This is a genomic window from Pseudoclavibacter sp. CFCC 11306, from assembly GCF_008831235.1.
Lineage (GTDB): Bacteria > Actinomycetota > Actinomycetes > Actinomycetales > Microbacteriaceae > Pseudoclavibacter_A.
This window is the reverse complement of sequence record NZ_WBKF01000001.1, coordinates 748,644-802,518: the sequence shown is the minus strand read 5'-3', so window position 1 is coordinate 802,518 and position 53,875 is coordinate 748,644. Positions and strand designations below refer to the sequence as shown.

The 53,875-nt window shown below is 66.1% G+C and carries 49 protein-coding genes; 39 read left to right on the top strand and 10 right to left on the bottom strand.

Annotation, left to right across the window (positions count from 1 at the left end):
• Positions 1 to 73: 73 nt before the first annotated feature.
• From F8O09_RS03525 to F8O09_RS03515, 3 genes are read right to left on the bottom strand one after another with little or no spacing between them, the layout of a single operon-like run.
• The gene (locus F8O09_RS03525) at positions 74 to 727 is read right to left on the bottom strand and encodes a trimeric intracellular cation channel family protein (RefSeq protein WP_158053950.1); all 654 of its coding nucleotides are present in this window, start codon (positions 725 to 727) and stop codon (positions 74 to 76) included.
• Between the two features lies 1 nt (position 728).
• A complete protein-coding gene (gene sufU / locus F8O09_RS03520) occupies positions 729 to 1,175 on the bottom strand; it encodes a Fe-S cluster assembly sulfur transfer protein SufU (protein ID WP_158030986.1) in 447 nt (148 codons plus the stop codon).
• A complete protein-coding gene (locus tag F8O09_RS03515; protein ID WP_158053949.1) occupies positions 1,172 to 2,461 on the bottom strand; it encodes an aminotransferase class V-fold PLP-dependent enzyme in 1,290 nt (429 codons plus the stop codon). Before F8O09_RS03515 ends, sufU begins: the two co-directional genes overlap by 4 nt.
• Positions 2,462 to 2,638: 177 nt before the next feature.
• Here F8O09_RS03515 and F8O09_RS03510 point away from each other — a divergent pair, with 177 nt between their 5' ends.
• The 3 genes from F8O09_RS03510 (at position 2,639) to F8O09_RS03500 (ending at position 5,391) form a co-directional block, all read left to right on the top strand.
• A complete protein-coding gene (locus F8O09_RS03510) occupies positions 2,639 to 3,538 on the top strand; it encodes a MetQ/NlpA family ABC transporter substrate-binding protein (protein ID WP_225732843.1) in 900 nt (299 codons plus the stop codon).
• A 154-nt stretch (positions 3,539 to 3,692) separates the two neighbouring features.
• Positions 3,693 to 4,724 (top strand): methionine ABC transporter ATP-binding protein, encoded by a 1,032-nt coding sequence (locus F8O09_RS03505; RefSeq protein WP_158053948.1) that lies wholly within the window; start codon positions 3,693 to 3,695, stop codon positions 4,722 to 4,724.
• 1 nt (position 4,725) lies between these two features.
• Positions 4,726 to 5,391 carry a methionine ABC transporter permease gene (locus tag F8O09_RS03500; protein ID WP_158053947.1) on the top strand — a complete coding sequence of 222 codons (666 nt, stop codon included), beginning with the start codon at positions 4,726 to 4,728 and terminating at the stop codon, positions 5,389 to 5,391.
• Positions 5,392 to 5,484: 93 nt separating this feature from the next.
• Here the strand turns inward: F8O09_RS03500 and F8O09_RS03495 are convergent, their stop codons facing one another.
• Positions 5,485 to 5,943, bottom strand: coding sequence for a Rho termination factor N-terminal domain-containing protein (locus F8O09_RS03495; protein ID WP_158053946.1), 459 nt, complete (start codon positions 5,941 to 5,943; stop codon positions 5,485 to 5,487).
• Between the two features lie 44 nt (positions 5,944 to 5,987).
• On the opposite strand from F8O09_RS03495, the gene F8O09_RS03490 reads away from it, so the two are divergent.
• The 3 genes from F8O09_RS03490 to F8O09_RS03480 all read left to right on the top strand — a co-directional run bounded on the left by F8O09_RS03490 (position 5,988) and on the right by F8O09_RS03480 (position 9,244).
• A complete protein-coding gene (locus tag F8O09_RS03490; RefSeq protein ID WP_158038320.1) occupies positions 5,988 to 6,296 on the top strand; it encodes a chorismate mutase in 309 nt (102 codons plus the stop codon).
• Between the two features lie 10 nt (positions 6,297 to 6,306).
• Positions 6,307 to 7,782 carry a cardiolipin synthase gene (gene cls, locus F8O09_RS03485; RefSeq protein ID WP_225732842.1) on the top strand — a complete coding sequence of 492 codons (1,476 nt, stop codon included), beginning with the start codon at positions 6,307 to 6,309 and terminating at the stop codon, positions 7,780 to 7,782.
• A 127-nt stretch (positions 7,783 to 7,909) separates the two neighbouring features.
• Positions 7,910 to 9,244, top strand: a complete 1,335-nt coding sequence (locus F8O09_RS03480) for a cation:dicarboxylate symporter family transporter (protein ID WP_158030993.1) — start codon at positions 7,910 to 7,912, stop codon at positions 9,242 to 9,244.
• A gap of 165 nt (positions 9,245 to 9,409) precedes the next feature.
• On the opposite strand, the gene poxB is transcribed toward F8O09_RS03480, so the two are convergent.
• Positions 9,410 to 11,137, bottom strand: a complete 1,728-nt coding sequence (poxB, locus tag F8O09_RS03475; protein WP_158053945.1) for a ubiquinone-dependent pyruvate dehydrogenase — start codon at positions 11,135 to 11,137, stop codon at positions 9,410 to 9,412.
• A gap of 251 nt (positions 11,138 to 11,388) precedes the next feature.
• Between poxB and F8O09_RS03470 the strand changes: the two genes are divergently transcribed.
• The 6 genes from F8O09_RS03470 to F8O09_RS03445 all read left to right on the top strand — a co-directional run bounded on the left by F8O09_RS03470 (position 11,389) and on the right by F8O09_RS03445 (position 17,548).
• Positions 11,389 to 12,408 carry a TerC/Alx family metal homeostasis membrane protein gene (locus tag F8O09_RS03470; protein ID WP_158030995.1) on the top strand — a complete coding sequence of 340 codons (1,020 nt, stop codon included), beginning with the start codon at positions 11,389 to 11,391 and terminating at the stop codon, positions 12,406 to 12,408.
• A 171-nt stretch (positions 12,409 to 12,579) separates the two neighbouring features.
• Positions 12,580 to 14,124 carry a 3-isopropylmalate dehydratase large subunit gene (gene leuC, locus F8O09_RS03465; RefSeq protein ID WP_158053944.1) on the top strand — a complete coding sequence of 515 codons (1,545 nt, stop codon included), beginning with the start codon at positions 12,580 to 12,582 and terminating at the stop codon, positions 14,122 to 14,124.
• Between the two features lies 1 nt (position 14,125).
• Positions 14,126 to 14,725: a 3-isopropylmalate dehydratase small subunit gene (gene leuD, locus F8O09_RS03460; protein ID WP_158042492.1), complete on the top strand. Its 600-nt coding sequence runs from the start codon at positions 14,126 to 14,128 to the stop codon at positions 14,723 to 14,725.
• Positions 14,722 to 15,426, top strand: coding sequence for a lysophospholipid acyltransferase family protein (locus F8O09_RS03455; protein ID WP_192497538.1), 705 nt, complete (start codon positions 14,722 to 14,724; stop codon positions 15,424 to 15,426). The genes leuD and F8O09_RS03455 overlap by 4 nt, the downstream gene beginning before the upstream one ends.
• Entirely contained in the window at positions 15,423 to 16,451 is a 1,029-nt protein-coding gene (locus tag F8O09_RS03450) for an NAD(P)H-dependent glycerol-3-phosphate dehydrogenase (protein ID WP_158053942.1), read from the top strand. The genes F8O09_RS03455 and F8O09_RS03450 overlap by 4 nt, the downstream gene beginning before the upstream one ends.
• Positions 16,448 to 17,548, top strand: a complete 1,101-nt coding sequence (locus F8O09_RS03445) for a D-alanine--D-alanine ligase family protein (RefSeq protein WP_158053941.1) — start codon at positions 16,448 to 16,450, stop codon at positions 17,546 to 17,548. The genes F8O09_RS03450 and F8O09_RS03445 overlap by 4 nt, the downstream gene beginning before the upstream one ends.
• 4 nt (positions 17,549 to 17,552) lie before the next feature.
• On the opposite strand, the gene F8O09_RS03440 is transcribed toward F8O09_RS03445, so the two are convergent.
• Together F8O09_RS03440 and F8O09_RS03435 are read right to left on the bottom strand one after the other, a co-directional pair.
• Positions 17,553 to 17,996, bottom strand: a complete 444-nt coding sequence (locus tag F8O09_RS03440) for a DUF3515 family protein (protein WP_158031000.1) — start codon at positions 17,994 to 17,996, stop codon at positions 17,553 to 17,555.
• A 106-nt stretch (positions 17,997 to 18,102) separates the two neighbouring features.
• The gene (locus F8O09_RS03435; protein ID WP_158053940.1) at positions 18,103 to 18,693 is read right to left on the bottom strand and encodes an RsmD family RNA methyltransferase; all 591 of its coding nucleotides are present in this window, start codon (positions 18,691 to 18,693) and stop codon (positions 18,103 to 18,105) included.
• Positions 18,694 to 18,743: 50 nt separating this feature from the next.
• Here F8O09_RS03435 and F8O09_RS03430 point away from each other — a divergent pair, with 50 nt between their 5' ends.
• From F8O09_RS03430 to ftsY, 12 genes are all read left to right on the top strand, one after another.
• A complete protein-coding gene (locus F8O09_RS03430) occupies positions 18,744 to 20,990 on the top strand; it encodes an ATP-dependent DNA helicase RecG (RefSeq protein WP_158053939.1) in 2,247 nt (748 codons plus the stop codon).
• Positions 20,991 to 21,135: 145 nt separating this feature from the next.
• Entirely contained in the window at positions 21,136 to 21,627 is a 492-nt protein-coding gene (coaD, locus tag F8O09_RS03425) for a pantetheine-phosphate adenylyltransferase (protein ID WP_158031003.1), read from the top strand.
• A gap of 67 nt (positions 21,628 to 21,694) precedes the next feature.
• Positions 21,695 to 22,948: a DNA polymerase IV gene (dinB, locus tag F8O09_RS03420; protein WP_158053938.1), complete on the top strand. Its 1,254-nt coding sequence runs from the start codon at positions 21,695 to 21,697 to the stop codon at positions 22,946 to 22,948.
• Positions 22,949 to 23,187: 239 nt separating this feature from the next.
• Entirely contained in the window at positions 23,188 to 25,209 is a 2,022-nt protein-coding gene (gene acs / locus F8O09_RS03415; RefSeq protein WP_158053937.1) for an acetate--CoA ligase, read from the top strand.
• Between the two features lie 44 nt (positions 25,210 to 25,253).
• Positions 25,254 to 25,814: a YceD family protein gene (locus tag F8O09_RS03410; RefSeq protein ID WP_158031006.1), complete on the top strand. Its 561-nt coding sequence runs from the start codon at positions 25,254 to 25,256 to the stop codon at positions 25,812 to 25,814.
• Between the two features lie 6 nt (positions 25,815 to 25,820).
• Entirely contained in the window at positions 25,821 to 26,024 is a 204-nt protein-coding gene (gene rpmF / locus F8O09_RS03405) for a 50S ribosomal protein L32 (protein WP_158031007.1), read from the top strand.
• An 18-nt stretch (positions 26,025 to 26,042) separates the two neighbouring features.
• Positions 26,043 to 26,750 (top strand): ribonuclease III, encoded by a 708-nt coding sequence (gene rnc, locus F8O09_RS03400; protein ID WP_158038310.1) that lies wholly within the window; start codon positions 26,043 to 26,045, stop codon positions 26,748 to 26,750.
• Positions 26,743 to 27,648, top strand: coding sequence for a bifunctional DNA-formamidopyrimidine glycosylase/DNA-(apurinic or apyrimidinic site) lyase (gene mutM / locus F8O09_RS03395; RefSeq protein WP_158053936.1), 906 nt, complete (start codon positions 26,743 to 26,745; stop codon positions 27,646 to 27,648). Before rnc ends, mutM begins: the two co-directional genes overlap by 8 nt.
• Before the next feature lie 135 nt (positions 27,649 to 27,783).
• Positions 27,784 to 28,254: an NUDIX hydrolase gene (locus F8O09_RS03390; RefSeq protein ID WP_158053935.1), complete on the top strand. Its 471-nt coding sequence runs from the start codon at positions 27,784 to 27,786 to the stop codon at positions 28,252 to 28,254.
• A 207-nt stretch (positions 28,255 to 28,461) separates the two neighbouring features.
• Positions 28,462 to 33,192: an FtsK/SpoIIIE domain-containing protein gene (locus F8O09_RS03385; RefSeq protein ID WP_158053934.1), complete on the top strand. Its 4,731-nt coding sequence runs from the start codon at positions 28,462 to 28,464 to the stop codon at positions 33,190 to 33,192.
• Between the two features lie 135 nt (positions 33,193 to 33,327).
• A complete protein-coding gene (gene smc / locus F8O09_RS03380; RefSeq protein WP_158053933.1) occupies positions 33,328 to 37,005 on the top strand; it encodes a chromosome segregation protein SMC in 3,678 nt (1,225 codons plus the stop codon).
• On the top strand, positions 37,002 to 37,898 hold the full coding sequence (ftsY, locus tag F8O09_RS03375) for a signal recognition particle-docking protein FtsY (RefSeq protein ID WP_158053932.1): 897 nt from the start codon (positions 37,002 to 37,004) through the stop codon (positions 37,896 to 37,898). Before smc ends, ftsY begins: the two co-directional genes overlap by 4 nt.
• A gap of 45 nt (positions 37,899 to 37,943) precedes the next feature.
• Here ftsY and F8O09_RS03370 read toward each other — a convergent pair whose 3' ends face one another.
• A complete protein-coding gene (locus F8O09_RS03370) occupies positions 37,944 to 38,828 on the bottom strand; it encodes an A/G-specific adenine glycosylase (RefSeq protein ID WP_158053931.1) in 885 nt (294 codons plus the stop codon).
• Between the two features lie 204 nt (positions 38,829 to 39,032).
• Here F8O09_RS03370 and F8O09_RS03365 point away from each other — a divergent pair, with 204 nt between their 5' ends.
• The 3 genes from F8O09_RS03365 (at position 39,033) to ffh (ending at position 42,916) form a co-directional block, all read left to right on the top strand.
• Complete coding sequence (locus F8O09_RS03365) at positions 39,033 to 40,004, top strand: bile acid:sodium symporter family protein (RefSeq protein WP_158042676.1); 972 nt, start codon at positions 39,033 to 39,035, stop codon at positions 40,002 to 40,004.
• A 93-nt stretch (positions 40,005 to 40,097) separates the two neighbouring features.
• Positions 40,098 to 41,165, top strand: coding sequence for a 6-phosphofructokinase (locus tag F8O09_RS03360; protein ID WP_225732841.1), 1,068 nt, complete (start codon positions 40,098 to 40,100; stop codon positions 41,163 to 41,165).
• Positions 41,166 to 41,281: 116 nt separating this feature from the next.
• Positions 41,282 to 42,916: a signal recognition particle protein gene (gene ffh / locus F8O09_RS03355; protein WP_158031016.1), complete on the top strand. Its 1,635-nt coding sequence runs from the start codon at positions 41,282 to 41,284 to the stop codon at positions 42,914 to 42,916.
• A 66-nt stretch (positions 42,917 to 42,982) separates the two neighbouring features.
• Here ffh and F8O09_RS03350 read toward each other — a convergent pair whose 3' ends face one another.
• Positions 42,983 to 44,119 carry a glutamate--cysteine ligase gene (locus tag F8O09_RS03350; RefSeq protein ID WP_158031017.1) on the bottom strand — a complete coding sequence of 379 codons (1,137 nt, stop codon included), beginning with the start codon at positions 44,117 to 44,119 and terminating at the stop codon, positions 42,983 to 42,985.
• A 217-nt stretch (positions 44,120 to 44,336) separates the two neighbouring features.
• Between F8O09_RS03350 and rpsP the strand changes: the two genes are divergently transcribed.
• From rpsP to F8O09_RS03290, 12 genes are all read left to right on the top strand, one after another.
• Positions 44,337 to 44,753 (top strand): 30S ribosomal protein S16, encoded by a 417-nt coding sequence (rpsP, locus tag F8O09_RS03345; RefSeq protein ID WP_158031018.1) that lies wholly within the window; start codon positions 44,337 to 44,339, stop codon positions 44,751 to 44,753.
• A 2-nt stretch (positions 44,754 to 44,755) separates the two neighbouring features.
• Positions 44,756 to 44,992, top strand: a complete 237-nt coding sequence (locus F8O09_RS03340; protein ID WP_158038296.1) for an RNA-binding protein — start codon at positions 44,756 to 44,758, stop codon at positions 44,990 to 44,992.
• Positions 44,993 to 44,995: 3 nt separating this feature from the next.
• On the top strand, positions 44,996 to 45,706 hold the full coding sequence (gene rimM / locus F8O09_RS03335) for a ribosome maturation factor RimM (protein ID WP_158053929.1): 711 nt from the start codon (positions 44,996 to 44,998) through the stop codon (positions 45,704 to 45,706).
• Positions 45,707 to 45,726: 20 nt separating this feature from the next.
• The gene (trmD, locus tag F8O09_RS03330) at positions 45,727 to 46,410 is read left to right on the top strand and encodes a tRNA (guanosine(37)-N1)-methyltransferase TrmD (protein WP_158031801.1); all 684 of its coding nucleotides are present in this window, start codon (positions 45,727 to 45,729) and stop codon (positions 46,408 to 46,410) included.
• A gap of 228 nt (positions 46,411 to 46,638) precedes the next feature.
• The gene (gene rplS / locus F8O09_RS03325; RefSeq protein ID WP_158031021.1) at positions 46,639 to 46,983 is read left to right on the top strand and encodes a 50S ribosomal protein L19; all 345 of its coding nucleotides are present in this window, start codon (positions 46,639 to 46,641) and stop codon (positions 46,981 to 46,983) included.
• Positions 46,984 to 47,099: 116 nt separating this feature from the next.
• Positions 47,100 to 47,855 carry a signal peptidase I gene (lepB, locus tag F8O09_RS03320; protein ID WP_225732840.1) on the top strand — a complete coding sequence of 252 codons (756 nt, stop codon included), beginning with the start codon at positions 47,100 to 47,102 and terminating at the stop codon, positions 47,853 to 47,855.
• A complete protein-coding gene (locus F8O09_RS03315) occupies positions 47,855 to 48,535 on the top strand; it encodes a ribonuclease HII (protein ID WP_158031022.1) in 681 nt (226 codons plus the stop codon). Before lepB ends, F8O09_RS03315 begins: the two co-directional genes overlap by 1 nt.
• A gap of 13 nt (positions 48,536 to 48,548) precedes the next feature.
• Positions 48,549 to 48,875 (top strand): DUF2469 family protein, encoded by a 327-nt coding sequence (locus F8O09_RS03310; RefSeq protein WP_158031023.1) that lies wholly within the window; start codon positions 48,549 to 48,551, stop codon positions 48,873 to 48,875.
• 159 nt (positions 48,876 to 49,034) lie between these two features.
• A complete protein-coding gene (locus F8O09_RS03305) occupies positions 49,035 to 49,442 on the top strand; it encodes a YraN family protein (protein ID WP_158053928.1) in 408 nt (135 codons plus the stop codon).
• Entirely contained in the window at positions 49,439 to 51,022 is a 1,584-nt protein-coding gene (locus tag F8O09_RS03300; protein WP_158053927.1) for a YifB family Mg chelatase-like AAA ATPase, read from the top strand. Before F8O09_RS03305 ends, F8O09_RS03300 begins: the two co-directional genes overlap by 4 nt.
• Positions 51,012 to 52,247, top strand: coding sequence for a DNA-processing protein DprA (gene dprA / locus F8O09_RS03295; RefSeq protein ID WP_192497536.1), 1,236 nt, complete (start codon positions 51,012 to 51,014; stop codon positions 52,245 to 52,247). The genes F8O09_RS03300 and dprA overlap by 11 nt, the downstream gene beginning before the upstream one ends.
• Before the next feature lie 20 nt (positions 52,248 to 52,267).
• Entirely contained in the window at positions 52,268 to 53,194 is a 927-nt protein-coding gene (locus F8O09_RS03290; protein WP_158053925.1) for a tyrosine recombinase XerC, read from the top strand.
• Positions 53,195 to 53,293: 99 nt separating this feature from the next.
• Here the strand turns inward: F8O09_RS03290 and F8O09_RS03285 are convergent, their stop codons facing one another.
• Positions 53,294 to 53,842, bottom strand: coding sequence for a M23 family metallopeptidase (locus F8O09_RS03285; RefSeq protein WP_192497535.1), 549 nt, complete (start codon positions 53,840 to 53,842; stop codon positions 53,294 to 53,296).
• Positions 53,843 to 53,875: the final 33 nt, after the last annotated feature.

The window sequence follows — 53,875 nt, the reverse complement described above, 5'->3', positions numbered from 1 at the left end:
TCCCCCCCCCCCCCCCCCCCCCTCCGCCGCCCCCCCTCCGCCGCCCCCCCCCCCCCCCCCCCGCCTCTCTGCGTCAGAGCTCGTCGGCGATACCGGAGTTCGGCTGCACGCGCAGGCGTGCCTTGGGCAGGTGCCAGCCACGCCAGATCGCGAGCACACGGATCGTGGCGATGGTCAGCACGGCGACCACCGTCGCAGTGAGGTCTCCGACGCCAGCCACGTGCAGCACCCAGTACATGACCGCACCGGCGAACGAGGCGGCGGCGTAGATCTCTCGCACGAGCAGCGTCGGGGGAGACTGCGCGACCAGCAGATCTCGGATGATCTCGCCCGTCACTCCGGTGAGCACAGCCAGGATGAAGACGGCCAGCGGCGTCGCATCCGCCGCGATCGCGGCCTTGGCCCCGATGACCGACACGATCGCCAGACCGGCGATGTCGGTCAGTTCGAGCAGCCAGCGGGGAATGACGACGAAGCGGACGAGGACGAACGCCGCGATGGCGACGGAGAGCACCGTGGCCAGAATGACGGGATCGTGCATCCAGTAGACCGGAGTGTTGCCGAGCAGCGTCTCACGGAGCGTGCCGCCACCGACGGCGCAGAGCAGCCCGACCAGCAGCGCACCGAAGAAGTCGAGGTGCGCACGCGCAGCAGCGAGCACGCCGCTGACTGCGAACGAGCTGATGCCGATCAGATAGACGATGCGAATGATCGCGTCCGCATCCATCTCAGTGCTCCGACTTGCGCAGGGCGTCCTCCAACGCGACCCAGCTGAGCATCGCGCACTTCACACGCATCACATAGCGGCTGACGCCGCCGAGAGCGACCGCGTCTCCGAAACGCTCGACATCCGGTTCACGCTGACCACGAGAGTGCATGACGTCGCGGAACTCGCCGATCAGCTCGAGGGCCTCGGCGCGCGACTTGCCCTGCAGCAGATCGGTCAGCAGCGATGCGCTCGCCATCGAGATGGAGCAGCCGTCACCCTGCCAGCCGATCGACTCGATGCGGTCGTCGGCGTCTAACCGCACGCCGAGTGTGATCTCGTCACCGCATGTGGGGTTGACCTGGTGGGAATGCCCCGTCCAAGTGCCGTCGGCATATGTGCCGTCTCCTCGGCGCTCCCGCGACTCTTCGATGATGACGGTCTGGTAGAGATCCTGCAGGCCGCTCAACGGTCTGCTCCGAAGAAACCGCGAACGTCTGAGAGCCCGTTGAGGAAGGCGTCGACTTCGGCCTCGGTGGTGTACAGGTAGACGCTCGCCCGCGTGGAGGCGGTGACGCCGTAGCGTCGATGCACCGGCTGGGCGCAGTGATGGCCCACGCGAACGGCGATCCCGCGATCGTCGAGGAACTGCCCGACATCGTGTGCGTGCACACCGTCGACATCGACCGACACCATGCCTGCACGGTCGATGCCGGCGGCAGGACCGAGCAGACGCACGCCCGGAATCTGCGAGACGCCTTCGGCGAGACGCTGACCGAGCGCATGCTCATGCGCGGCGATGCGGTCGAGACCGATGTGCGACAGGTAGTCAGCGGCGGCACCGAAGCCGACGGCTTGGGCGACCATCTGCGTTCCCGCTTCGAAGCGGGTGGGCGCAGGCATGAAATCGGTGTGCTCCATGGTCACCGTCGTGATCATCGACCCGCCGGTGATGAACGGCGGCAGCGCGTTGAGCAGCTCGCTGCGACCGTACAGCGCGCCGACTCCTGTCGGCCCGAGCATCTTGTGCCCGCTGAAGGCGGCGAAGTCGACGCCGAGTGCGTGCAGATCGAGGGGAAGGTGCGGCGCCGACTGGCAGGCGTCGAGCACGGTGTAGGCGCCGGCGGCCTGTGCCAGCTCGACGAGGCGGCCGACCTGGTTGATGGTGCCGAGCACGTTGGAGACGTGAGTGAACGCCAGCACCCGGGTGTGCTCTCCGATCAGGCCCTCGGCTGCATCCATGTCGAGCGTGCCGTTGTCTGACAACGGGATGTAGCGCAGCGTGGCGCCGGTGTGCGCGGCCACCTCCTGCCAAGGCACCAGATTGGCATGATGCTCCATCTCAGTGACGACGATCTCGTCACCGGGCCGCAGCATGAACCGCTGCGCGGCCTCGCCTCCGCGACCCGCCGTGGCATTGACGAACCCGTAGGCGACGGCGTTCAACGCCTCTGTGGCGTTCTTCGTCCATGCGATCTCGTCGTCGTCTGCACCGACGAACGACGCAACCTTGTGCCGCGCCTCTTCGAAGAGCTCGGTGGCCTCGCCGGCGAGAGTGTGCGCCCCACGATGCACTGCGGCATTGCGCATCTCATCGAACTCCTGCACGGCGTCGAGCACGCTGATCGGCCGCTGCGCTGTGGCGCCCGAGTCGAGATAGATCAGCTGGTGATCGCCGATGCGTCGCTCGAGCAGGGGAAAATCGTTGCGAATTCTCTCAACCTCGTCTGGGGGGAGAGTCTCGACTGGTGACATGCAGAATCCTTCGCTTCAAGTGCTCATCCAAGGATAAGACGGTCGTCAGCCAGACGAAAGGGCACGCGCGACTGCCCGCACGGTGACGAATTGTTTCACAAATCGTCACCGGAATTTTGACCCCTCCAGACCGCCCGCCACACTTGAGGGGTTGTATTCACGATGAAAGGCAGCACCTTGAGAATCTCGAAGAAGAAACTGTTCGGACTGGCCGTGACCATTCCCTTGGTCGGAGCTCTGCTCACCGGCTGCGCGGGCGGCTCGGATGCTGCGAAGGGCAGCGAGTCGAACCCGGTGAAGATCGGCGTGGTCGGCAAGAGCGACCCGCAGTGGGCGGCCTTCGAGAAGGCAGCCAGCAGCGAAGGCATCCACGTCGACATCGTCGACTTCACCGAGTACACCCAGCCGAACCCGGCACTCGCTGAGAAAGAGCTCGACCTCAACGAGTTCCAGCACATCATCTACCTGGCCAACTACAACGTGAAGAACGACCAAGACCTGACACCGATCGGCGCGACGGCGATCTACCCGCTCGGGCTCTACTCGAAGACGCACGAAAGCATCGACCAGATCCCAGAAGGCGGCACTGTCGCTGTGCCGAACGACGAGACCAACCGTGCTCGTGCTTTGGGCGTGCTGGTCGATGCAGGCTTGATCAAGTTGAAAGGGGAGTGGACTGCCGTCACCGATACGCGCGATGTCGACACCGACGCGTCCAAGGTGAAAGTGACCGAACTCTCCGCAGACCAGACGGCGAACGGTCTGCAGGATCTCGACGGAGCGGTCGTCAACAACGACTTCTTGAAGAACGCCGATCTCGTCGGCAAAGAGCCCCTCGCGCAGTCGAAGCCAGACGCCGAGAGCGCCAAACCGTACATCAACATCTTCGTCTCCCGTGCCGAAGACAAAGACAACGAGACCTACCTGAAGCTCGTGAGGATCTTCCAGGAGAACACCGACGTGCAGGCTGCACTGCAGGAGGCATCCGGCAACACCGCGACGCCGCTGACCACCTCGGCACCCGAACTGCAGGATCTGCTCAAGACCACGCAGGATCAGATCACGAACAAGGCCTGATCTGCACCAGTCGGCGAAGACCGGAGGGGCGGAACTCGGTTCCGGCCTTCCGGTCTTTCCGAGCTCAGCGACTCCCGAACGACGGGTGCGCCCGGAGCACACTGCACATCGGGTATCTCGGGAGGAGACCCCAAATGCCGGAAGGACAGCAAGCATGGCACTGATCACTCTGAACGGGGTGTCGAAGGCCTACCCGGCGCCGAAGCGTGGCGCCGAACCGATTCAGGCCGTCGACGACGTGAGTCTCGAGGTCGAAGAGGGCAGCATCACCGCCGTCATCGGCTACTCCGGCGCCGGCAAGAGCACGCTCGCTCGCCTGATCAACGCGCTCGAACCGGCCACGTCGGGCCGTATCGTGGTCGACGGGCGCGAGATCACGGCACTGAGCGAGCGAGATCTCAGACGGGCCCGGCTCGACATCGGCATGATCTTCCAGCAGTTCAACCTGCTCGAATCGAAGACCGTCGCGAAGAACGTGGAGTTTCCGCTGCGAGTCGCCGGGCGTGATCGTGGCGAACGTCGGGCACGGGTCCAGGAGCTGCTCGACTTCGTCGGTCTGAGCGATCGCAGCCGCAACTATCCCGAGCAGCTCTCCGGCGGGCAGAAGCAGCGCGTCGGCATCGCCCGTGCGCTCGCGACCTCACCCCGCATCCTGCTCGCCGACGAGGCGACCAGCGCGCTCGACCCCGAGACGACCCAAGAGGTGCTCGCCCTGCTGAGCCGGGTCAACCGCGAGTTCGGCGTCACGATCGTCATCATCACGCATGAGATGGACGTCGTGCGCAGCATTGCCGACCACGTGGTCGTGATGGAGCACGGGCGCGTCGTCGAGCAGGGCGAGGTCTATGACACGTTCTCGAACCCGAAGCAGAACGTCACGCGCAGATTCGTGCGCACCCTGGTGAGCCCGACCCCGCCCGAGGCCGAGATGCAGGAGCTCCGCGCTCTGCACCCCGGCCGCCTGCTCAGCGTACGGGTGCTCGACGGCGACACCGCTCAGAAGGGTCTCGAACACGCTGCAGCAGACCGAGATGGCCTCGATCTCGAGCTGATCTACGGCGGGGTCAGCACGATCCAGGGCCGCGGCTTCGGCTACCTGCTCTATGAGGTCACCGGCTCGACGCCGGTGGTCGCCGAATTCATCGCCGCTGCCGTCGACGACGCCAACATCGAAGAGGTTGCCTGACATGAAGCCCATCGACTGGAACCAGACCATTCCAGATCTCATCGCGGCGACCGGCGAGACGCTCTACATGGTCGTCATCGCCGTCGGGCTCGGCGGCGTCTTCGGCCTGGTGCTCGGCCTCGTGCTGTACCTGACACGCAAAGGCAACCTGCTGGCCAACCGGTTCGTGTTTCAGGTCATCAACGTGCTGGTGAACTTCTTCCGCCCGATTCCATTCGTCATCTTCATCGCCGCGGTGCAGCCGCTCGCCCGCTCGGTCGTGGGCATCGGCATCGGCATCCAGGCGGCGACGTTCACCATGGTGCTCGCGGCGACCTTCGGCATCGCGCGTCTGGTCGAGCAGAACCTGGTCACCGTCAACCCCGGTGTGATCGAAGCTGCCCGGGCGATGGGGGCCGGCCTGCCGCGCATCATCTTCCAAGTGCTGATCCCCGAGGGGCTGGGCGCTCTGATCCTCGGTTACACCTTCGCCTTCGTTGCGATCATCGACATGTCTGCGGTGGCCGGCGTCGTGGGGGCCGGCGGCCTCGGGAACTATGCGATCCAGTACGGGTACCGACAGGCGAACCCCGTGATCACCTGGACGACCGTCGTGATCATTGTGATCATCGTGCAGGTGGTGCAGGGGCTGGGCAACTGGCTCTCACGGCGACGACTTCGGCGTTAAACGGCAAGGCCACCCGGGCGCCGGTGGGCGTGCCCGGGTGGCCTTGCAGACGCACCCGCGCCAGAAATGGCGGATGCCGTGCTGCTGCCGCGATCAGTGCTGCAGCAGTGCGATCAGATCGGCCTTGGTCAGACGAGAGTAGCCGCTCAGACCGCGCTTGCGGGCAAGCACGCGCAGCTCGACGACCGTCTTCGCGCTGAGATCAGACTGAGCAGGTCGCTTCGCGGCGGCTGCCTTCGACTTCGACGCGCCCTTCTGAGCGGGCTTCGCCGCTTTGTCCGCAGCTTCGGCCTTCTTCGGAGCCTTCGGTACGGCCACCTCAGGGGTCGTGACCGTCGAACGCTCCACCAGGCGCTCCTGTGCGCGTTTGGCGAGCTTCTCGAGCGTCGACTCCAGCTGTTTGGCCTGCTTCTTGGCCTTTTTGCCGGCCTTGTCGGCGAGGCGGCGAGCCTCTTTCACTGCCTTCGCAGCCTTCTCAAAGGCCTCTTCGGCAGCCTTCTCGGCCTTCTTGCTCTTCGACATCGTGATCCAGCCTTCCCAATAGAACTGCACTGGCCTGCTGATCGTATCAACTGCGCGTTAACTAGGATGGAGACATGGTGCAACACGAACAACAGATTCCGGCGCGACTGAGCGAGATCAGAGAGAGCATCGACAACTTCGACGCCGCGCTGATTCACATTCTGGCCGAACGTTTCAAATGCACCAAAGAGGTCGGCGTGCTCAAAGCGCGACACGGCCTGCCGGCGACTGACAGCGACCGCGAGCATCAGCAGATCGCGCGGTTGAAAGCGCTCGCCGTCGACTCCAACCTTGACCCGGAGTTCGCCGAGAAGTTTCTCAACTTCATCATCGCCGAAGTGATCCATCACCACACCGAGGCGTCGAACCGTCTGAAGCCCTGAGCGCCTGCTCGTGGAATTCCCGACCGTGCTCACTTGGGTGCTTGGCATCCTGATCGTCATCGACCTGGCCCTGCGACTCGTGGCGCTGTTCATCGTGCCGCGCAACCGCACCCCCGCATCGGGCACTGCATGGCTGATGACGGTCACGTTCTTTCCTCTGATCGGCTTTCTGCTCTTTCTGGCCATCGGCACGAACCACCTGCCGAAGCAGCGCCGCGAGAAGCAGCGTGAGGCCGCCCTGCGCATCAACGGCAAGTCGCCGACGCTGCACGTCGAGACGGCTCTGGGCAATGCGCCTGACTGGTTCGTCGAAGTCATCGATCTCAACCAGCGGCTGGGAGGCATGCCGCTCGTCGGCGGCAATCAGGTGCACATCATGCACGAGACCCTTGAGTCGTATGACGCGATGATCGCAGAGATCGACCGTGCGCAGCAACGGGTGCACGTGCAGTTCTACATCCTCGCCTACGACGAGACGACCGCGCCGTTCTTCGCCGCGCTGCGACGAGCCGTGCAGCGCGGCGTGACCGTACGCATCCTCATCGACTATTGGGCCTCACGCCGCACCCGCGGCTTCGCCCAGACCCGGCGCGAGCTCGATGCCATCGGCGCGACGTGGGCTTACACGCTGCCGTTCAAACCGATGCGAGGGCACATGCAGCGGCCCGACCTGCGCAACCATCGAAAGATCGTCACCGTCGACGGCGAGGTGGGCTTCACCGGGTCGCTCAACCTGGTGCACCCCAGCTACCACAAACCGAAGGCGATCAGACGGGGGATGCGCTGGATCGACCTGATGGCCCGTTTCGAGGGGCCGGTGGTCGCCGAGCTCGACGCGGTATTCGCGACCGACTGGTTCATCGAGGTCGGCGAAGAGATCATCGAGGAGTCGCTTCAGAGGCGTTTCGCCCGCAACGTCCACGAGCTGCGCGGGCCGGTGCAGTGTCAGGTGGTTCCCAGCGGGCCGGGCTACGCCAGCGAGTCGAATCTGCAGATGTTTCTGGCTCTGCTCTATCACGCTCGCCACAGCGTCGAGATCGTCAGCCCCTACTTCGTGCCCAACGACGCCATGCTGTACGCCATGTCGAACATTCGCGCACGAGGAATCAACGTCGACCTCTATGTCTCAGAGATGGCAGACCAGTTTCTCGTGCATCATGCGCAGTGCTCCTACTACGAACAGCTGCTGCGAATGGGAGTGCGCATCTGGCGCTATCGGTCGCCGGCGCTGCTGCACACGAAGTACGTCATCGTCGACGATCAGGTCTCGGCTCTCGGGTCGAGCAACATGGACATGCGTTCGTTCACGCTGAACATGGAGGTCACCGTGCTGCTCTACGGCGAAGCCACGGCGAACGTGCTGGGCGGCATCGCGCGACTCTATCGCAGCAGCAGCGTTCAGCTGACTCTGGCCGAGTGGAGCACTCGCCCGTGGTACAAGCGCATGGCCGACAACATCTGTCGTCTGACATCGGCATTGCAGTAGCAGTCGGCACAGGTGCTCGACAGGTGTATCGTGTATACGTTCGTCGTTGGCCTGACCACCGACGTCAGCACACGGTCACCGCGATCGTGCGTCGCTTCAATGGGGAAGAGTGAAAGAGCGATCAGTCATGAACACACAGATTGACAAGTCCAAGGGCGGCGTCGACCGGCCCAAACAGAAAAAGCCGAAGACTACGTGGCTCTACGTGCTGGTGATCGTCGCAGCGGTCCTGGGCATCGTGTTCGGGTTCGTGGCGCCGCATGCCGCCGTGGCGATGAAGCCGCTGGCCACCGGGTTCGTCTCGCTGATCAAGATGATGATCGTTCCGATCATCTTCTGCACGATCGTGCTCGGCATCGGTTCGATCGCCAAAGCCGCCACCGTCGGCAAGATCGGCGGGCTGGCCCTCGGGTATTTCATCATCATGTCAGTCGTCGCCCTCGCGATCGGTCTCGTGGTGGGCAACATCATCAAGCCGGGCACCGGCCTGGACGTCTCCGAGCTGCTTGCCAACCCGGCCAAGATCCCCGGTGCCAGCGGTGAGGCAACCAATCTCACAGACTTCATACTGAGCATCATTCCGGCGAGCCTCGTCGAGCCGTTCGCCAGCGGCAACGTGCTGCCCGGGCTGTTCGTCGCGCTGCTCACCGGGTTCGCCCTGCAGGGCATGGGGTCGGCCGCCGAACCCATTCTCAAGGCCATCGGTGCGATTCAGAAAGTGGTCTTCCGCATTCTGAGCATGATCATGTGGGTGGCGCCGATCGGTGCGTTCGGCGGTCTGGCCGCCCTGATCGGAGCGACCGGCTGGGGTGGTCTCGGCAGTCTGGTCTCGGTCATGGTGGGCTTCTACGTCACCTGTGCGCTGTTCGTCTTCGTCATTCTGGGAGCGATCCTCTGGCTCGTCGCACGGGTGAACGTCTTCTCGTTCCTGAAGTACCTGGGCAAGGAGTTCCTGCTGATTCTGGCCACCTCGTCATCAGAGAGCGCGCTGCCGCGTCTGATCGGCAAGATGGAGCACCTGGGCGTCGACAAAGCGGTCGTCGGCATCACCGTGCCGACCGGCTACTCCTTCAACCTGGACGGCACGGCCATCTACCTGACGATGTCGTCGCTGTTCATCGCTGACGCCATGGGCAACCCGATGTCGATTCAGGAGCAGATCGGTCTGCTGCTGTTCATGATGATCGCCTCGAAGGGAGCTGCGGGCGTCAGCGGCGCCGGCATCGCCACGCTGGCCGGCGGCCTGCAGGCGGCTCGTCCCGACTTGGTCAACGGCGTCAGCATCGTCGTCGGCATCGACCGCTTCATGTCTGAGGCTCGCGCTCTGACGAACTTCGCGGGCAACGCGATCGCGACCGTGCTCGTCGGCACCTGGACGAAAGAGATCGATCACGAGCAGGTCAAGAAGGTGCTGAGCGGCAAGGATCCGTTCGACGAGGCCAACTTCGACGGCGGTCACTGATCGCTGCTGACGGGTCGGGCCTGCGGCAGCAGGTGTGCCTCGTCAGTCTGCAGACACAGTTCAGTCTGTAGACACAGAAGGGGCTCGCCTCGGAATCTTCATTCCGGGGCGAGCCCCTTCGTCATGCACCAAAGAGAATCGCCGGCGCGTCGCCGTCTCAGTGCGTCAGAACAGCTGACGCCAGTTGGTCTGCGCGAGGTCGAGCAGCTCGTCGCCGCGTCCTGACATCACCGTGCGGATGGCGTACAGCGCGAAGCCCTTCATCTGCTCCGCCTTCACCGTCGGAGGCATTGAGAGCTCCTGCCGGTTGGTGACCACGTCGATCAGCGCAGGCCCGTCGTGGGCGAATGCCGCCTCAAGGGCGGGCTTGAGCTCGCTCGGACGCTCGACGCGCTGGCCGAAGATGCCGGCGCCATTGGCGAGGTCGGCGAAGTTCGGGTTCTCCAGGCCGGTGCCGTAGTTCACGAAGCCAGCGGCCTTCATCTCAAGCTCGACGAAGTTGAGCGACGAGTTGTTGAAGACGACCATCTTGACCGGCAGCTTCGACTGCGTCAGCGTCAGCAGGTCGCCGAGCATCATGGTGAGTCCGCCGTCACCGCTGAACGTGACGACCTGGCGATCGGGGTACGCCATCTGCGCGCCGATCGCCTGTGGCACAGAGTTGGCCATCGACCCGTGCGTGAACGAGCCGAGCAGACGGCGGTGGCCGTTCATAGTCAGATAGCGTGCGGCCCAAACCACAGGAGAGCCGACGTCGGCCAGGAACACGGCGTCGTCTGACGCGAGTTCGTCGACGACTTTCGCGACGTACTGCGGATGCAGCGGGCCGTGATCGCGGCGGCCCGGGGTCGCGAGTTCGTCGAGCTTCGCGCGAGTCGACTTGTAGTGTTTGAGCGCGTCTTTGACATGCTCGCGGTTCTGCTTGCGGTCAAGCAGAGGCAGCAGAGCCCGCACAGTGTCGCCGACATCGCCGACCAGACCGATGTCGAGCGGTGTGCGATGCCCGAGCTGCTCACCACGAATGTCGACCTGGATGACCGTCGCATCCTCGGGGTAGAACTGTGGGTACGGAAAATCGGTGCCCAGCATGAGCAGCACGTCAGCCGCATCAATGGCCCGATACCCTGACGCGAAGCCGAGCAGCCCGGTCATGCCGACGCTGAAGGGGTTGTCGTACTCGACGAACTCCTTGCCTCTCAGCGCGTGCACGACCGGCGCGCCGAGCGTGTCTGCGATCTGCACCAGCTCGTCATGCGAGCCCTGAACGCCGGCACCGGCCAGGATGGTCACTTTGTCGGCTCCGTTGAGCACGTTCGCGAGATTCTGCAGCTCGTCGTCGCTGGGGCGCACCACGGGATGCGTCGGTGTGATCTTCGTCACACGGCTGTCGAGAGCTTCGGTGAGTGCGACGTCTCCGGGGATGACGAGAACGGCGACACCACGACGCTCGATCGCCGTGCGCATGGCGATCTCGAGCAGTCGAGGCATCTGCTTCGCGTTCGAGACCAGCTCGGCGTAGACGCTGCACTCGCGGAAGAGATCCTGCGGGTGGGTCTCTTGGAAGTAGCCGGTGCCGACCTCTTCGCTGGGGATATGCGCCGCGATGGCGAGCACTGGAGTGCGAGAGCGGTTGGCGTCGAAGAGTCCGTTGATCAAGTGCAGGTTGCCCGGGCCACACGAGCCGGCGCAGACGGCGATCTCTCCGGTCAGCTGTGACTCCGCGCCTGCGGCGAAGGCCGCTGACTCCTCGTGACGCACCTGCACCCAGTCGATGCTGTCGCTGGTGCGGATGGCATCGGTGATGCCGTTGAGGGAGTCACCTGCGACTCCGTAGATTCGTGAGACACCGTTCTGTTCAAGGGTGTCGATGAGATTCTGAGCGATCGTCGTCATGGTGCTCTCCTCTGACAAGGTCTAGTGGGGTTAACGCGACGCTGCCGACTATACCGCTGTGGCTCTCGGCGAGACATGCTAGAGTTGCCACCTGCGAAGGGGAGTATCCCGATATCGTTTGGTCGTCAATACGCCAGATGCCATCATCTGACCGGCCGGCGGGCGTCCGAGCGACGTGGGAGAGACTTTCGGCCATACCAGTGCACCATCGGTCGGTGCATCTGACCGGCCTCGAGAGGAAACCTCCGTCTATGGAACCCGTTTTGCCCGTCTCGTTCGAAATCGGCTCGACGATCGTCATGCTGCTGATTCTGGTAGCCGATCTGCTGTTGGTCGTCAAACGACCACACGTGCCATCGATGAAAGAGGCGAGCCTCTGGGTTGGCTTCTATGTGCTGCTGGCGCTGATCTTCGCCGGCACGCTGTTCGTCATCGGCGATGCCCAGCACGGCAGCGAGTTCATCGCCGGCTGGCTCACTGAGTATTCGCTGAGCATCGACAACCTCTTCGTCTTCGTGATCATCATGTCTCGCTTCGGTGTGCCGAAGAAGTACCAGCAGGAGGTGCTCATGGTGGGCATCATCGTGGCGCTGGTGCTGCGTGGCGTGTTCATTCTGCTCGGCGCGCAGCTGATCGAGAGCTTCAGCTTCGTCTTCTACCTCTTCGGCGCGTACCTCGTCTACACCGCATGGAAGCAAGCGTTCGGCAAGGAGAACGACAACGAGGGGCAGGAAGACAACCTGCTCATTCGCACGCTTCGCAAGCGTGTGGCCATTACCGACGAGTTCGATGGCTCCAAGCTGCGCACGACCATTGACGGCAAGCGCTTCTGGACGCCGATGGTCATCGTCTTCCTGGCGATCGGCAGCACTGATCTTCTCTTCGCACTCGACTCGATTCCCGCGATCTTCGGCATCACACAGAACGCCTTCTTGGTCTTCGCCACCAACGTCTTCGCCCTGATGGGCCTGCGCCAGCTGTACTTCCTGCTCGGCGGACTCCTCGAGAAGCTGGAGTACCTCAAGTACGGCATCGCATTCATCCTGGCGTTCATCGGCGTGAAGCTCGTCTTCCACGCGATGCACGTGAACGAGCTGTCGTTCGTCAACGGCGGTCAGCCGATCACTTGGGCCCCTGAGATCAGCACATGGACGTCACTCTCTGTCATCTTGGTGTCGATGGTCACCGCCACCGTGGCGAGCCTGATGAAAGCTCGTCGAGACGCACGGCGAAGCGGGGAACGAGGGCCGATGCCGGGCGTGCGTCTCTGAGCTTCCTCCCGCAGGCGGACGCAGGCTGCCGCCGACCTGCGTGGTAAAATCTCGGCCATGCAGTTCCAGCGGCTTCTTCTTGGGTGCCGCGACGAGATCGAGTTCTGACAGATCCACTCGTCGCGGAGTCTCACCGTGGTCTGAAGCCGAATGGAGAAGAGTATGACCAACATGTCAGAGACACAGCACTCAGCATCTCGCCCTCGCACACTGGCCGAGAAGATCTGGGACGCCCACGTCGTCACAGCGGGTGAGAACGGGGCACCAGACCTGCTCTACATCGACCTGCATCTGCTGCACGAGGTGACGAGTCCGCAGGCGTTCGACGGCCTGCGCCAGGCTGGTCGTCCTGTGCGTCGGCCTGATCTGACCATCGCAACCGAAGACCACAACACACCGACGATCGATATCGACCGCCCGATCGCCGATCCGGTCAGTCGCGTGCAGATCGACACGCTGCGCAAGAACGTCAAAGAGTTCGGCGTGCGACTGCATCAGCTCGGCGACGACGACCAGGGCATCGTGCACGTCGTCGGCCCACAGCTCGGGCTCACCATGCCCGGCATCACCGTGGTCTGTGGCGATTCGCACACCTCGACGCATGGCGCGTTCGGCGCCATCGGGCTGGGCATCGGCACCAGCGAGGTCGAGCACGTGCTGGCGACGCAGACGCTGCCGCTCAAGCGGTTCAAGACGATGGCGATCAACGTCGAAGGCAGGCTTCGGCCCGGAGTGACGCCCAAGGACATCATCCTCGCCGTCATCGCGAAGATCGGCACCGGCGGAGGCCAGGGCTATATCCTCGAGTACCGCGGGTCAGCCATCCGGGCGCTGTCGATGGAGGGTCGCATGACGATCTGCAACATGTCGATCGAAGCCGGGGCCCGAGCCGGCATGGTCGCTCCCGACGAGACCACCTTCGCCTATGTCAAAGGACGCCCGCACGCTCCTCAGGGGCAGGAGTGGGACGACGCAGTCGCCTACTGGAGCACGCTGCACAGCGATCCCGAAGCCGTCTTCGACCGTGAGGTCGACATCGACGTCGACACGCTCGAGCCCTTCGTGACGTGGGGAACGAACCCCGGCCAGGGCGTGGCGCTGTCGTCATCGGTGCCCGATCCGGCATCCTACGACGACGAGAACGACCAGCGCGAAGCTCGCCGTGCGATCGAGTACATGGGGCTCCAAGCCGGCACCCCGATGCGCGACATCGCGGTCGACACTGTGTTCATCGGCTCATGCACCAACGGGCGAATCGAAGACCTGAGACAGGCCGCCTCGGTGATGGACGGACGGCGCAAGGCCGAGGGGCTGCGCGTGATGGTCGTGCCGGGATCGGCACGAGTGCGCATGCAGGCAGAGGCCGAGGGGCTCGACCGCATCTTCACATCGTTCGGTGCCGAGTGGCGCTTCGCAGGCTGCTCGATGTGTCTGGGTATGAACCCCGACCAGCTCTCACCCGGGCAGCGGGCGGCGTCGACGTCGAACCGCAACTTCGAAGGCCGACAGGGCAAGGGCGGGCGCACTCATTTGGTGTCGCCTCTGGTCGCCGCCGCCACCGCTGTTCGCGGCACGCTGTCGTCACCGAGCGATCTGGGCATCTCGAACGAGCAGCTGCGGCGCAGCAGGCACTTCGCTCCGCTCGGCGAGCATCCGGAGAGCGCACGACCGATGCCTGAACCACAGACCCGGCTGCTGCCGTTGGAGGTGCGCTGACATGGAGAAGTTCACCACGCTGACCGCCGTCGTCGCGCCGCTCAAGCTGTCGAACGTCGACACCGACCAGATTCTGCCTGCGGTCTATCTGAAACGTGTGACCAAGACCGGCTTCGAAGACGCGCTGTTCCACCGCTGGCGGCAGAACCCGGACTTCATGCTGAACGACCCCGCGTTCGCACCGGCGCGCATTCTGGTCGCCGGCCCGGACTTCGCCACCGGTTCGTCGCGCGAACATGCCGTCTGGGCGCTGCACGACTATGGATTCCGCGCCGTCTTCTCACCGCGATTCGGCGACATCTTCCGTGGCAACGCAGGGAAACAAGGGCTGGTCGCCGGAGTGCTCAGCGAGGCGGACACCGAACGGGTCTGGGCGCTGATCGACGAAGACCCAGGGCTTGAGGCGACGGTCGACCTTGTCGCCCGCACGCTGCGCGTCGGCGATGAGGAGTTCTCGTTCGGCATCGACGACGACGTACGATGGAGGCTGCTCGAAGGTCTCGACGACATCTCGTTGACCCTGCGAGACGAAGAGGCGATCAGCCGCTTCGAGGACAAACGCGCCGCTTGGCGCCCGAAGACACTACCGGCGAGGTCATGACGAGAAAACGACGGCGCAAGACCGAGTACCCCCTGATCGCGTACGTCGTGGCGCTGATCATCGTGCCGGTGTCGAAGATCCTTGCGCGCTGTGAGTTCCGCGGACTCGACCGTCTGCCCGATGGGCCGTACATCCTCGTTGCGAACCACGTGACCAAGCTCGACCCGCTGCTGATGATCCGCTTCGTCTGGGAGGCGCGTCGCATGCCGCATTTCATGGCGAAGGCCTCGCTGTTCAAACTGCCGATCGTCGGCTGGGTGCTGAGCGACTCCGGTCAGATCCCCGTCGACCGTCACGGCCACGGAGGTGCGTCGGTCGAATCGGCGGCCAAGTGGCTGGCGAAAGGACAGACCGTGCAGATCTACCCGGAGGGCACGCTGACGCGTGACCCCGACCTCTGGCCGATGAAGGGCAAGAGTGGTGCGGTGCGCCTGGCCCAAGAGGCGAACGTGCCGATCGTGCCGGTGGGGCAGTGGGGCGCTCAAGAGATCCTGCCGCCGTATGGCAAAGGGCTGCACATCTTTCCCCGCAAACACTTCACCGTGCAGATCGGCGAACCGATTCCCGCGGAGCGCTTCGCGAACCTGCGCACCGGTGCCGAGTTCGCCGAGGCGACGGCGGATGTCATGGCTGCGATCACCGCCGAAGTCGAGACCCTGCGTGGGCCCAAACCGATCGAGCCCGCCGGAGACGTCAAGTGATCCGCGCAGCGGTCGTCGGCGCCGGTTCCTGGGGCACCACTTTCGCGAAGGTGCTCGCTGACGCGGGCTGCGAGACCACAGTGCTCGCCCGGCGCAACGAGGTCGCTGCGCAGATCAACGAGCAGCACCGCAACGAGCAGTACCTTCCCGATGTGACGCTGCCCGAGACGCTGCACGCGACGACTGATCCGTCTGCCGCACTGTCACGAAGCGCCCTGGTCTTTCTCTCAGTGCCCTCGCAGCAGCTGCGGGCGAGCCTCTCGGCGGTCGGAGAGCACCTGCCCAGTGACGCCGTGCTGGTCAGCCTGATCAAAGGGCTGGAACGCGGCACCATGCTGCGGATGAGCGAGGTGCTCGTCAACGAGATCGACTGGGACATCGCACGGCTCGGCGTGCTGAGCGGCCCCAACATCGCCGGTGAGATCGCCTCGGAGCAGCCGGCGGCCGCGGCCGTGGCGTCGACCGATCTGGCCTTGGCGGAGTGGGTCGCGCAGCACGTCACGAATCCGTATTTCTCGGCATTCGCCAATGACGATGTGGTCGGCACGGAGTACGGCGGGGTGCTGAAGAACCTGATCGCGCTGGCCGTCGGCATCGTCGCGGGCGTCGGGTACGGCGAGAACACGAAGGCCGCGATCATCACCCGCGGGCTCGAAGAGATCAGTCGGTTCGCCGTGGCCTTCGGCGGTCGACCTGAGACGTTGGTCGGGCTCGCCGGACTCGGCGATCTGATCGCCACCTGCGAGTCGCCGCTGTCACGCAACCACACCGCCGGGCGTCTGCTCGGCCAAGGGCATCCGCTCGACGAAGTCGTGCATCGCATGCAGCAGACGGCCGAAGGCATCGGATCTGTGCGGCCCGTGCTCGATCTGGCCCGTGAGCACGGCGTCGAGATGCCGATCGTCAGCCAAGTGGCCCAGGTGCTCGACGGGCGCATGAACCCGGCCGACCTCACCGTGCACATCACACCCCGCAACGAAGAGGCCCTGGCCGATGCCACGGCCGGAGGAGACAAGATCCGATGACGAAGCAGAGAGTCGCGGTCGTGTTCGGCGGTCGCTCGAGCGAACATGCGATCAGCGTCGCGACGGCAGGCGGCGTGCTCGGTGCGATCGACCGCGAGCGCTTCGACGTGGTGCCGGTGGGCATCACTGCCTCAGGGCGTTTCGTGCTGCAGTCCGACGACGCCGAGCGTTTTCAGCTCGTCGACGGCCGGCTGCCCGAACTGGCCCCTTCTGACACGACCGTGATCTGGCCCAGCGGCACAGAGGATCACCATCTGCGTGCCATCGCCCATGACGGCACCGTCACCGACCTCGGCGAGATCGATGTGGTGCTGCCGCTGCTGCATGGCCCGTTCGGCGAAGACGGCACGATTCAGGGGCTGCTCGCGATGGCCGATCTGCCCTATGTCGGGTCGGGGGTGCTCGCATCTGCCGTCGGCACAGACAAGGAGTACACGAAGATCGTGCTCGAGGCCGCCGGCATCGACGTCGGCCGCTACGTGACAGTGCGCCCCGACGAATTTCGCGTCGCACCTGCCGAGGTGCACGGTCGAGCGGCCGGGCTCGGCCTGCCGCTCTTCGTCAAGCCTGCCCGTGCGGGCTCGAGCGTCGGCGTCTCGAAGGTGACCAGCGACACCGAGCTGGATGCGGCGCTTGAGATCGCGTTCGCCGAAGACGACAAAGCGCTGATCGAAGCAGGGGTCACCGGTCGCGAGATCGAACTGGGCGTGCTGGGCTCACTGCACGGCTCCGGCACCCGCGTCAGCGCGGTGGCCGGCGAGATCGTCGTCTCAGGCGAGGGGTTCTACGACTTCGAGGCCAAGTACCTGGCCGACAGCCCGGCACGTACGGTGTGCCCGGCAGACGTCACCGACGCCGAGCTCGCCGAGCTGCGTCGAGTCGCCAAAGCGGCGTTCGAGGCTCTGGACTGCCATGGTCTGTGTCGTGTCGACGTGTTCCTGACCTCTGACGGGGTCGTGGTCAACGAGGTGAACACCATCCCGGGGTTCACTCCGATCTCGATGTTCCCCCAGCTGTGGCACGCATCTGGCCTCGATTACGGAGATCTGATCACCGATCTCATCGATCAGGCGCTCGAACACGAGCCGCTGCGCTGAGACCTCAGTGGCAGCGCTTCGTCGCAGGAATGCGCTGCACCGCCGGCGAGATTTCGGCGAGCACGCTGTTGCCTGACACCGCAGTCGAGTCGATGACCAGTTCAGTGGCCGGGCTGCGGCCATAGGTGGTGAACCGGTAGGTCGGGTCGTCTGTGTCGTCGACGAGCCAGTCGACGTCGTTCACGGTCACACAGCTCTGGCTGCTGACCTCTGGCTCGACGACCCCGCAGGTCAGCAGAATCGTCGCCGGCTTGCCCCAAGCCCCGGTCGCCTGCGCATTGGTGCGGCGCTTCTGCTGCTCGCCCAGCGTTGGAGGCAGACGAACGATGATCTCTGCGCATGCCGGGTCATCGGCTTTGGGCGCAGGCTCCATCGGAACGGTACCGGTGCATCCGCTCAGCGCGGGCGCGAGCGCAGCGACTGCGCCGATCGACGCCAGCGCAGTCATCAAGCGCCGACGACGAGAGCGAGCGTCGGTCACTGTCGGTGCGCCGCGCACGGCTGAACGTTCGCAAGCGGCAACGGACGGGTTCTCTCGACGGGCAGACACCCTGTCAGCCTACCCGTGCATCCTCGGACTCGCCGAACCACAGCACCGTCTCGCCATAGCGGCGTGGCGGCTGCCCGACATACCCGGCAGGCCAGCGCAGATCGGGCGTTCGCGAGCTGCGTTCGACCACGACGTCGGCCAGCGGCGAGAGCGCCGGCAGCAGGTCGACGAGCAGCGTCTCGAGCGCGGCGGTGCTGACGTCGTAGGGCGGGTCTACGAAGACGAGATCGAAGTGTGCGGCCGGTGCACCTGACAGCCAGCTCTGCACTCGCTGCTCGACCACGGTGATGCGGGCCGGTCGCGCCGAGGCCTGGTCGAGCGCGTCGCCGACTGTCTGTGCGTTGCGGCGGGCGACGGATGCGGCGGTGCGGCCCGCCTCGACGACGACGAGCTCTTCGGCTCCGCGTGAGATCGCTTCGAGGCCCAGCGCCGCAGACCCGGCGTAGAGGTCGAGCACGCGCAGGTCGGTGAAATCGAGCCTCGCGTCGAGACGCGAGAAGAGCGCCTCTCTGGTACGACCTGTGGTGGGGCGGGTGCGCGAATCCGGAGTCGCGAGAGAGAGGCCTCCGGCGACGCCGGCGATCAGACGAGTCATGCGGTCATTGTGCCACGGCGAGTGTCACAGCGTGCCTCTACACTGAGAGCATGCCTGCAGATGCGCTCGAGACCCCGCTTGAGCGGGTACTCGGCGCGAAGACCGCGCGAGCACTCACGCGTGCATACGAGGTGCGCACCGTCGGCGATCTGCTGAGCCTCTTTCCGCGTCGGTATGCGCATCGCGGAGAGCTCACCCCGATTCGGTTTCTGCACCCCAGCGAGCAGGTCACCATCGTGGCCGAGGTGGTCGAAACGCGCGAACGTGAGATGCGGGCACGCCACGGCAAGATCACTGAGGCGCGAATCACCGACGGTCAGGGCTATCTCACCCTGACCTTCTTCAACCAGCCATGGCGCGCCGCCGAGCTGCAGCCCGGTGCGCGCGGCGTGTTCTCCGGGCGCATCGGAGAATACCGCGGGTCACTGCAGCTCGCGCACCCCGACTACGAGCTGTTCGCCGCCGAACCGGCCGATGGCAAGGATCGCCGGCGGGGCACGGCTGATCGCGACGTCGAAGACGCCTCAGACGCACCAGTCGTCGACGAAGCCGCCGACGACCAGGCCGACGCGTGGGCACGTCAGCCGCTGCCGATCTATCCCGCCACGTCGACCCTGCCCAGCTGGAAGACCGCGAACAGCATCGGCATCGTGCTCGACGGTCTCGCAGATCTGCCCGAGCTGCTGCCCGAGGCCGTGCGGCGCCGACATCGTCTGCTCGACCGACGCGCCGCATTCGAAGCGGTGCACCGACCGAAAGACGATGCGCAGCTGCGCGTCGGGCTGCGCTCAGCGCGCTTCGAAGAGGCCTATGTGCTGCAGACCGCACTGCTGCGTCAGCGCGCCGAGCTCGAAGCACAGCATGCCGAGACGTTTCCGCACGTGCCGGGCGGCATGCTCGACGAGCTCGACCGCCGCCTGCCGTTCGATCTCACCGCCGGTCAGCGGGCCGTCGGCGAGACCATCAGCGCAGAGCTGTCACAGGGATCGCCCATGAATCGGCTGCTGCAGGGCGAGGTGGGCTCGGGCAAGACCCTCGTCGCACTGCGGGCCATGCTGCAGGCGGCTGACGGCGCCGGGCAGGCGGTGCTCATCGCGCCCACCGAAGTGCTCGCCACTCAGCATCTGGCGAGCCTGCACGGCATGCTCGGGCATGAGCTCTGGCAGCGACTGATGCCGCAGCTGATCACCGGCAGTCTGCCCACGGCCCAACGTCGTCATGTGGCTCTGGCAGTGGCCTCTGGCCGCTCACGACTGATCGTCGGCACGCACGCGCTGCTGAGCGACACCACGCAGTTCGAGAATCTCGCGCTGGTCGTCGTCGACGAGCAGCATCGCTTCGGCGTCGAGCAGCGCGAGGCGTTGAAGGCCAAGGGCGTGCATCATCCACATGTGCTGATGCTCACTGCCACGCCGATTCCGCGCACGGTCGCCATGACCGTCTTCGGCGACCTCGACATCTCGTCGCTGCACGAGCTGCCGGCCGGGCGCCGCCCGGTGGCCAGCTTCGTCGTGCCGCTCGCCGAGAAGCCGGCCTGGATCGAGCGCGTCTGGCAGCGTCTGGCCGAAGAAGTCGAAAAGGGCAGACAGGGCTACATCGTCGCGCCCCTCATCGACGACGCCGAATCCGGTGCGGCGGAGGCAGTCGGGGCATCCAGCACCGCGGTCGGGGCGTCCCAGGCTCCGACCCCGCGCTGGAGCGTCGATCGCGTGCTGCACGTGCTGGCGGAGCACCCGGCGACCAGGCACCTGCGCGTCGCCGCGCTGCACGGCCGAATGAAGGTCGAAGAACGCGAACAGGTCATGCGCGACTACGTCGAGCGTCGCCTCGACGTGCTGGTGGCCACGACGGTGATCGAAGTCGGCGTGAACGTGCCGAACGCCAGCGCGATGGTCGTCTTCGACGCCGACCGCTTCGGCGTGGCCCAGCTGCACCAGCTGCGTGGCCGTGTCGGCCGAGGCGAGCATCCGTCATTGGCGCTCTTCGTCACGACGGCCGCCGAGGGCACACCGACGCGGGCGCGCATCGATGCGGTCGCGAACACGACAGACGGGTTCGAGCTCGCCGAGCTCGACCTCAGTCTGCGACGAGAAGGCGACGTGCTGGGCGCCACACAGTCTGGCTCTCGCTCGCAGCTGCGCGCACTGCAGGTCACTCGCGACGCCAAGATCATCGAGCAGGCACGCCAGGCCGCTCACGAGCAGCTGCAGACCGGCGAGCCGCTGCCCGAGGCGCTCGAACGCGCGATCCGCGCTGCGGTCGCCGAGACCGACGAGCACTACCTGAGTGCTTCGTAACAGAGCGTCGTGCCTTGCCTCGCGGCCTGTCTCGTGGCGGCGCGATCGGCTTGCAGACGGTCGTGCCACGAGCCTGAGCGGGGGCCAGGGCGCCGGGGCCGACACCAAGACCGTATGTGTCGGTGGTGCAGCGTACGCTGTTGCCATGACTTCGACTGCTGTATGCCCGGGCTCGTTCGATCCGGTGACCCTCGGCCACCTTGACGTGTTCGCGAAGGCAGCGCGCATCTTCGACGATGTCATCGCGCTCGTGGTGCACAACCCGAAGAAGACCCCCGCTTTCTCATTGCGTCAGCGTGTCGAGTTTCTGCGCGCCGCACTCGACGATGCCGGCCTGACGCAGGTACGGGTCGACACCCTCTCTGAAGGGCTGCTCGTCGAATACTGCCATCAGCAGCAGGCCAATGTTCTGGTCAAGGGCATTCGCGGCGACCTCGACGTCAGCTACGAGACGCCGATGGCCATCGTGAACCGCAACCTCGGTGCGGTCGAGACGGTCTTTCTGCTGCCCGAGCCCGAGCACTCGCACGTCTCGAGCTCGTTGGTGCGCACACTCGCCGACTTCGGCGGTGACGTCTCTCCGTACGTGCCCGAGCCGGTCGCGCGCCACTATCGCGAGCATTCGAGGCAGCAGTGAGCCGTTTCGAGAGCGCTCGCAGAGATCATCGGCCCAGCCCAACGAGTCTGCCTGACCAAGGCCGTCGGTGAGCAGACAGGACGGCTCGCACCGTCGCGTCTCAGACGCGTCGGTCGACGACGGCACCGCACACATTCTGCACATCGACATGGACGCCTTCTTCGCGAGCGTCGAACTGCTCGAACGGCCCGATCTGCACGGCCTTCCGGTGATCGTCGCCCACGATGGGCCGCGATCCATCATCACGACGGCGACCTACGAGGCCCGCCGCTATGGCATCCACTCGGCGATGCCGCTGGCCCGTGCCCGACAGCTCTGCCCACGCGCCGTGCTGATCGAACCCCACTTCGAGAGGTACCGCACCGCGTCGGCCACGGTCATGCAGGTGCTGCAGCGCTTCACCCCGTTGGTCGAGCAGGTCAGCGTCGACGAGGCCTATCTCGATGTGCGAGGTGCTCAGCGGCTGTTCGGATCGGCCGGCCAGATCGCCGAGCGCATTCGCCGCGAAGTGTTCGCGGCCACCGGGCTGCACTGTTCGGTCGGCGTCGCCACCGCGAAGTTCGTCGCGAAGCTCGCCTCTGGCATGGCGAAGCCCGACGGCATGCTCATCGTGCCTGCAGGCCAGACGCTGGCCTTTCTCGCACCGCTCGAGGTCGGCGCGCTGCCCGGAGTGGGCGGTCGCACCGCCGAGAAGCTGCAGCGTCTCGGGCTGATGACGGTCTCCGATCTGGCGCAGGCCCCCGAACAGGTGCTCCTGCGCGCGGTCGGCGTCGCCCAAGGCACGCGTCTGCGCGAGCTCGCCCACGGTCGAGACGGGCGACCGGTCAGTCCCGGCCGAGTCGAGAAGTCGATCGGGCACGAACGCACCTTCGACGACGACATCGACGCGGCGACGAACGAGGGCCGCGACCGGCTGCGGTCAGCCGTGCTCGATCTGGCCGAACGCACCTGCGCCCGAGCGCGCAGGCATCACACCGTGGCGCGCACCGTGGCGATCAAGGTGCGTGATGCCGCGTTTCATACGGTGACCCGCTCGCAGACGCTGCGCGAGCCCACGCAGACCGGTCGCACGGTGTTCGAGACCGCCTGGCATCTCTTCGACGCGTCTGGCATGGCCAACAGCGCCATTCGACTGATCGGCGTGCGGCTCGAACAGCTGGCGCCGGTCGGAGCCGACGGCGCCGAGACCGCGTTGTGGAGCGACGACGACCAGTGGCGTGTCACCGATCAGGCGGTAGACGCCGTGGTCGACCGGTTCGGCCCCGGCGCGGTGCGTCCGGCTCGCCTGATGCGTCGTGACGGGCCGACAGCCGATCACTGAGCGAGCCGGTCGGCAGAACCTCGGTTCTTCGCCAGGCGTGCAGGAATGCATTTCTTCTCGCGGCAACACCGTTCTCACGTGTGGTGCGCTCGGGGCGCTGCGTTAGTCTGACAGCTACCCATCACGGTGTGGTGTCGCGAACCGGATTCGTCTCTGGCGGCAATGGGGCCGTTCGAGTTGAGAGACGAACCGACTTCGGGCACCGCTCGGCACCGTGGAGCGCTCAACGAGGAGGGCCCATGAACGAACCAGCACCAGCGACGGCTCAGATCAACCGCATCTTCATCACCGATCAGCACGGCGTCATCGAAAGCCACCACCTCGATCTCGTCGATCGGTTTCCTCCCAGTCAGGAGTTCGCTGCACAGGCGAACTGCACCGCAGACGTCTACCGGCAGGCCGAGGCCGACCCAGAGGCATTCTGGGCCGACCGCGCTCGTGCGCTGCACTGGCACAAGCCGTTCACCCGCACGCTCGACTGGAGCAGTCCGCCCTTTGCGAAATGGTTCGACGACGGCGAGATCAACGCCTCGTACAACGCGCTCGACCGGCACGTGATCGCAGGCAACGGCGACCGAGTCGCGCTGCACTGGGAGGGAGAGCCGGGCGATCGACGAACGATCACCTATGCCCAGCTGCTCGCTGAGGTGAAGCGCGCCGCGAACGTGCTCACCGCGCTCGGCATCGGGCAGGGCGATCGGGTCGCAGTGTATCTGCCGATGATTCCCGAGACCGTCGCGACGCTGCTGGCCATCGCCCGCGTCGGTGCCATCCACTCCGTCATCTTCGGCGGGTTCAGCGCCGACAGTCTGCGGGCTCGAATCGACGACTGCGAGGCGCGCCTGGTGGTCACCGCCGACGGCGGCTGGCGCAAGGGGCGGGTCTCGCCGCTGAAACCGACGGTGGATGCCGCGCTCGGCCTGCACCCGGAGCGGCGGCACAGCGTCGAGCACGTGCTCGTCGTGCGTCGAGGCGAGAACGACGTCGACTGGACCGACGGGCGGGATCTTTGGTGGCACGAGACCGTCGCCACAGCATCCGCCGAACACGAGGCACAGGGCTTTCCCGCCGAGAACCCGCTCTTCATTCTCTACACGAGCGGCACCACTGGGCGTCCCAAAGGTATTCTGCACACCACGGGTGGCTACCTCACACAGACCTCGTTCACGCATCGGGTCGTCTTCGACCTGAAGCCTGAGACCGACGTGTTCTGGTGTACGGCAGACGTGGGCTGGATCACCGGGCACAGCTATCTCGTCTACGGCCCGCTGGTCAACGGGGCCACCCAGGTGATGTACGAGGGCACGCCCGAGACGCCGACCTGGGGCCGCTGGTGGCAGATCGTCGAGCGATACGGGGTGACCACGCTGTACACCGCGCCGACGGCGATTCGCGCATTCATGCGGGTCGGGCGGCAGGTGGTGCTCGATCATGACCTCAGCAGCATCCGTCTGCTGGGCAGCGTGGGCGAGCCGATCAACCCCGAAGCCTGGCTCTGGTATCGCGAGGTCGTGGGCTCGAACACGGCACCGATCGTCGACACCTGGTGGCAGACCGAGACGGGCGCGATCATGGCGTCGCCGCTGCCCGGCGTCACGACCATGAAGCCGGGCAGTGCGCAGAAGGCGGTGCCCGGCGTCAGTCTCGGCGTGGTCGACGACAGCGGCGCCCCGGTGGGCAACGGCAACGGCGGGCTGCTCGTCGCCAACCGGCCGTGGCCCTCGATGCTGCGCGGCATCTGGGGTGACGACCGACGCTACGTCGACACCTACTGGGCGACGTTCGGCGACCGGTACTTCGCCGGAGACGGCGCCCGGTACGACGACGACGGCGACATCTGGCTGCTCGGTCGGGTCGACGACGTGATGAACGTCTCAGGGCACCGCCTGTCGACGGCCGAGATCGAGTCAGCACTGGTGGGTCATCATGCGGTCGCCGAGGCCGGCGTGGTCGGGGTGGCCGACGAGAACACCGGTGAAGCCGTGATCGCCTTCGTGGTGCTCAAACGCAACCAGCAGCTGGTCTCGACGGCGGATGCTCCGGCTGAGCTGCGGCAGCACGTCGCGCAGCAGATCGGCGCGATCGCCCGGCCCAAGCGGGTCTACATCGTGAACGACCTGCCGAAGACGAGGTCTGGCAAGATCATCAGACGAGTGCTGCGAGATCTGGCCGAGGGCCGGCCGATCGGCGACACCACGACCGTGGCCGACCCCAAGGTGATCACCTCGATCGCCGAACAGGTGCAGGCGACGAACGGCTGAACGTCGCAGAACGGCTGCCTCGCGCTGGTCTAGACTTGGGCACCATGGCGAACCCCTATCTCATCAACGTTCATGACCTGGTCGGCAAACCCGGCGCGATGCGCAGCCTGCAGGTGACGGTGCCTGCAGAGGCCGATCTGGGCGTGGGCCTGGCCCGGGTGACCGAAGGGTCGCCCATCGAGGCAGATCTGCGACTCGAGTCGGTGCACGAGGGCATTCTGGTCACCGCCACGATCGATTTCGAGGTGGTGGGGGAGTCTTCGCGCACGCTCGAGCCGCTGTCTTGGCGTGACGAAGTCGAATTCCGTGACCTTTTCGCGTATCCTGATTCAGAAGCAGCTTTAACACGCGATGACGGCGACGGCGAGATCCAGGTTCTGCAGAACGAACATGTCGACCTCAGCCAGAGCATCCGCGATGCGATCGTTCTGAATCTTCCTCTGAAACCAGTGGGAGACGAGCCTGCTGCCGAGATCTACTCCATCGGAGACCCGATCGAGCCTGCTGTCGCAGACGAAATCGATCCACGATGGGCAGATCTGGGTAAACTGGCTCAGTTACCGAACGACGCGTCGTCGTCGCGTGCCGATTCAGAGAAGGAATGATCGATCATGGCAGTGCCAAAGCGCAAGCTCTCACGCAGCAACACCCGTAGCCGCCGCTCACAGTGGAAGGCCGAGGTGCCCAACCTCGTCAAGACCGTCGAGAACGGCAAGGTCGTCTACAGCCTGCCGCACCGCGCGAAGGTCGTCGAAGACTCCGCCGGCACCCCGCTCTACTTCGAGTACAAGGGTCGCAAGGTCGCTGACGCGTAGTCATACGCGGAGCAAGCGGTGAACGAGAGTGACAAAGTCGAGCTGCTGGAGCGGCTCGATGTGCAGATCGACGAGCCCTATCTCACGCGCGCACTGACCCATCGGTCGTACGCATTCGAGAACGGCGGTCTGCCGACCAATGAGCGCTTGGAGTTTCTCGGCGACTCCGTGCTGCAGCTGGTTGCTACAGATCTGCTGTTCCACGAGTTCCCAGACCTCTCTGAGGGGGAGCTCTCGCGGCGTCGTGCTGCGATCGTCAGCACGAATGCGCTCTCGTTCATCGCAGAAGACCGCGGCATCGGCGGCTACCTGCTGCTGGGCCGCGGCGAAGAGCTGACCGGCGGTCACCACAAGGCCTCTCTGCTGGCCGACATGGTCGAGTCGCTGATCGGCGCAACCTACCTCACCGGTGGGCTCGAGAAGGCACGGCCGTTCGTGCTCTGCCTGCTCTCACCGCTGCTGCCGCGCATCGAGACGCTGGCGGCGCGCATGGATCCCAAGACCACTCTGCAGGAATCCGCATCAGAGCACGGTCTGCCGTTTCCCGTCTACACCGTCTCGTCGACGGGCCCCGACCATGAGCGTCGCTGGGCCGCGAGCGTGCACTGCGGCGACACGGTGAAGGGCGACGGCGAAGGCACCAGCAAGAAGCAGGCCGAGATGGCCGCGGCGTTCAACGCTTGGAAGTGCATCACCGACGCCGAGCTCAAGAAAGCGGATGCCTGAGCTTCCAGAAGTCGAGACGGTTCGCCTCGGCATCGAGCATCTCTTCGCCGGACATCGAATCGACGCGGTTCGCGTCTTCGACGAGCGTTCGCTGAAACGCCATCCCGGCGACAGCCAAGACTTCACCCAGACCTTGATCGGCGCGCACCTCGGGCAGCCGCAGCGACGTGGCAAATTCCTCTGGATTCCGCTGGAACTCGCTGGCGCATCCTCAGTCGAATCGGCCCCGCCGCCCGCGCTGCTGGCGCACTTGGGCATGAGCGGGCAGCTGCTCGCCCACGACCTGTCTGCTGACGCGCCGCCCCTGCGGCATGAGCGCATCCGCATCGACACGGTCGATGAGTCGGGCCGGCACCGCGAGCTGAGCTTTCACGATCAGCGTCTCTTCGGGTCGCTGGCAGTCGATACCCTCGTCGCCGACCGGTTCGCGCTGCGCGATCTCGTCCCACAGCAGGCCGCGCATATCGCACCCGACCCTCTCGAAGCCGGTTTCGATCGTGCACGGCTGGCGCGCAGCATCCGTCGTCACCGGTCGGCTGTGAAACGCGTGCTGCTCGACCAGACCACCGTCTCGGGAATCGGCAACATCTATGCCGACGAATCGCTCTGGGCAGCGCGGGTGCACCCCGAACAGCCGGCCGACTCGCTGAGTCAGGTGCGTGCGCTTCGTCTGGTGGATGCGGTGGTCGCGGTGCTGCGTCGGGCGGTCTCTGTCGGCGGCACGAGCTTCGACGAGCAGTACAAGCATGTGAACGGGGAGTCGGGGTACTTCGCCATCGAGCTGAGCGCCTATGGTCAGACCGGGCAGCCGTGCCCGCGGTGCGGGAGGCCGATCAAGCGCGTGGCGTTCATGAACCGGCATTCGCATCTGTGCACGTACTGCCAGCGGATGCGGTGAGGCCGAGCGTGGGAGTGCCAGCACCCTCGGATTTCAGCGCTAGAGTGCCAGTGTGTGGCGCTCCCGCGCGGATCAGTCACTTTTACGCTGCTGTATGTGACTCCGCTGCAGCATCTTCACACCACGAGGAACGTTATGAGCGACAACGCTGGGAACCACGACCGGGAACACGTACTGCGCATCGCTGCGATCGTGCTTAATGACAGTGCTGGCCGCACACTGCTCGTGCGCAAACGAGGCACGAGCGGGTTCATGCAGTGCGGCGGCAAACTCGAACCGGGCGAGACGCCACTGCAGGCAGTCGTGCGCGAGGTCGGGGAGGAGCTGGGCCTGACCCTCGACCCGAGCGATCTCGAACATCTCGGGCGATTCGATGCTCCCGCGCTGAACGAGGATCACACGCGTGTCGACGCTGACGCCTACTTCGTTCGAACTCCGTTCGTCGAGGCTGAAGCTCTCTGCGCGCATCGAGAGATCGCCGAGGTCGTCTGGGCCGATCCGGCACGGCCTGGGGTGGAGGTTGCTCCGTTGAGCCGAGATGTGCTGCTGCCGATCGCAGCCGAGCGCGCTGGACAGCGACCACGGGCCAGGACGAACACGTATTGATCTGAGGGTCTGCGTCCACGGTCTCTCTCAGCAAGGTGGCACCTCTCAGACCGCGTGCGGCCAGTCAGTCTGGCAGTTATCCACACCCCCGAAAACCGACGCTTCGCCTCGTCGATAGAGTTGCGAACAGACTGCAGATCGACATCGAGCGGCGCTGAGGCATCGTGCCCGAGACCGTCGGAACTGCGAAGGGGGAGGGGACCGTCTGTGCGCATCGCATGCACTCTCGATACCGGCACGCAACGCACCGATATCGTCATCACCACCGATACCGCGACACTCATCGGCGAGATCGCCGATCGACTGCGCGGGCAACTTCCCCCGACACATCCACTGCGCGCTGACGGGTCGCACGCCTCGGCGCAGGCGACGCTGCGGGTCAGAACCGCCAGCCAGCCGATGCCGCTGATTCTCGACCGACATTGCACACTGGGCGAGTCGGCGCTGCAGCCCGGCTGCATCGTCTCAGTCGTCGACGACACAGCGCCCAACAGCGATGCACGGCGCCAGTATCCGCTGGCGGGTCATCTCTTCGAGCTCATACCACCCGGGCAGGCGGGCGCGCCGTCGCGCCGCCGTCGCTCTGACACCCCGGGCACACCACGTGCCTACGGGCTGGTCGTGGGTGAGAATCTGATCGGTCGTGACCCCGCCACGAGGGTTCATCTGACCACGCGCGATGTGTCGCGCCGCCACGCTCAGATCACCATTGCCGATGACGGCACCGCCTCTGTGCACGATCTCGGCAGTGCCAACGGCATCGAGGTGAATGACGAGATCGTCACAGATGCGCCCCTGCGCGACGGCGACCGGCTGACGCTTGGCACCAGACTGTTTCGTTACGACGCGCTGGTACCGGGGCTCACACAGATGCAGAACGAGACCGCTCTTGCACCTCGGGTCGCGGTGATTCCGGCGCCCGAGATCGTGCCACGGTTCGAGCCCAGAGATCTTGCGCTGCCAGCGCAGCCGCACCGGCAGCACTCGTCGCGCATGCCCGTGCTCGCGGCGTTGGCACCGCTGCTCGGCGGCATCGCGATGTTCGCGCTCACGAAGTCGCCGTACAGCCTGATTCTTGTCGTGCTCTCTCCGCTGACACTGGCTGCGACCTGGCTCGACAGTCGCTTCGTCTCGGGGCGTGAGTATCGGCGGCAACTCGCCGCATACCAACAGTCGGTGCGCAAACTCGCAGACGAACTCGCCGACCAGCAGCAGCGTGAGCGAGCGGTGCGTCAGCAGGCGAATCCGGGTTCGGGCGCGGCTCTCTGGAACCGACGGCCCGAACACCAGACGTTTCTCGAACTTCGCTTCGGGGTGGGCACCGATCTGAGCCTCACCGCGATTCCGGCCGCTGAACGAGGCGAGCTGCCAGATGACCTCTGGGCGCAGATCGTCGATCTGCATGAGCGTTTCGAGACGATCAGCGACGTGCCCGTGCTCGAGAAGCTGTCGAGCGCCGGCGCGATCGGTGTGACGGGCTCTGCCGGCATCGCAGAAGAGGCGCTGCGTGCCCTGATCGTTCAGATCGCGACGTCGCATTCGCCTGCGGATGTCGTGGTTGCGACGTTCTGTGAGTCGCGGCAGCTGCCGGGCTGGAGCTGGTTCAAGTGGCTGCCGCACACCGCCTCGCCACATTCGCCGATCTCGGGAGACCATCTGGCCAGCACCGCCGACGGTGCTCAGCAGCTGACGACGCGACTTGAAGAGGTGCTCGGCGAACGCAGCATGTCGCCGACGCGCGGCCAGGCCCGCTCACACTTGCCGGCGGGGGAGCGCCCGATCCGACATCATCACGAAGCCGCCGCGCCGCCTGAGCATTCGCCGGTGGTGATCGCCGTCGTGATCGGCAACCCCGGCGTCGACCCCGCCCGGCTCGTGCACATCGCCGAGGCGGGGCCTGATGCCGACATGCATGTGCTCTGGCTGGGCAAATCGGCGCAGGCGCTGCCAGCGGCATGCCGCACATGGCTGCACATTGACGACGACCTCACCGCTGCGCTGCACCGCGTGCGCTCGGCCAGCAGCATTCCCGTCACCAGACTCGACAGACTCGACGCGCACCGAGCCACTCAGATCGCTCGTGCCCTTGCTCCGCTGGTCGACAGCGGTGCGCTCGTCGTCGACGAGACCGACCTGCCTGCTCGCGTGCGGCTCAGCGAGATCGGCGACACCGACCTTTCAGAGCCGCTGGCGATCGAAAGGCGCTGGAAGGCCAACGACTCGCTGATGTCTGGGTGGGGCACTGGCAGCACTCGGGCGCAGGCTCTGAACGCCGACTCCGGGCTGAACGCACGTCTCGGCGTCGGTACGAACGGCCCCTTCGCCCTCGACCTGCGCGAACAAGGGCCGCACGCTTTGGTGGCTGGCACGACGGGGAGTGGCAAAAGCGAATTCCTGCAGACGTGGATCATGGCCATGGCCGCTGAATACGCACCTGATCGTCTGACGTTTCTGCTCGTCGACTACAAGGGCGGGGCGGCATTCGCCGAGTGCGTCGGTCTGCCGCACACCGTCGGCTTGGTCACCGACCTCGACCCGCACCTCGTACAGCGCACTCTGATATCGCTGCGTGCAGAGCTCACCCGACGCGAGCACCTGTTCAACGCCGTCGGAGCCAAAGACCTGCGCGGCATGGAGCGTCTGCGCGACCCACGCACCCCGCCCACGCTCGTGATTGTGGTCGACGAGTTCGCCGCGCTCGTGGCTGACGTGCCCGAGTTCGTCACCGGCATCGTCGACATCGCGGCCCGCGGACGCTCGCTCGGGGTGCAGCTGATTCTCGCGACCCAGCGCCCCTCGGGCGTCGTCAACGACAATCTTCGAGCCAATGCGAACCTGCGAGTCGCCCTGCGCATGGCCGACGAGCAGGACAGCACCGATGTGCTGGGCATTCCCGATGCAGCGCACTTCTCGGCGAGCACCCCAGGTCGAGCCGCAGTGCGCGTCGGGCCTGGGCGCGTGCAGCACTTTCAGACGGCGTATCTGGGCGCACCGATGATCCTCGGCCGCGAAGCCGCACAGATCACGATCGCCGAGCTGCCCTTTCAGACGGCTCGACAATGGCTGCAGCCCGCGACGCGCGACCGCACCGGTGCACAGGCGCAGCGTGAGATCGAGGTCATGCGCGACGCGATGCTCGCTGCCGCCGAGGGACTGCGGCTCGATGCACCGCGTCGCCCGTGGCTCGACGCGCTGCCCAGTCGGCTCGCGCTACCACTGCATGAGTCGTCAGTGTGTGAGTCGTTTGGGCTGTCCAGGCGGTTTGGGCCGTCTGGGCGGCCTGGGTCGTCTGCAAGCACTGAGACAGCCCAGCAGCAGAGTGCCCACGAGATCGTGTTGGGGCTGGCTGACGACCCGCAGCATCAGCGGCAGCAGATCTATGCGTGGTCGCCTGCGGCAGACGGGCACCTTCGCGTGGTCGGCAGCGCTGGCTCGGGCCGCACGCAGGTGCTGCGCACCCTCGCCTGGCAGCTGAGCGATCGGCCGAGCGGCACTGCGGCCACACACATCTATGTCATCGATGCCGCTGGAGCCGGGCTCGAACAGCTCGACACGCTGCCGACGGTCGGCGCGGTCATCGCCGCAGATGATCGCGAACGCATCCAACGCCTGCTGCGTCAGCTCGACGCCACTGCCACCGAGCGCATCGCGCTGCTGCGACGAGCCAAAGCCTCGGCCGTCGACGAACTGCCGACGACGACAGCCGACGGCCTGCCCCGGGTCTATGTGCTGATCGACGACCTGGCGGCCATGCAGGAGCAATACGAGTTCGCGCGAGGCTTCGACGTGATCGGCTCGCTCGTCGCGCTGTTCGCGACCGGGCGCGACGTGGGCATCCACTTCGCATTCACCACGAGTCGACCCAGCGGGCTGCCTGCGACCATCGCGTCGAGCCTGGGGCAGACCCTCGCGCTCAGGATGACGGATGCCGCCCTCGGCGGCCTGCTCGACATCGACACCAGCGTGCTCGATGATGCGCCTCCCGGCCGCGGCATCGTCATCGGCGGCATCTGCGGCGGGCTCGAAGCGCAGATCGGGGTGCCACATGGCGCCGTCACCGTGACCGAACAGGCCGCGGTGCTCGCCGAAGTGGCCGCGCGTCTGGCCGACATAGGGGCGGAGCCGACACCGAGCATCCGTCGTCTGCCCGAGACGGTCGCGCTCGATTCGCTGCCGGCCTTCGACATCGATCATGCGCCAGTCTTCGCAGTGGCTGACGACACCCTCGCGCCGGTCGGTCTGCCGGCGCACGAGCCGTTTCTGGTGCAGGGGCGCTCGAGCGACGAGAACTCCGCGGTGCTCGGTGTGCTCACACGAGCACTCGCGACAACCCGGCCCGCGGCACAGAGCATCCTCATCACGCCGAAGACGTCACCCCTCGACGCGACGATCTCATGGTCGCGCGTCGCGAACGACGAAGTCCAGGTGATCACCGTGATCGACGAGATATTGGGGGCGGCCGAGCCCCCGGCGGAACGTCCGAGTCTGGCGCAGTTCGACACCGCGGGCTGGCTCGCCGACGACGACTGGCTGTCGGCCGCTCCCAGACGCACCGACGTACAGCCGAAGCAGTCGGCCCAGACTTCAGAGCCCATACGGCCAGCGCCCGACGGCGATCAGCTGATGATCGTGATTGACCACACCGCCGACTTCGTGGGCACCCCTGCCGAGTCCCGTCTCGCTGCACTGGTCGCGCACTGCCGACGTGAGGGCATCACCTGCCTGGTCGACGTCGACCCAGCCACGCTGTCCGCCGCCTGGGAGCTGCACGGGGCCGTGCGAACCATCAGATGCGGTCTGCTGCTGCGCCCCGAGACCGATGACAGCGACCGCTACCTCAGGGCGAACGTGCCTGCCGACGACACGTCTCGGTGGCCAGCAGGGCGCGGCTATCTCGTTGCCGGCGGGCAGACCCGCCTGGTTCAGGTGGCGAAATAGAGCGGGCGCGCGAGACGGTGAGCGGATGCCATGGTGCAGGCGCCGGGAGCGCACCCGGTAGCCTGTATGCAGCGAGGAAGACCGCCGACCGACCAGGCTGACGGCAGGTGGCCCCAGAGAAAGCGAGCCTTCGACGTGTATGTGAAGAGACTGACCCTGAAAGGGTTCAAGTCGTTCGCGCACGCGACCACGTTCGAGTTCGAGCCTGGGGTCACCGCGGTCGTCGGCCCCAATGGGTCGGGCAAGTCGAACATCGTCGACGCCCTGGCATGGGTCATGGGCGAGCAGGGTGCGAAGACGCTGCGCGGCGGAAAGATGGAAGACGTCATCTTCGCAGGCACTGCCAAGAAGGGGCCGCTCGGCCGCGCACAGGTCGAACTCACCATCGACAACACCGACGGCGCGCTGCCGATTGAGTACACCGAGGTCACGATCTCGCGAACGCTGTTTCGCAACGGCGGCAGCGAGTACGCGATCAATGGGCAGTCGTGCCGACTGCTCGACGTACAGGAGCTGCTGAGCGATTCGGGCCTCGGCCGCGAGATGCACGTCATCGTCAGCCAGGGGCAGCTCGATCAGGTGCTGCGCGCGTCGCCGGAAGAGCGCCGCGGCTTCATCGAAGAGGCCGCCGGCATTCTCAAACACCGCCGCCGCAAAGAGCGCACAGTGCGCAAACTCGATGCCATGGAGGCCAACCTGCAGCGGGTGAGCGACCTCACCGCCGAGCTGCGACGCCAGCTGAAGCCCCTCGGTCGCCAGGCCGAGATCGCACGTTCGGCACAGCAGATCCAGGCCGAGGTGCGTGACGCGACCTCACGGCTGCTCGCCGCCGAGATCGTGGAGCTCGACACCGATCTGGGCACTCTCGAGACCCAGCGACAGGCTCTTGAGAACGAGCAGGGTGTGCTGCGCGAGACCGTCACGGCGAGCCGCAGCCGTCAGACCGAGCTCGAGGCGACCACGGTCTCAGACGAGCTGGAGCGTTCGCGTGCAGTCGTGCACCGCCTGGAGTCGGCGGCCGAACGCTTTCGCTCGCTGCGATCGATCGCAGAGCAGCGGGTCGCGCTGCTCTCGGTGCGGCCGCAGACCTTCGACCTCGACGTCGCCGCGAAATTCGATCAGGCCGACAGCGCTCGGAGCGCCGCACGAGAGCTCGCCGACCGTGCGACCGAGCTGTCGACGGCTCTTGACGAGCAGCGGGTGGCCACCCGCGAGGCCTTCGACGCGCTGCAGGCCGTCGACGCACAGATCGCCGAGCAGGCCGCTCTGATCAGCCGCCACGAACTGCGTCGATCGGCGCTCGCGAACGCCGTCGAAATCGCCGCAGGCAAGGTCGAGGCCGCCGAACGACAGGTCGAGTCGCAGGGCTCGGCGGTGCAGCAGGCGACCGAGCGCCGCGACCAGCGGGCACAGGCGCTCGCCGAGGCCACTGCCGCCGAACAGACGGCAGAGCTGACGCCAGACGGGTCAGACACATCGGGCAGCTCGACCACGGGTCTCGACGCCGCATACCGTGCCGCGACCGACCGGCTCGAAGCCGCCGAACGCGCATTGACCGCAGCACGCGATCTGCAGGCGAAGGCGACCTCTGAGGCAGACTCGCAGCAGGCCCGTGCCGCGGCGCTCGCCATGGCCCTCGAATCGCGCGACGGCTCGGCACAGATCATCCATGCCGAGACCATCGGCGTGCGCGGCCGCGTCGCCGACGCGCTGCAGGTGCAGGCGGGCTTCGAGGCGGCCGTCGCCGCGGCGCTCGGCGCGCTGACCGATGCGCTGCTGGTCGACTCCAGCGCAGCTGGCGCAGCCGTTCTGGGCGATGCCCGCGCGGGTGATCTGGGACAGGTCACCGGCGTCGTCGCCGAACCCGCGGCGCCTGAGACCGCAGGCGAACTGAGCGACCGTCCGACGCTGCCGCCCGGGGTGGCATGGGCGCCCGATGTCGCTCAGGGGCCGTCCGGAGTGCTCGCGCGCCTCGCCCACACTGTGATCGTTCGAGGGGCAGAGGTCGCCGACAGCGCTGCAGCAGTGGTCGACCCGGTCGCCGTGCTCGACGCACTGCCCGCCGGAGACTGGCAGGTCGTCACACCCGAGGGCGACGTGATCGGCCGTGCGCTGGTGCGCGGCGGCGGCGATGCCGGGCAGTCGCGACTGCAGCTGCTGGCGCAGCGTGACGATGCTCTGCGCGCCGCCGATGAGGCCCGTGCCTCGGTCGCGTCGGCGAGCGCGCGCATCGACGTCGCCCGCGACGAGCGGGATGCCCGGCGCGCCGAACGAGATCAGGCGCTCGCCGAGCTGCGTGCGGCAGATGCTCGCGCGGCCGAGACGGCCAAATGGCTCGGATCGCTGCGTGCTCAGGTCGACAGCGCTGAGGCGGAACTCGCGCGTCTCACGACACAGGCCGAGCAGGCGCGAACGCGACTCGACGAGGCGACCGACGCGAGTGAGCAGGCGCACGCAGCGTTGGCATCCTTCGACGCCGAGCCGCAGCCGCTGAGCGAACCCATCGACCGCCAGCCTGCCTTCGACGCACTCGAGGCGGCTCGAGCGCACGAGATGGAGGTGCGCGTCTCGGTCGAGACCGCCCGCGAACGCGCGAAGGCAGAACAGCGTCGCGCCGAGACGCTGCAGCGCGACGCCGAGCAGTCGAAGGCGCAGGCCGAGGCACAGGCTCGGGAGCAGGCGATCCGCAGCATCCAGCTGGAGCGCGCCGAGCACGTGCAGGCGCTGCTGCCCGACATCATGGCGCACATCGGCACGTCGCTGCAGCAGGCGAGACTCACCGTCGCCGAACACGAGGTGGCCCGCAACCAGCAGCACGGGCAGCTGCGCGAGCTGCGCGAACGCATCACCGAGCAGCAGCATCAGCTCGAACTGCTCGCCGAACGCGCGCACGGCATCGAGCTGCGCGAGCACGAGCAGCGGGTGCGCCGCGACTCGGCCGCAGAACGCGTGCGCACCGAACTGAACATCGACGTCGACGTGCTGATCGCCGAGAGCGGGCCGCACCTGCCGATTCCGGTGACGGGCGAGTGGGCCGACGCCGATGAGACGGTCGAGACCGTGCCCTACGACCATGAGCAGCAGCGGCTGCGGCTGGTGAAGGCCCAGCGTGCGCTGAGCCGCTTGGGGCGGGTGAACCCGCTCGCGCTCGAAGAGTTCGCCGCGCTCGAAGAGCGGTACAACTACATGAACGACCAGCTCGTCGATCTGCGCAAGACACGAGCCGATCTGATCGCCATCAGCGACGAGCTCGATGAGAAGATGCAGTCAATCTTCACAGAGGCGTTCGACGACACGCAGCGGGCCTTCGACGAGATCTTCCCGGTGCTGTTTCCCGGCGGGCGCGGGTCGCTGACGCTGACCGACCCAGAGCATCCGCTGACCACCGGCATCGCCGTGCACATCAGGCCGGCGGGCAAGAAGATCGACCGGCTCTCGCTGCTCTCGGGCGGCGAGCGGTCGCTGGCGGCGGTCGCTCTGCTGGTCGCGATCTTCATCGCCCGACCGAGCCCGTTCTACATCATGGACGAAGTCGAGGCCGCGCTCGACGACGCGAACCTGGGGCGCCTGCTCTCGGTGTTCGAACGACTGCGGCGAGACTCCCAGCTCATCGTCATCACCCACCAGAAGCGCACGATGGAGATCGCCGACGCACTGTATGGTGTGTCGATGCGGCAGGATGGTGTGTCGGCCGTGGTGGGACAGCGCATGGAGCACGACGAACACGATGCCGACCACACTGCGGGCGAGGGCGACCGGGCGGCAGACGACAGACGCGATGAGCAAGACGGTCATGACAGGAGCGGGAAATGAGCAAATGGTCACTGCGAGGCAGTCTGCGCAACCTCTTTCAGGGCACGCGGCCCATCGACGAGAGCAGCTGGGAAGACCTCGAAGACAGCCTCATTCTCGGCGACTTCGGCGCTGAGGCGTCAGAGTCGATCGTCGAGGCGGTGCATTCGAACGTGGAGCGACTGGCGATCGCCGACGAACGCGAGCTGCGCAACGTGCTGCGTGACGAGCTGGCTGAGCGGCTGAGTGCGAACGACCCGACGTTGCGTCTGACCCGCCCGCAGGATGCCGCCACCGGCCGCCTGCTGCCTGCGGTCGTGCTGGTGGTCGGGGTGAACGGCGTCGGCAAGACGACGACGATCGGCAAGCTCGCACGGTTCATCACGCGGGCGAACAAGCGTGTGGTGATCGGTGCGGCCGATACGTTCCGCGCGGCCGCCGTCGAACAGGTGGCCACCTGGGGCCAGCGGGCCGGCGCCGAAGTGGTGCGGCCGCAGCAGCAGGGGCAGGATCCAGCCTCGGTCGCGTACCAGGCCGTGCAGCACGGCATCGACGTCGACGCCGACGTGGTCATCATCGACACCGCCGGCCGCCTGCAGACCAAAGCCGGTCTGATGGACGAACTCACCAAGATTCGCCGGGTCGTCGAGAAGCTCGCACCGATCGCCGAGGTGCTGCTGGTGCTCGACGCCACGACCGGGCAGAACGGGCTGAGCCAGGCCCAGGCGTTCATCGACCATGCCGGCGTCACCGGCATCGTGCTCTCGAAGATCGATGGCTCGGCCAAGGGCGGTTTCGTCGTGGGCGTGCAGCAGACCACCGGGATCTCGGTCAAACTGATCGGCTTCGGTGAGGGCATCGACGACATCGCAGCCTTCAACGCGAACACCTTCGCCGCCGAGCTGGTGGGGTAGCCGCCGAAGACAGCCTGCCGTCGGCGGCCGCGTGCCCTCGGCGACTCAGGGCAGCTGGAACCCGCCATCGTGCGTGCTCTCGACGGCGAGACCGTCGGCGACCAGAGAGGCGAGCGCGCGTTCGGCCTGCGGGCGATCCGGAGCATCCTGCAGCAGTGCACTGACCGCCACCGGCTCGCGGGCGGCCCGCAGCAGCGCCATGATGCGGCCGCGCGCCTGCCGGTCGCTGCCCTCGAATCGCGCCTGTGTGCGACGCTTCGGCGCCGCAGACGGCGGTGACCCGGCTGCGACCCATGCACACCGCGAACGAATCGGGCAGACTTCGCAGCGCGGTGTTCGGGCGGTGCAGACGAGCGCTCCGAGCTCCATGAACGCATAGGTGGCCAGCCGCGCGCGCTCGGGGTCCTGCGGCAGCTGCGCCGACATCGCCGGCAGGTCGTGCGCCGGTCTTGGGGCGCCCGGTTCCGCCTCGCCGTCGACGGCTCTGGCGAGCACACGACGAATGTTCGTGTCGACGACGGGATGCCGTTGGTGAAACGCGAAGACCAGCACGGCGCGGGCGGTGTAGTCGCCGACGCCCTTCAGCGAGAGCAGCGTGTCGAGGTCGTCTGGCACTTCGCCCGCGTGCTCGGCGCAGATCTGCTGGGCGGCAGCGTGCAGCCAGCCCGCCCGACGCGGATACCCGAGCCGATCCCACGCACGAATCGCATCGCCGGCGCTCGCAGCCGCAAGGTCGCAGGGCGTCGGCCACGCCTGCATCCACTCGTGCCAGCGCGGCAGCACACGGTCGACCTGCGTCTGCTGCAGCATGAACTCGCTGACCAGCACACCCCATGGCGTCGCCTCCTCGGCGCGCCAGGGAAGATCGCGGCGTTCGTCGAGATACCAGGCGATCAGGTCGTCGGCGAGGAGAGAAGAGCTGGGGAGCATCGACACCACTGTAGCGTTCGCAGGATGCTCTGGTCGCCACGAGCTGAAGCCTCGCTTCCCCCCCTGCTCTCCGCCGTCGCGGGGCGAGGCAGCCAACGCCCTGCGAGAGCCCCGAGTGCGGCAGAAGGGGCACGGGAACCGCGGAGAGTAGCATTATGCGCCGTGAAGAAGACCGACCAGACCGAACCATCACCTGACGCACCTCTGCAGCGCTCCGGCAGCGGAGCATCCGCACAACGGCCGAAGCGCGATCGCAACGCGATTCTCGCCGTGACGGTGTTCCCAGCGATCGTGATCGTCGCCGCAGTGCTGGGCTTCTGCCTGCCTGCGACGTTCACCCCGATCACCCCGATCGTGCCGTATCTGCTGGGGCTGATCATGTTTCTGATGGGCATCACCCTTACCGGCGCCGACTTCAAACGCATCGCCAAACGGCCGCTGGTCGTGCTGCTCGGACTGGTCGCGCACTATGTCATCATGCCGTTGGCCGGGCTGCTCGTGGTGTGGGCGCTGCAGCTGCCCGCCGAACTGGCCGTCGGCGTCATCCTGGTCGGCTGTGCGCCCAGCGGCACCGCCTCGAACGTGATGACGTACCTTGCGAAGGGCGACGTGGCGTTCTCGGTGTCTGTGGCGACCGTCTCGACCCTGGTCGCACCTCTGCTGATGCCGCTGCTGACGCTGGCGTTCGCGGGGCAGTACATGTCGATTCCGGTCGAGGCGATGTTTCTCGACATCCTGAAGACGGTGCTGCTGCCGGTGATCGCCGGTGTCATCGTGCGCAGCCTGTTCGGTCGCATCATCGACTACATCAAGCCTGTGCTGCCCTGGCTGTCGGCGATCGCGATCGCGACGATCGTCACTGCGGTGATGGGCAAAAGCGCGGCCGCGTTCGCGCAGGCAGGGCTGCTGATCATTCTCGCAGTCGTGCTGCACAACGGCATCGGGCTGCTGCTCGGCTATCTCGCCGGGCGAGCGGTGCACCTCGATCATGCCGCGCGCCGTGCGCTGGCGTTCGAGGTGGGAATGCAGAACTCGGGGCTGGCCGCCTCGCTGGCCACGGTGCACTTCAACCCCGCTGCCGCACTCGCACCTGCGGTCTTCTCCGTCTGGCACAACATCAGCGGAGCGCTCGTCGCGGCATGGCTCGCGCGCAAGCCGATTCCGACGGAGAGGTGAGCACTCCGTTCACAGTGTCGACATTCCGTGCCGATACGCTGGGTGGTGCACGTCGCAGCAGCCGACGACAGCCGCCGTTCGAAGGGGAGCCACATGGAGACACTGACCGACCCGACCGCTCTGGAACAGATGCCGCGACGCATCGGCATCCTCACGTCTGGCGGTGACTGCCCCGGGCTCAACGCGGTGATCCGTGGTGCGGTGCTCAAAGGCACCGAGGTCTACGGGCAGGAGTTCGTCGGCTTTCTCGACGGCTGGCGCGGCATGATCGAAGGCGACTACATCACGCTCGATCGCGCTCGGGTGCGCGGGCTCGCCAAAGAGGGGGGCACCATTCTCGGCACCTCGCGCATCGGCCCGTATCGAACCGAGGCGGGCCGACCCGAGAACATTCTGCGCACCCTGGCCGAGCATGGTGTGGATGCGGTGATCGCGATCGGTGGAGACGGCACGATGCGAGCCGCGAACCTGCTGCGCAACGACGGCATTCCGATCGTCGGGGTGCCGAAGACGATCGACAACGATCTCGACGGCACGGATTACAGCTTCGGGTTCGACACTGCGGTGTCGATCGCCACCGAGTCGATCGACCGGCTGCGCACGACCGGCAACGCGCACAAGCGCTGCATGGTGCTCGAGGTGATGGGCCGCCACGCCGGATGGATCGCGCTGCACGCGGGCACGGCCGGCGGCGCGCATGCGATTCTGATTCCAGAGCAGGCTGAGAGCCTCGACCAGATCTGCGCGTGGGTGACCTCGGTGCGCGACCGCGGGCGTTCGCCGATGGTCGTCGTCGCCGAGGGATTCACACTGCCCGACATGGACGAGGCGTTCTCTGACAAGGGCCTCGACGGATTCGGACGCGCTCGGCTCGGCGGCATCGGGGAGGTTCTCGCCCCGCTGATCGAGGAGCGCACGGGAATTGAGAGCCGGGCGACGGTTCTCGGCCACATTCAGCGCGGGGGAGTGCCCACCGCGTTCGACCGTGTGCTGGCCACGCGACTGGGCATCGAAGTCGTGGAGCTCGTCGCTCGTCGCCAGTGGGGGCGCATGGTGGCACTGCGCGGCACCGACATCGTCAGCGTGCCTTTCGACGAGCTGGCTGAGACGAAGCAGGTGCCGGCTGAGCGCTACCGCGAGGTGCGTGCGATCTTCGGGTGAGCACCCTGGGCTCGGTGCGCTCCGGGCCCTGTCGAATCTGAGATTCCGGGCGTCCCGAGCACGCGCTGAGAGCCGACCCCGCGTGATGCGCCCGCGTCGGCTAGAATCGACCCGATATGGCTACTTTCTCGAACCTCTCTGAACGGCTGGTCCAGACCTTTGCGCACCTGCGCACCAAGGGCAAGCTCTCTCCTGCCGATGTCGACGCCACCGTGCGCGAGATCCGCCGCGCCCTGCTCGACGCCGATGTCGCGCTCACCGTGGTCAAGGGCTTCACCGCCAAAGTGCGCGAGCGTGCGCTCTCAGACGAAGTCAACCAGGCGCTGAACCCCGCTCAGCAGGTCGTCAAGATCGTCGACGAAGAGCTCACCAACATCCTCGGTGGCGAGACCCGACGGCTGCAGCTGGCGAAGCAGCCGCCGACGGTCATCATGCTCGCCGGTCTTCAGGGTGCCGGCAAGACGACTTTCGCGGGCAAGCTTGCCAAGTTCCTGGTGAAAGACGGCCATACGCCGATTCTCGTCGCCGCCGACCTGCAGCGTCCCAACGCCGTCGGTCAGCTGCAGGTGGTCGGCGAGCAGGCCGGCGTGCCGGTCTACGCCCCCGAACCCGGCAACGGCGTCGGCAACCCGGTCAAAGTCGCCAAGCATTCGATCTCGTACGCTCGCGACAAGCAGTACGACGTGGTCATCGTCGACACGGCCGGTCGAACCGGCGTCGACGCCGAGATGATGAAGCAGGCCAGCGACATTCGTCGGGCGATCGACCCCGACGAAGTGCTCTTCGTGATCGACGCCATGATCGGCCAAGATGCCGTCGCCACGGCTCAGGCCTTCAACGAGGGCGTCGACTTCACCGGTGTCGTGCTCTCGAAGCTCGACGGAGACACCCGTGGCGGCGCCGCCCTCTCGGTCGTGAGCGTCACGGGCAAGCCGATTCTCTTCGCCTCGACCGGTGAGCGTCTCGACGACCTGGAGATCTTCCACCCCGATCGCCAGGCCAAACGCATTCTTGACATGGGCGACGTGCTCACGCTCATCGAAGAGGCTCAGCGCACCTTCGACGAAGAAGAGGCGCGCAAAGTCGCCGAGAAGATCGCCAAAGAGGCGTTCACTCTCGATGACTTTCTGCAGCAGATGCAGCAGATCAAGAAGATGGGCTCGATGAAGAAGCTGCTCGGCATGATGCCGGGAGCAGCGGGCATGCGCCAGCAGCTCGAGCAGTTCGACGAGTCGCAGCTGACCCGCACCGAGGCGATCATCCAGTCGATGACCAAGGCCGAGCGCGAGAATCCCAAGCTGCTCAACGGCTCACGTCGTCTGCGCATCGCGAAGGGCTCGGGCACCACGGTCAGCGAAGTGAACAGCCTCGTGCAGCGCTTCGAACAGGCGGCCAAGATGATGAAGTCGGTGGCCCGCGGCGGTGTGCCGAACCTGCCCGGCATGGGAGCCATGGGGCACGGAGGCTCCAAACGCAAGAACGTCAAAGGCAAAGGCAAGAAGGGCAAGGCCAAGAGCGGCAACCCGGCGAAGCGCGCTCAGCAGGAGGCCGAGCTTCGCGACCAGCAGGCCAAGGCGACCGAACGCTCGCTCACGCAGGCGGCCTCCGCATTCGGAGCCGGCGCTGCGGGCTCGGCATTCGGCGCGGCTGGAGGTTCGGCCGGTGGCGAGGGCACGGGAGACGCCGCAGGAGCGCCGCCTCGCATCGATCCGAACGAGGTGCCCGGCCTCGGCGGCCTCTTCAAACGCTGATCGAGCCCTCTGGCCCTGAGTCGTGGTGCTGCGCGAACTGCCGGAGAGCCGGCGCGCAGCGGCCGGTCAGCGGTCGAGCGGCCGCCCGGCCTCGAACTCGGCCATCAGCGCATCGACGACGGCATTCAGATCATCGCCGTGCCGTGATGCGACGCGCAGCTGTCTCTGGTAGCTGGCACCGCCGCGAATGAGGGACTCGACATCCGCGAGCTGTTCGGCGCAGCCCAGCCGCTGTGCGCGAGGCTGCCAGCGGTCGAGGAGCTCCAGCGTGTCGTCGATGACGCTGCGCTCGTTGAGATCGTGGTCGGCGATGAACACCGCAGGCAGGCCATAGCGCGCCGCGCGCCACTTGTTCTCCGCGATTGCCCAGTCTGGAATGCGATCGAGTGCCACGCCTGCCCCGATCTGCTCGCTGAGCTCGTCGACAGCGCACTGGATGAACGCGGTGAGCGCCCCGACCTCGAACAGTGTCGGCAGCCCGTCGCACACACGGTTCTCGACGGTGCCGAACTTCGGCGCGGGCCGTATGTCCCAGCGAATCTCGTTGAGCTGGTCGATCACTCCGGTCTGCAGGGCGCCGGCCACGAAGGCCTCGAAGTCTTGCCACGTCTCGACATGCGGCGGCAGCCCGGCGGTGGGAAGCTGACGAAACATCATCGCGCGATTCGATGCGTAGCCGGTGTTGACCCCCTCCCACCACGGGCTCGAAGCGCTCAACGCCTGCAGGTGCGGCAGGTAGCCGAGCAGACCGTTGACCAGCGGCACGGCCTTGCGGCGGTCGTCGACGCCGACGTGCACGTGCACACCGTAGATCGCCATCATGCGACCCCACCACTGCGTGCGGTCGATCAGTTTCTGGTAGCGCTCGTTCGAGGTGTACGGCTGCTGCGTCGCCTTGGCGAACGGGTGCACACCGGCACAAAGGATTCCCAGGCCCAGCTCGTCGGCAGTCTCGGAGAGCGACGTGCTCACCTGCTCGATCTCACCTAAGGCCGAAGGCACGGTGTCGTGCACGCCGGTGACGATCTCGACGGTGTTCTCGAGCAGCTCTTGGTCGAGGCGCTCGGCGACCGGCGTGCCCTGCAGCGCGTCGTGGACCTCGGCAGCTCGAGAGGCGGGCTGCCGAGTGCCTCGGTCAATCAGCACGACCTCCCACTCGACGCCGAGCGTCGATGGGCGGGACTGAGCGAAGTCGATGCGCATGGGTAAAGCGTAGTGGTCTGCGCTGTGCGCGCGAAGTCATAGCGCGTCACAACGTCATGTGACACACAAACGGCGCGGAGTGTGGCACAATAGACAGTCGGTAACCCGTGGGCGCGCAGACCCTCTCATCTGCATGCCCTCGATCATCCAGAGCTTTCCGTCGTGAGGCCCCACACCCACGACTGGGTTCGAATCGAATCTGAATTACAGGAGCATTGTGTCTGTCAAAATCCGTCTGAAGCGCTTCGGCAAGGTCCACGCACCCGAGTTTCGCGTCGTGGTCACCGATTCACGAGCCAAGCGCGATGGTCGCGTCATCGAGGAGATCGGCCGTTACGTGCCGACCCGTCACCCTTCGCTGATCGAGATCGACTCAGATCGCGCACAGTACTGGCTTTCAGTTGGCGCACAGCCCTCTGACCAGATGTTCAAGCTGCTCACCCTGACCGGTGACTGGGCGAAGTTCAAGGGCGACAAAGACGCCAAGAGCACAGTGAAGGCTCCCGAGCCCAAGGCGAAGTTCGAGCGGGACGCCAGCAAGAAGTCAGTGCTGCTGCCCAAGACCGAGAAGAAGGCCGCTCCTGCCGCAGAGGCCGCAGCCGAGCCTGCCGCTGACGCAGCCGACGAGGCGTGAGCATGCTGCAGCAGACCGTTGACCATCTGGTGCGTGGCATCGTCAGCAGCCCTGACGACGTCACCGTCGACGAGCGGCACACCGCTCGGGCCGAAGTCATCGACGTGCGTGTCGCACCCGATGACCTCGGCCGCGTGATCGGTCGTTCAGGGCGCACGGCACAGGCACTTCGCACTGTGGTCGACGCTCTGGCCGACGGCCGTCACGTGCGGGTCAACATCGTCGACACCGACGCTTAGGTCATGCTGCAGCTTCGCATCGCCCGTCTGACCAAGCCGCACGGGCTCAAAGGTGGCCTCAAGGTAGAGCTGTACACCGATGAGCCCGAGCGGCGACTGGTTCCGGGCGCCACATTCAATCTTCAGGTGCCTGCCGATTCCTCATGGCACGGCCGCACCATCACTTTGCGCGAGCTGCGCTGGTACAACACCAGCCCGGTCGCGTTCTTCGCCGAGATTCCCGATCGCACAGCGGCAGAGAGCATCGCCAAGGCCATTCTGACCATCGATCAGGATGAGACCAAGCTGCCTGATGAGACCGATGCCTGGTATGACCACCAGCTCGTCGATCTTGTCGTCATGCGCAACGGCGAGGCCGTCGGCACGGTCTCGCGAGTCGACCACCTGCCCGGCCAGGACATCCTCGCGATTCAGACTGAGAGCGACGAGGTGCTGCTGCCCTTCGTCAAACACTTCGTGAGCGGCGTCGATCTCGACGAGCGCACCGTCACCATCACCCCGCCCGGCGGCCTGTTCGAGCCCGCCGACGACGGCGAAGACGAGGCCGACGAGGTGCCGGCCCAAGAGGTGGCGGATGTCGTGGCAGAGCTGACGGCCCAGTCTGCGCCCGTCTCTGACACGGCTGTGTCTGACGCCAAAGCCGCTGAGAAGGCGCAGAACCCCACATCGAATGATGACGCTGCGCCTGAAGCCGACCGCACCAACCACGTATGAGCGCCGCTGAGCCTGCGCGTCTGCGCATCGACGTCATCACGATCTTTCCCGAATACCTCGACGCGCTGAAACTGTCGCTGGTCGGCAAATCGGTCGATCGAGGCATCATCGATCTGCGCGTGCACAGTCTGCGCGAATACACCCACGACGTGCACCGCACGGTCGACGACACGCCATATGGCGGGGGAGCGGGCATGGTCATGCGCCCCGAGCCCTGGGGTGAGGCCTTCGACGACGTGCTGGCCGACGCCGACGATCCCCTGGTGCTGTTCACCACTCCGGCCGGTGCGGTGTTCACGCAGCAGCGTGCGGTTGAGCTTTCTCACGAACGGCACATCGTCTTCTGCTGCGGCCGCTACGAAGGCATCGATCAGCGCGTCGTCGACTACGCCGCAGCGCACTGGCGCACCGGCGAGATCAGCATCGGCGACTACGTGCTCAACGGCGGCGAGGTCGCCGTGCTGGTCGTCGTCGAAGCCGTCGCCCGCCTGCTGCCCGGCGTGATCGGCAATCCCGAGTCGCTGGTCGAAGAGTCGCACAATCGCGGCCTGCTCGAGCACCCGAGCTACACGAAGCCTGCTGAATGGCGCGGCTTTGAAGTGCCCCCGGTTCTGCTCAGCGGTAACCACCGTCTCGTCGCCGAGTGGCAGCACGAACAGAGTGTGACGCGCACTCGACGCATGAGACCCGACCTGCTGCCCTGACGGGGCGGCCGAGCACAGTCTTGGCGCTTGGGCTGAGACGCAGAGGCGGGCGCGAGCGGTGCATCCGGCGCAGTGCGGGCAGACGTTTGCGGCTCACCCCGGCATGTGGCAAGATGAGAGATTGTGTCATCGGCTTGTCTCTGCCGCAGGGGAGCGATCGTCGACACAATCCGAATCGTTACGTATTCACGCTCCTGACCTGCGGCAGGTGCAGAGAGCGAAGAACTCATGAGCAACACGCTGGACAAAGTCGACGCAGCATCGCTGAAGAGCGACATCCCAGACTTCCGCGCCGGTGACACCGTCAAGGTGCACGTCAACATCATCGAGGGCAACCGCAGCCGTATCCAGGTGTTCCAGGGCGTCGTGCTCAAGCGCCAGGGTGCCGGTGTGCGCGAGACCTTCACCGTGCGCAAGATCTCGTTCCAGGTCGGCGTCGAGCGTACCTTCCCGGTGCACTCGCCGGTGATCGACAAGATCGAGCTCGTGTCGCGCGGCGACGTTCGTCGTGCCAAGCTGTACTATCTGCGCTCACTGCGCGGCAAGGCAGCCAAGATCCGCGAGAAGCGCTGATCCAATCACGTTCAACGGCCAGCGGATGCGTCGCAGTGCGGCGCCCGCTGGCCGTTGTCGTCATCATGCCGGTCTCGGTCGGCAAATGCAGAGAATGAGAGAAGAGAGGCGAACCGGTGAGCGGCGAAGAGGTGCTTGACTCAGAAGAGTCGCAGACCCCGGGCGACGGGCAGTCGGGCGCATCGCGCACGCTGCTCATGCTGCGCGACATCGTCGTGATCATCGTCGTGGCGCTCATTCTCTCGACCCTGCTGCGCACGTTCCTGGTGCGCACGTTCTCGATTCCCTCGGGATCGATGGAGCAGACGTTGCAGGTCGGCGACCGTGTGCTGGTCAACCGACTCCAGCCGAAGCCCTTCGGCGTCTCGCGTGGCGACGTCGTGGTCTTTCAGGACCCGGGCGGCTGGCTGGCAGCCCCGTCGGCTGCGGCACAGGGCTGGAGCCTGGGCAGAGGCATCCAGGACGCCCTGACCTTCGTCGGCCTCGGTGACTCTGACAGCCACCAGTATCTGGTCAAGCGCATCATCGGCGTCGAAGGAGACCACCTGGTGTGCGAGCACGTCGGCGGACCGTTGAGCGTCAATGGAGTGCAGCTCGACGAGTCGTCGTATCTGGCTCCGGGAAACGCCTCGTGCGCGCGCACCTTCGACGTGACGGTGCCCGCCAACTCGCTCTGGATGATGGGCGACAACCGGGGCAACTCGCGTGATTCGAGCGCACACATAGACGAACCTGGCAGAGGAATGGTCGCGGTCGATCAGGTCGTCGGTCGTGCGTTCGTGATCTCATGGCCGTCGTCGCGCTGGCAGGGCATCGACGCGCACCATGAGGTGTTCTCAGACGTTCCCGATCAGTCTTCGTCGGCTGAGTGATGGCGGCGGTCGACCCCACTCTCGAACTCGAGACAAGGCTCTTCGCCGACGGTGCGACGCTCGTGATCGGCTGTGACGAGGTCGGTCGCGGTGCGCTCGCCGGCCCGGTCACGGTGGGCGCGGTCGCGATACGTGCGGATGCCGGAGCCTGGCCCGAAGGTCTGCGTGACTCCAAGGCGCTCACCGACCGTCGCCGCCATGCCCTGGTCGAGCCGATTCGGGAGTGGGCGGCCGGCTGGACGGTCGCCTCGGTCGACAACACTCGCATCGACGGCGACGGCATCGTGAGCTGTCTGCGCGAGGCAGCGTCGAGCGCCGTCGGCGCGCTGCTGGCGGAGCAGCCCCTCGAGGCGCAGGCGGTGGTCATTCTTGACGGCTCGTCTGACTGGCTGACCGCAGGGCTGCAGGCGCCGTGTCAGGTGCGCGTGGTGATTCGAGCCAAAGCAGACCGCGACTGCGCGTCCGTGGCGGCCGCGAGTGTGCTCGCCAAGGTCGATCGCGATGATCGCATGGCAGTGTACGCCGAGCAGTACCCCCAGTATTCATGGCAGACCAATCGCGGCTACGGCAGCGCCGTGCACATGGCTGCGATCGCCGAGCACGGACCTTCTGTGCTGCACCGCATGACCTGGCTGCACCAGCCTGGCGGCAGAGGCGACAAGAGCAAGAAGGGCAGCTAGAGTGAGAGACGATATGGATCCTCAGGATTTCGACGACTACGAGCGCGAGGCAGAGCTCTCGCTCTACCGCGAGTACCGCGACGTCGTGCACATGTTCAAGTACGTGGTCGAGACCGAACGGCGCTTCTACCTGGCAAATGACGTCAAGCTTGAGCGGCGCGAGGTCGGGCCAGATTTCTACATCGAGCTGAACCTGACCGACGTCTGGGTCTGGGACATCTACCGGTCCGATCGCTTCGCCAAACAGGTGCGGGTGCTCACGTACAAAGATGTGAACGTGGAAGAGCTCGCCGCTCATGATCTCGAGCTGCCGAGCGAACTCTCGCTCGACGAACAGTGATCTCAGTCTTCTGAACGTCTTTCGAGTGCGCGCATGAGCACAGCGCACGACGTTCTGACGCTTCGACGCTCTCTGCACAGGCTGGTGTGCCGCGGGGATCTCTGCACAGTGTTGTGACAGCTCTGGCCGGGGTGATCGCCGCATGCCGAGACTGGTGGCATGACAGCACGCGAGACCACCGAAGACGCGGCGGAACGACCCGGCAAGGTCACCGACTCACGTCTGCCGCTCGGCAGACGGGGTGAGTCAATTGCCGCGCATTATCTGACCGATCTGGGCTACACGATCGTCGACCGCAACTGGCGCTCCGGCCGTGCGGGAGAGATCGACATCATCGCTCGTGACGGTGAGGCGCTCGTCTTCATCGAGGTGAAGACGCGTTCCGGAGATCAGCACGGCACACCGTTCGAAGCGATCGACGCACGCAAGATGCGTCAGCTGCGCGCTCTGGTCGGGCGCTGGCTGCAGAGCAACGAGGGATGGCCTGGTCCGGTGCGCATCGACGCCATCGGCGTGCGGATGCGCCGAGACGGTCTGCAGCTGGAGCATCGACGAGGTGTGCGATGACCCTCGGCATGTGCAGAGCGGTGTCGCTGACCGGCATCGAGGGCAGTCTCATCGACATCGAGGCCGACGTGAGCGCGGGACTTCCCGCGACCCGCATTGTCGGCCTGGCCGACACCGCCGTCGCACAGGCAGAGCACCGGGTGCGTGTCGCGTTGGGCAATACCGGCCAGCCGTATCCGGATACGCGGCTGACCGTCAACCTGGTGCCGGCCGGCGCGCCCAAACACGGCACCGCCTTCGACGCGGCGATCGCCGTGGCGGTCTTGATCGCGCAGGGCATCGTGCCACCGCATCCCTCGCGCGACACCGTGGTGCTCGGCGAGCTGACTCTCGAAGGCCGCATCCGTCCGATTCCCGGGGTGCTGCCGGCACTGCTCGGCGCCGTGCGAGGCGGTGTGACGAAAGCGGTCGTACCGCGCGAGAATCTGCCCGAGGCGCGGTTCGTCGACGACATCCATGTCGTGGGCGTCGACGATCTGATCGAGTTGATTCGGCTCTTGGGCGCCCAGCCGCACCCACGGGATCGGCCGCCTGTGCCCCCGTCAGGGCGATCGCGACGCGGCGAGCCTGCTGACGAGGCTGATGAGCTGACACCCTCGAACGCCGAGCGTGTGCACACGCCACCCGACCTCAGCGAGATCGTGGGTCAGCATGATGCCGTCGAAGCGCTGATCGTCGCTGCGACCGGCAGGCATCATCTGATGCTCACCGGCAGCCCGGGAGCAGGCAAGTCGATGCTGGCGAACAGTCTGGCGACGCTGCTGCCACCGCTGAGCAGGCGCGAGCAGCTCGAGGTGACCGCCGTGCGCTCACTCACTTCGAGAACCGGCGTGTGCGAACTGCCGACTCAGCCGCCGTTCGAGGCGCCGCATCACAGCCTCACCATGGCTGGGCTGATCGGGGGAGGCAGCTCGCTCAGACCCGGGCTCGTCTCACTCAGCGCTCACGGAGTGCTTTTTCTCGACGAAGCGCCGGAGTTCCGAACTCATGTGCTCGACTCTCTGCGGCAATGTCTCGAGACGGGCACGCTGACGCTGCACAGGGCCGGGGTCGTGGGCCGCCTGCCGGCTGACTTTCAGCTGGTGATGGCGGCGAACCCCTGCCCGTGTGGGTATGCCACAGAACCAGAGAGCACGTGCACCTGCACGCCGTCTCAGCGCAGACGGTATCTGGCCAGGCTGAGCGGCCCGCTGCTCGATCGAGTCGATCTCAGAGTCGGCGTTGGTCGGGTGCGCAGCCACCGCGCTCTGATCGACGAGGCCGAGAGGCTGACCAGCGCTCAGGCTCGGGAGCAGGTCGCACGTGCCAGAGCGGCGAGTGCCGAGCGGCTTCGGCCGTTCGGGCACGAGCTGAACAGTCAGGTGTCGGGCGAGACACTCCGCGGTCGACTGCGGCTCACGCCACAGGCGACTGCAACGCTCGACCGGGCACTCGATCTCGGCACCATCACGCTGCGCGGTTATTTCCGGCTGCTGCGCATCGCCTGGACGCTCTGCGATCTCGCCGGCGATGAGTCACCCGACAGCGAGCACATCGCCAGGGCGATGTCGTGGCGGGGAGGAGGAGAACATGATCGGTAACGGGGCACTCGTCGACATCATGGCCGACGTGCATGGGCTCACGTCGTCAGAAGCCGCAGCGGTGACGGCCCAGCTGCACGCGCTGCACGAGCCGGGTTGTGCGGAGTCGATCGAACCGGCCCTGGCTGCGGCCTGGTGGTCATATCTGATCGAGCCGGGAGACGGCGTCGCCGGGAGTCTGGTGCGCCAGCACGGGGCGGTCGATGCGCTGCGTCAGGTCGTCGTCGACATTCGAGCGCAGCATGACCCGAGCCGACCAGGCGCGCAGACTTCGCAGTATCGAGAAGCGCTGCAGCGTTGGAGCCCTCGGCTTGGCGACCGCAGATTTCTCGACTCGCTTTCTTCGGCGGCGAGTCTGCATGCGACGCTGCTGATTCCAGGCGACGAGTCGTGGCCCGCACGGTTCTCAGATCTCGCCGAACACGCGCCAATGTGTCTGTGGGTGCTTGGCCGGCCGGCTCTGCTGACCCGGCCTCGTACCATCTCGATCGTCGGTGCCCGATCAGCCAGCAGCTACGGGTTGGAAGCCTGCGCCGAACTCGTGCAGGGGTGTGTGCGACACGGCTTCAGCGTGGTCTCAGGCGGCGCATACGGCATCGATCGGCAGGCGCACCGCGCGGCGCTCAGCCTGCAGGGCGACACTGTGGCGGTGCTCGCCGGGGGCATCGATCGACTGTACCCGGCCGGAAACGAAGAGCTACTGCGCGAGATCGCCGACCGTGGCTGTCTGATTGCCGAGCAGGCTCCGGGTACGCCGCCGACGCGGTGGAGGTTTCTGCAGCGGAACCGCAACATCGCTGCGCTCGGGGCGATGACGGTGGTGATCGAGGCCGGGCGCAGGTCTGGGGCGATCAACACGGTACATCATGCGGCACAGCTTGGTCGTCATGTCGCAGCCGTGCCCGGGTCGATCTTCTCTGCGACGTCCGCAGGAACGAATCACCTCATCCGCGACGGCCTCGCCTCGCTGGCGACTGGAGCCGACGACTGTCTGACGATGCTCACCGCACAGCCGGAGCTTGAGATGGCGCAGGTGCAGACCGACGGTCTGCGCCCAGAGTTGGTGCGCGTGCATGACGCGCTGCACCCGAGACAGGCGCAGGACGTCTTGGGCATCGCACAGCTCTCCGGCATGCCGCTGACGACCGTGAGATCGTGTCTGAACGAGCTGGAACTGCTGCAACTGGCCTGCCACCGTGGCGGCGGTGCGTGGCTGCGCAGCTGATCGCGTGGCATTCTGGTGGCATGACTGCTGAGATCTCTATCGCCGCGGCGATCGACCGCTACCTGAGCGAACTCCGGGTGGTCAGAGGGCTTTCAACGAACACGGTGAAGGCCTATGGCAACGATCTGAAAGACCTCGTTGCCGATCTCACCGACACGCGAGTGACCCACATCGGCCAGTTGCGCCTCGATCACCTCAGAGACTGGCTGTGGCACAGTTCGCAGCGTGGTCTCGCCGAGACGAGCCTGGCGCGCCGTTCCACCGTTGCACGATCGTTCGGGCGCTGGGCGTTCGAACAGGGCATCGTCGACGCCGACCCCGCCGCGCGGCTCCAGGTACCGAAGACCGGTCGCACCCTGCCGGTCGTCCACAGCAGCCAGACGATGCGGGCGCTGCTCGACCATGCCCACGAGGCGGCGGCATCCGGTGACCTGGTGAAAGTACGCGATTGGGCCATGCTCGAAGTGCTCTATGCCTCTGCACTGCGCGTCTCCGAGCTGGTCGGCCTCACCCTGGACGACATCGACCGCGACAACCGGCTGATCACCGTCGTCGGCAAGGGAGACAAGCAGCGTGTCGTACCGATCGGCGACATCGCGCTCGCGGCGATCGACCACTACCTTGAGACGGCGCGAGGTGCACTCTTAGCGCGCGCAGCGCATCCTGATGCGGGGCATCATCTCTTTCTCGGCGCGCGAGGCGGCCAGATCAACGCACGCACGGTACACGGCGTCGTCACACAGGCACTCACAGCGGTCGGCGCGCGCAATGCCGGCCCGCACTCGTTTCGTCACACCGCCGCGACGCACATGCTCGACGGGGGAGCCGACCTGCGCGCCGTGCAGACCCTGCTCGGGCACTCGAGCATCGGCACGACGCAGATCTACACGCACGTCTCTGTCGAGCAGCTCGCCTCGTCGTACCTGCAGGCGCATCCCCGCGCCTGATCGCAGCCAAATCCATCGCAGCCGGCCCATCGCTGCCATGCTCGTCGCAATCGAAGTGCTCGGAACGAAGCCGAGCGAGACGGTGATGCGACCCGAAGGTCATGGCAGCGGCAGCAGCACCGACGGGTCGGATCCTTCAATCAGCAGAAGGGGAGAGTAGTAGTCATCCACGTGACGGGCCCCGAGGTGCAGGCACCCGACACAGTGACCTCCTGAGGCGACGTGCCCGATGACCTGCCCACGTGCGACGTGGTCGCCCTGTGCCACAGCGGGCAGCACTGGCTCGTGACTCGAACGCCAGGAATGGTCGTGCGTGACCGTTACGACCGGGCGATCGACCACCTGGCCGGCGAACGATACCGTGCCGTCGTCGACGGCGAGCACCTCGGTGCCTTCGGCTGCGGCGACGTCGATGCCGCGATGGCCCGCTCCGTATGGATGCGGTGGTGCGCGAAATGGATTGACCACTGTTCTCGGAGCAGGTAGAGGCCATGACCAGCACGGCAGATCGCTGCAGGGAGTGTGTGCGGGCATCGCTGCACCAGGCCGCAGATCGGCGGCTGCCGGCGTCGAAAGGACGACGCCGACGGTGAACAGCAGGCACAGCGTCATGAGCGTGCCGCGACGACCAGCAGAGCGCAGGCGCATCGACGAGTTTCGAAGGGTTCGGCGAAGCGAGGA

Excerpts from the sequence above, each read along its gene's own strand:
- F8O09_RS03525 (WP_158053950.1), bottom strand. The coding sequence starts at position 727 with ATGGATGCGGACGCGATCATTCGCATCGTCTATCTGATCGGCATCAGC.
- F8O09_RS03515 (WP_158053949.1), bottom strand. The coding sequence starts at position 2,461 with ATGTCACCAGTCGAGACTCTCCCCCCAGACGAGGTTGAGAGAATTCGC.
- F8O09_RS03505 (WP_158053948.1), top strand. The coding sequence starts at position 3,693 with ATGGCACTGATCACTCTGAACGGGGTGTCGAAGGCCTACCCGGCGCCG.
- F8O09_RS03500 (WP_158053947.1), top strand. The coding sequence starts at position 4,726 with ATGAAGCCCATCGACTGGAACCAGACCATTCCAGATCTCATCGCGGCG.
- F8O09_RS03490 (WP_158038320.1), top strand. The coding sequence starts at position 5,988 with ATGGTGCAACACGAACAACAGATTCCGGCGCGACTGAGCGAGATCAGA.
- F8O09_RS03480 (WP_158030993.1), top strand. The coding sequence starts at position 7,910 with ATGAACACACAGATTGACAAGTCCAAGGGCGGCGTCGACCGGCCCAAA.
- poxB (WP_158053945.1), bottom strand. The coding sequence starts at position 11,137 with ATGACGACGATCGCTCAGAATCTCATCGACACCCTTGAACAGAACGGT.
- F8O09_RS03470 (WP_158030995.1), top strand. The coding sequence starts at position 11,389 with ATGGAACCCGTTTTGCCCGTCTCGTTCGAAATCGGCTCGACGATCGTC.
- leuC (WP_158053944.1), top strand. The coding sequence starts at position 12,580 with ATGTCAGAGACACAGCACTCAGCATCTCGCCCTCGCACACTGGCCGAG.
- leuD (WP_158042492.1), top strand. The coding sequence starts at position 14,126 with ATGGAGAAGTTCACCACGCTGACCGCCGTCGTCGCGCCGCTCAAGCTG.
- F8O09_RS03455 (WP_192497538.1), top strand. The coding sequence starts at position 14,722 with ATGACGAGAAAACGACGGCGCAAGACCGAGTACCCCCTGATCGCGTAC.
- F8O09_RS03445 (WP_158053941.1), top strand. The coding sequence starts at position 16,448 with ATGACGAAGCAGAGAGTCGCGGTCGTGTTCGGCGGTCGCTCGAGCGAA.
- F8O09_RS03440 (WP_158031000.1), bottom strand. The coding sequence starts at position 17,996 with ATGACTGCGCTGGCGTCGATCGGCGCAGTCGCTGCGCTCGCGCCCGCG.
- F8O09_RS03435 (WP_158053940.1), bottom strand. The coding sequence starts at position 18,693 with ATGACTCGTCTGATCGCCGGCGTCGCCGGAGGCCTCTCTCTCGCGACT.
- F8O09_RS03430 (WP_158053939.1), top strand. The coding sequence starts at position 18,744 with ATGCCTGCAGATGCGCTCGAGACCCCGCTTGAGCGGGTACTCGGCGCG.
- coaD (WP_158031003.1), top strand. The coding sequence starts at position 21,136 with ATGACTTCGACTGCTGTATGCCCGGGCTCGTTCGATCCGGTGACCCTC.
- acs (WP_158053937.1), top strand. The coding sequence starts at position 23,188 with ATGAACGAACCAGCACCAGCGACGGCTCAGATCAACCGCATCTTCATC.
- F8O09_RS03410 (WP_158031006.1), top strand. The coding sequence starts at position 25,254 with ATGGCGAACCCCTATCTCATCAACGTTCATGACCTGGTCGGCAAACCC.
- rpmF (WP_158031007.1), top strand. The coding sequence starts at position 25,821 with ATGGCAGTGCCAAAGCGCAAGCTCTCACGCAGCAACACCCGTAGCCGC.
- mutM (WP_158053936.1), top strand. The coding sequence starts at position 26,743 with ATGCCTGAGCTTCCAGAAGTCGAGACGGTTCGCCTCGGCATCGAGCAT.
- F8O09_RS03390 (WP_158053935.1), top strand. The coding sequence starts at position 27,784 with ATGAGCGACAACGCTGGGAACCACGACCGGGAACACGTACTGCGCATC.
- ftsY (WP_158053932.1), top strand. The coding sequence starts at position 37,002 with ATGAGCAAATGGTCACTGCGAGGCAGTCTGCGCAACCTCTTTCAGGGC.
- F8O09_RS03370 (WP_158053931.1), bottom strand. The coding sequence starts at position 38,828 with ATGCTCCCCAGCTCTTCTCTCCTCGCCGACGACCTGATCGCCTGGTAT.
- F8O09_RS03360 (WP_225732841.1), top strand. The coding sequence starts at position 40,098 with ATGGAGACACTGACCGACCCGACCGCTCTGGAACAGATGCCGCGACGC.
- ffh (WP_158031016.1), top strand. The coding sequence starts at position 41,282 with ATGGCTACTTTCTCGAACCTCTCTGAACGGCTGGTCCAGACCTTTGCG.
- F8O09_RS03350 (WP_158031017.1), bottom strand. The coding sequence starts at position 44,119 with ATGCGCATCGACTTCGCTCAGTCCCGCCCATCGACGCTCGGCGTCGAG.
- F8O09_RS03340 (WP_158038296.1), top strand. The coding sequence starts at position 44,756 with ATGCTGCAGCAGACCGTTGACCATCTGGTGCGTGGCATCGTCAGCAGC.
- rimM (WP_158053929.1), top strand. The coding sequence starts at position 44,996 with ATGCTGCAGCTTCGCATCGCCCGTCTGACCAAGCCGCACGGGCTCAAA.
- rplS (WP_158031021.1), top strand. The coding sequence starts at position 46,639 with ATGAGCAACACGCTGGACAAAGTCGACGCAGCATCGCTGAAGAGCGAC.
- F8O09_RS03315 (WP_158031022.1), top strand. The coding sequence starts at position 47,855 with ATGGCGGCGGTCGACCCCACTCTCGAACTCGAGACAAGGCTCTTCGCC.
- F8O09_RS03310 (WP_158031023.1), top strand. The coding sequence starts at position 48,549 with ATGGATCCTCAGGATTTCGACGACTACGAGCGCGAGGCAGAGCTCTCG.
- F8O09_RS03305 (WP_158053928.1), top strand. The coding sequence starts at position 49,035 with ATGACAGCACGCGAGACCACCGAAGACGCGGCGGAACGACCCGGCAAG.
- F8O09_RS03300 (WP_158053927.1), top strand. The coding sequence starts at position 49,439 with ATGACCCTCGGCATGTGCAGAGCGGTGTCGCTGACCGGCATCGAGGGC.
- dprA (WP_192497536.1), top strand. The coding sequence starts at position 51,012 with ATGATCGGTAACGGGGCACTCGTCGACATCATGGCCGACGTGCATGGG.
- F8O09_RS03290 (WP_158053925.1), top strand. The coding sequence starts at position 52,268 with ATGACTGCTGAGATCTCTATCGCCGCGGCGATCGACCGCTACCTGAGC.
- F8O09_RS03285 (WP_192497535.1), bottom strand. The coding sequence starts at position 53,842 with ATGCGCCTGCGCTCTGCTGGTCGTCGCGGCACGCTCATGACGCTGTGC.